Genomic DNA, 57,671 nt, shown 5'->3' with positions numbered 1-57,671 from the left:
CCCACGTATTCCGGTAACGCGTCTCGCCCATACCCCGTGATTTCGAATGCATTAGCATTTTTCGCTATGAATCCATCTTCACCTTCATCCATCAGGATGGGCAACACAACCTCTTCATGCTGCGCTTTCGTGAGATTTAGAAGCGCAGCTGCTTCCTTGTAGAGCTAGTTCAGGTCGGGAGTCGCCTCATGGTCGCTTGTCCCAGCTTCGTCAAGTATGTGTTTACATACTGACTCCAGGGGGGTTCGAGCCATTGTGATGGCGCAATGCTTTGCAAGCGGAGTACTGAGCCAGCAGGGGCATGTGTTAGCTCATCAAAAGTCCGGTGTTTGGAGATCGCTTGGCCTGCTGGTGTTTTTAGCTGGGATGCAATCTGTGAAATGTCATTCTGCGTGAGATTTCCATGCTTCAGTAGCCTGTCAGCAGCCTCCTGAAGCCAGTCCGATTGCTCTAGCAGCCACGTACGAACCTGTCCCTGCGCGTCCATAAGATACTCCCTGCCGACGATGAGTCATTTGACGCTAGCAGATCCCTTCATATGCTCAATTTCGTAGCCTGTCTTTGAATTCTCAGGGTCCAACGGCTCGTGCTTCCATACCCTCGGCAGGGTTTTGGTCTGAAAGTGGGTACTTCCCATCCAGAATTTGAGCGTGCCAAAGGGATGCTCCACCGTCTGCCGGCGCCCCTTCATCTTCCCCGGAACATCCTCAAGTCGGATCTGCACTCCTTCGACTACTGTCCCATGCTCTGAACGCTTCCTATCGCCGAGCCAAGCGGAGCTATAGGGCATCGGCGGTATGTCATCATTCGAACCCGCGTTTCTGGCTTGTATTGAAAATTTCTTAAAATTTCATGCTCGAAAATGAATCATGCAAGACCTCGTAACTACTTGATTATACGAAAATTGAATCACAAGCCCCAGTTTGGTGCTATGTAATAAACAGTTTTAAGCACCACATGAGAGCGCAACTGACAAAAAACGGTATTGACCTGTTACAAAAAAAATTAAACATTATCTTCGAAGTCAGCAGGCTTCGAATTAATCACGCTAAGAGGGACGATTTTATGCGTAAAGCAAATCTGCAAACTCGGCTAACTGCGCTTTCCAACGATGCATACCAACATCTCCTTGCTCCAAAAAAACAGTTGACCCAACTCCTGGATTAACCCTGAAATATTGATAGATTTGTCACCTAAAGTTGGCAGGCGGGATCTTTCCCGCCTGCTATTTAATTACACTTATTACCAATACTTAAATTATTTCTGAAGGGAATCGAAATGATAGAAGCAGTCGTCAATCAAGATATTATTATCACGGTTTCATCAGAAAAAATTGGACTTTGGAATTTAATCTCTGGAGAACAATACGAAATTTATGAGAGATCTTACTGGGCAAGGATTTTCGAACTGGTGAGTAGGCCGGACTTGTTGGATTTTTCAAAAAGTGAGGACGTTGGATTATACGAAGCTGGATTAATTCTAATTAATGAAGATGCCCGCAACTACGAGCGCAATTTACAAAGCAATGGAAATTGGGGGTGGGATCAGATCTCAAGGATTTTTCATTTGGGCAGTAAACATATAACGATGGATGACGGTGTAATAAATGATACGACCAAGCGGGAAATAGGGTATTTGGATTATTGCGAAAGCATATTTCCAAATATTCCTGAAATCGAGATTGAGCGAGAAGGTGAACTAATAGAGTTGCCGCCCTACGATGGTCAGGCATTTCGCTCAGAAACCCTAGAGAAAACGTTGCGGGCTCGTTCTACGAGTCGAAAGTTCGTCAAAGATCCAATCTCCCTACAAGCCGTCGCAAATATTTTGTATATGACGTTTGGAAAGATACATGGAGACTTAAGGAAAGACGAAATGGAGCAAAGGGGATTAGTTACAGTTGGCTACCGGAGGTCTTCGCCAAGCGCCGGTAGCCTTCAGGCCACAGAGGCTTATATCATTGTGCAAAACGTCGAGGGGTTGGCAGCCGGAGTTTACCACTATAGATCGCACCAGCATAAGCTTACTTTACTCAGTACCGACCTGACGATACCACTCGACAAAGCGCTGTGCTACCAAGACTTCGCTCTAGATGCTGGTTTACTTGTAATTTTGACATCTCGCTTCGACAAGCTGTGGTGGAAATACCCACATTCGAGAGCTTATCGTTCAGCACTTATGGATGTAGGGCATCTATCCCAGACTTTTAATCTCGTTACGACAGCGCATGGTTTAAACACTTGGCTCACAGGTTTTTTTATTGATGATCTTTTGAACCAGCAACTGAGAATAGATTCTCATAAGGAACATACCATTTTCGTCCTGGCTGCTGGGCATGGAGCACCAGATCCGGTTAATCCGGGAATCGAACTAGCACTTGCAAGTTTGCGTGCCTGATGGGGGCATAGATGGGTATGGCATATTCTTCTAGTGAAAGCTCTGAGGCATTAAGAAAAAAAGCAGATACATTTTTGCAGGATGCAAACTTCGATGAGGCGCTCTCATGTTACAAAGCTTCCTTAGCCCATGACCCACAAAATATAAAAGCCCTACATAATTTTGCGAAGCTGCATGAAAAAAATGGGAGTATAACAAAGGCAATCTCATTATACCGCGCAGCAATTGACGAGCACTGTTTCGACGATGAAACGGCAATGTTTCTTTACAAGAGTCTTGCAGATTGTGCAGAAGCCTCAGGAAAATCCAACCTGGCGATCTGGGCCTATAGTAAAGCGTCTAAATCAGAAAAATTTCCATTCCACGAAATTGCTTTCGCCTGTTTAGAAAGCTTAAGAAAGGTCAAACTAAATGATTACGACGAAGAAATTACTGACCTTTTAGGTCCCCTTTTGTTGGTAGATAATCTGGACAGGCAAATTATTGCCGACATTTATTTTGATAACCTAGGCCGAAAAATAAAAAAAATTTTCAATATTGCAAACCCATTTAAAACTTCAAACATATCAAACCAATTGGTAGAGGAGAAAAGTATAGATTTTTTCCTTTCTGGGTTTGCTGTAAGAAATATCCAGGTAGAGATGGCTCTGCGGAAAATGCGCAAAGCGTATCTAACAGCTTTTTCGGAACAAATACTTTCGGCTGCCGATAACCGACTGATCAACTTAATAGCCCAGCAACAAAGTCGTAGTGGTGCAATATGGGGGGTCGAAGAGATAGAGGAAAGTTTATTGAGCGAATTGAGAAGCGCTCTAGAAACAAAAGTAATCGACGACAGCTTTGTGAAAATAACTTGTTCGATACTTGCAATGTATGAAGCGCCTATATCTAAAATCCAAAATCGCAAATGGGGCAAGACATGTCCCTGGCCGAGCTATTGGGATAACTCTGGTATTATTTTTAAATTGGAATCAGCAAACCCTGATCATGTGTGTGCAAGCTTTTATACCGAAAATCCATATCCCCAGTGGTCTGAAAAGCCAACATACTCTGTCGCCGATCTCGATGAGGACCTTAAATCACTTGTGATCAATAATCAGGGGGGAATAGCAGGAGAAACCACTGATTATATATTGATCGCTGGGTGTGGTACAGGTCAGCAGGCAATTAGAGCTGCGCTAACATATCCCAAATGTAGGGTTGTTGGGTTAGACATAAGCCTTGCAAGTATCGAATTTGCAAATATCAAGAAAGTGGAGTTTCGGATCACAAATCTTAGCTTTATTTTGGGTGATCTTTCAAAAATTCAAAACATAGGCTTGAATTTTCGACTAATTGAGTGTGTCGGTGTTCTCCATCATATGAAAGATGAGTTTTTAGCATTACGCTCGCTCCTAAGTCATCTCACCCCCCAAGGGGTCCTTAAGGTCGGCCTTTATAGCTCGCTCGCCAGAAGACCAATTCGACGACTAGCCCAGATATGCATGGAGAAACAGATAAAATTTAATAGCGAAAGCATTGAGTCTGTTCGTACTGTAGCCATCGACAACTCCGAAATTTTTGGCTTGGAAAGTATTACGAGTTCACATGATTTTTTTGACAGGTACTCATGTAACGACCTGTTATTTCACCCCAGAGAGCGCGGATACTGCATATCTGAAATTAAAGAGATTTGTGCAGAACTTGATTGCGAATTTGCCGGTTTTCAAACCAGCACATTCGCGGGGGATGAGCACTTTATAAAGTTTGATTCCACGGCCGAGAATCTAGAAATAAATTTTGATTGGTGGTCCAAAACAGAAGAGGAAATCCCTTCAATGTTTGGGAATATGTATATATTTTGGCTGAGACCAAAGAGGAGTAGTTAGTGGAAATATTAGGATTCAATATTGGTCATGATGGGCATATATGCTCAATAAAAGATGGCAAGCTCATTTATAGTTATGAGAACGAAAAAGATAATGGCGCCAGATATTCTTCGACTTCACTAACTGCCGCTGTGACACATTCACTGCAAGGATTTATGAATTCGGACTGCATTGCAGTCAGCGGCTGGGCAGAAGGCCTACATCCAACAGGCTATCCAATAGATGGTGGCTATCTAGGGTTAAATGTAGCAGAGAAAACACTCAGCACTCCAGGAAAAAACTTTACATGGGTAGAGTGCTCTCATGAGGTGTCACACATTGTGTCCTCATACGCAATGTCAAAGTGGGCAGATACGGATAGTTGTTACGTGTTGCTGTGGGAAGGGTACATAGGGAATTTTTATTTCATCGATTCTAATCTAAACATAACATTGCTGGAAAAAATACTAGAAAGCCCGGGGTTGAGATATGCTTTTGCATACGGGCTTGCCGATCCGTCTTTCAATTTACGACCGGGGTATGCGCGCCTAGGTGACGCCGGGAAAATGATGGCGCTCACTGGCTATGGGCGCAAAAAAAAACCTACAACTGCACAACAGTACGCTCTAGATTATATTCTAAGTTGTGAGTCTGCTATCACGACACTTGATAAAAAAGATCTATTGTCCAGCCCTTTGTACAATATAGGCGTAGAGTCTACAGAGTTTTGTGACTTTGCGAAAATGCTCAGCGACCGCTTATTTGAAATTTTCTTGGATAAAGTTACGCATCATGTAACAACGATGCACCCTTTGGTTATATCCGGCGGATGTGGGTTGAATTGCGAGTGGAACACTAATTGGCGAAACTCTGGATTGTTTAGTGATGTCTTTATACCACCGTGCACTAATGATACAGGTGTCGGTATAGGTGCCAGCGCGATAGCCCAAAAAAAAATTACAGGAAAGGTAGCAGTTGATTGGTCAGTTTATTCAGGGCAGAACTTTGTCTTTGACACTGAAATCACAAAATTCAGCATGTCAAAGTTAGACTTTAGAGAAATATGTCGTCTGCTTTTAAACGGTGAGGTTATTTGCTGGGTGCAAGGACGATGTGAGATAGGCCCTCGTGCTTTGGGAAATCGCTCAATGCTCGCTGCACCTTTCGATAAGGAAACAGCAGAAAAAATCAATAGAATTAAACAGCGGGAAAAATTTCGTCCAGTTGCACCGGTTTGCCTCCAAGAAGATGCCTCTCTGCACTTTGAAGGATGTATTGAAAGTAAATTCATGCTGGAGTTTTTTCGCGTAATCAATCCCGACCTGCAAGCGGTGACTCACATTGATGGCACCGCGCGGGTTCAAACTGTATCACATCAGGATAATGTAACTCTCTATCAACTATTGTGCGAGTTCAAAAAGCAAACGGGGATTGGGGTGCTCTGCAACACATCCCTTAATGAGAAGGGTAAAGGTTTTATCAACAGACTCTCTGATCTTGAAGAGTTCTGCGCGAATAAATCAATCAACCGCTTTGTCGTAAACGATGTAATGTATACAGCGAGATCTGAGGAGTTCCAAGACTGTGAATCTACCTAAAGTCAAAGGCTACTGGTGCCTATGCGGCGTGCGGTTTAGCACTTCAATCGCGCTATGGATCGATTTCATTCTTATTTTTTCAGTGCTTACCTTTGGTTTTCACTCTAGCACCGAGAAAATTGGGTTAGCAGCCGCCATGTACGGAATACCACCTTTAATATTGGGGCCAGTATTCGGCAGAATGATAGATAAGGTAAATTTGTTTCAATTTATACCTATAAGCTTTACATTAAGGTGTGCAGCGTCCTGCCTGTTATTTGTAGCCTCAACAGAAGATATTTTTCTGTTGTTAGTGTTCTTTAAAGGGTTGTCTAATTTAGGATCCGCAGCTTCAGAAATTGTTCTCACTCGTAAATTACTTGACGATAGCGACATTCCAAAAAACACTGCATTCATTACTGTGGTTGATCAATTTATTAAAGTTTGCTCTCCCTTGGTGGCGGGCGTCGTCGCATCGCTATCGGACAAGTCTAGTGGTTTCTTATTTTCTGCTTTATTTTCGCTGGCAGGACTAATCTTCAGCATTGCTCTCTGGCGCCTACATGGTAAAACGCTTAAAACTCATACAGCCACAGAAAGAACTCTTGGCAGTCTAGCTGCTATACGGAAGCTTTATGCATCGGGGCCTTCGACCCAACTTTTTTTATTGTGCTCACTAGCCCAGTCTGGGGTGCTTGGTTTTTACGACTCAATGTTAGGAACACTGCTTAAGACATTATCGCTAGGTCCATCTGCATTTGGTATAGTGGTTAGTGCCACTGCACTTGGCGGGGTCAGTGCCGGCTTCGCTTTCAAATATCTTTACCCTTCAAAGGCTTTACTATGTTCTACTATTTCATTGATGATTTATGGCGTTTGCATCATGTTTTCAGGTGTGGTCGCGATCTTGCAGTTACCTTTCGCACTTGTATTATTTATAGCGGTATTCTTTTTGTCAGGCATCGCCTACAGCCTCACATCCATGGCGTTCGCGGTTACCTTGCAAAAAAGTTGCTCCCCGTCTCATCTCGGGTTTATCTCATCTAGCGCACGGAGCCTGACGCTGACTCTGTTAATTGGTGGGCCTGTCATCGGAGGTTTTGTTGGACGTATAACTTCGATTGAAACGGTTTTTATGATCGCGGGTTTATCTGCAATTGTAATTGGGCTTGCTCTCCATCTCAAGTATGCACAGGCTGTAATCGATAGGACCTTAGAGGCTTGATGTTTATATTTTAAAAATTTGAGGTGTCAGAGGAACAGGTATTAGGTCTAGCGGCAAATTGACAACCGCAAAGTTCAGATTAGCGTGTTCAATGACAAGGCCTCAACCGGCTACCGCTAAGGACACGATTCAGAGCGATGTAGTTGCGCCGCAGCTCCCGTGAGAAAATGACTCGGCCATGACAACTCCCCCCGCTTTCAAAAGCGCAACATATGCTGCTGTGCCGCCGCGTCTGCAAGCTCGGCGTCGGCAACCCAAGATTGGGCAATACGCTGAAGCATTGCGCTGGTGCGTACAAACTCCGAGGACGCATCTGCCCACTCACGAGGTTGACGGGCCAGGGCACGCTCTTTGTTCACCGCCCTCCCCGATCTGCTTACTGAATACACCCCGCATATTATCCTTTCGATGCTGACGCCACGCTCAATCTTCGCGGATGCCAATGACTCAATGACACTACGCACGACCTCATCAGGTCATGCCTCTTCTTTTGAGCTCAACGGAGCATGGACCAATACCTGGCCGATCAGTTGATCAGCAATGGCCTGACGATTTTGCTTTTCTAGCCAATCTTCGAACGCCTAAGCACCATTCCAGCAGCGTAGGCTCGTCTAGGCTTTATACCCAACGGGCCGAAGGCCGTTACACCAATTGCAGCAAGCGCATCCTAAATTGGAAGGGCTTGCTATACATAGGCTTCCCAATAAGCCTGCTTACGTAGTGGTTGCATAGAAGAATGAGTAATGTTGTAGAAGGCCTGAGATAGTGGAGTGCCATTCACAAGCTGTGTTTTGGATTTACGTTCTGCCTCCACGACAAGGGCTTCGTAAATCCGTATAAATTTGTAAGCAAGTGGCTGCCCCGTTGAGTCTCCAAGCAAAGTGAAGAAATCCAGCTTGACTTGATGAGGAAGTGGCCCGACCACAATCGTATCCACGTACTGAAAGACCGCTTGTTCGTCACCGTATCTAACCTGAGTGCCTATAGGCGCCAGTACCGGATCGGCCACGTGAATGCCGAAATGTTTGTCTATCAGTCGACGAAGAATACTTAAAGCACTTTTTTCAGCCTCAGCCCGGAAGCGAAAGAATGCGTCGTCGCTATGATTTCTCTGAACCTCTTCGCTTAGCGGATTGCTGCTGACCTTAAGCGTCTCAAGATTGTGGATATGCCGCATATTGATCAGCGTCAGGATCACAGCCAAGGCAATTAATCCCAAACCTATCGACGTAGATGGATCGGAGATTTTGACATTGAAGTACTTGGCAACAACAGGGGTGAGCAGGTTATTCCACCAGGGGGCCGCGCCGATCACTGCAGCGCCCGAGGCCAATAGCGCCATGGCTATTTTATACACGGGATTACCCCGAATAATGCGAATCACCTCCAGCACAAACTCTTTGTTTGTCATTTACAACGACTCCATTCCAATACTAAGTAGGCCATCACTCTATGCTGGCAAACGCTGACTCTATAGAAAACAAGCCCCCAATGCGCCGGCCCTCCACCTTCAATCGAGATACCAAATGCTGCATGTCGGCTGTCCGCCTTTTTTGTACCCAAAGATACCTTCGAAACGCCGCTTCGCCGTGCAATGCTCTTCACCCTCTGGCCATACGGACCTCTCACCGCTGAAAATCCACAGACACTGAAGTTCATTGCGGGCCAGGTACTCCTGGAAAAATGCCTTATCGCACAGTGCGTAATTGTCGCCCCCGTAGCGGTGGCCATTTAAAAACCGCGCTTCGCCCGAAGGATCGACATACCGACGGTGATCATTAAGCAGTGGTACAAGCGCCAGTTCCCGGGTCAGCCACGCCGCGGGCAGCTGTGCATTGACGCCATGTGCAATGGAAAGGTCGAGTTCATATTCCCAATGGAAGCCGTAGGTTGGCAATGCGTACTCAACCGGTTTGCCGGTAGGAAACTTGTGAATCAACCAATGCTGTTGAGGACAGGGCGCCTCTCGAAAATACGTCGTGCTGGTATAGGTGGGCGCCCGCCAGTTTGAGATATTCAATGCACCTTGAAGGCACAAAAGCTTGATGAAGCGAGCACTGTCTTTCTGTTTAACAATAACCGGCAAAATTCGACGAAACTCCTGCTGGCGCAAACCCTGTTGGAACACATCGTAGTTGTTGTCAAGGTTGGAGAGTGCTCGCCACTCATGCATTACCCACCACTCCTTGCCATCCGGATCGGTGCGGCTCACCAGTTGCGGGAGCAGGTCGGCAGGATTGTCCCGCACAGGCCACTCCATCAGGTCCTGTTCTTCGTCGTGTTCAAAGACCAGGGGGGGGAATGAACACCCAGTCATCATTATGGCTGTCGTCAGCATCGGTACTGAGCAAAGTCGGATCGATATCGCGCTGGAAGCCAATGTCCGATGGTGTGAAGTACGCCCTAGGCTTCGGATAGACATTCAGCTCATGGTTATCCGCCAACCGGCAAAGTAACTCGTTTAGGGCCATCCATTGATATTTTTCTGCGATCCGCTCAACAACAGGCCTGCCCCCTGGATAATCCAAATCCTGGGATTCCTCCGGCGGGAATTTCTCTACGGACCAACCCAGGTCGTACGCCCGCTTTGCAATCCAGCGCTGTGCCTCCTCATGGTTTATCACAGACGATAGAGAATGATCCGTAGCCGAACAGCCTGATTTAATGCGTGTATTCAAGAAATTCTCGACCGTGGGCTTTATTTCGTGGCTGGCGAAAGTGCCCATGCAAGCAGCCTCTATTTCATTGTGACCTGCATGTGCGACGGATTGGTCAAGCATCGCCTGCGTCACGTTCAGCTGTGGTGGTGCAGATTGATAAGGGGGTTGGCATTTTCCTGGATCGACGGCCGTGTCCAAGCAGGAAGCCGTCACTGCCAATTCAACCATTCGCCGTGCGTAATCGCGCAGAAGCAGGGACAAGGGAACGTCGTCTGTATCGAATACATGTAGGTAGGCGGTGGTGGCAAAGCCTCGCAAGCGGGCAGGATTCGGATCATTGCAGCAGGCGCCATAGGCCGCTGCATGCAGGCGTTCCCACACATACATATCGTCTAACCCCGAAAAAGCCTCGCACAAGGTTTTGTACAAATCCTGCCGGGCAATCAGCAGTGAAACCAAGGCCTTGGTGGCAAAATCCCGGACCAGGCGGTTGCTAGAGGTAAACATCCAGGTCAACACGATACTGCACAGGTACTGGACTTCACGGTCGGTATGGTCGCCTTGTTCCAGAAGACACCACTTGTAGAGTTTGTCCAGTGCACTCCCCGCCTGAGTGGAGCACCTGTTGATGTGAACCGACCAACTCGTATCCCTATCGACAAGGCTTTGGCACATCAGCATCGTGTGCAGTGCTCGCGCATTCCATGGGTGATCAGAAACCACGGCCAGCTCGATCACGACATCGAAGGCCTCTTCATCACGTAACAGCACGCTGTCGAACAACGCATGCGTGCGCTCGCTGAAAGCCTCACTGCTGCGCCACCTCAAGCTCTCCACAAACAAGCGCTCAAGTTCCCCGATGGGCCGCCACTTTTTCGGCTGGGCGGGCAAGGCGTCCAGAAACTCCCTATTGAAACGCTCTGGAACCTGGATGCAAAGTGCTTCAACCAGTCCCATCCACATCGAGTCCACTTTGCCACTCTGGTGTATAAATGCCAGCACACCGGTTGCCAACGCATCGCGAATGTCATCGACCTCTTTCAGCAAGACTTCTGCCATAAGATGGTCTTGGAAACGCTGAAAACTGAACCTGACAATTTCGGTCACAGGCGCATCAGTATCGCCATCCTCGGTATGAGGCAGAGGATCGACGCGCAACAACCCGTTGCGGCGTAACAACTCAAACCAAGTCGCGTCCTCAGGCGGCGAAAAATCCATAAATGCTTCTTTTGCGATTTGGAAAGCTCGCACTCGTGGGAGATGATCACGCCGCTCAACCACCATATGATGAGCAATCAACTGCAGTGTGCGCCGTGTCGGTAATCAGGCCCTGGGCCTAGCTTCTACTCGGGGCCGCGCAAGCCTTCAATTTCATTGGGGGCAAAAATGGGGACATCACCAGTTTTTTTTCAGCCTGAAACCACCGCCCGAGAACCCAGTCAGAATGTTTTTTGGGGACCCTGAGAGTCTTTAGGCGTTGTCGGGCAGGCTGTTCATCTGATCATTTCTGCCTTTTCATAGACTTTGGAGATCCATTCCCTTCCAGTGGATTGCTACATTGGGGGCACACATGAGAATCGCCCACTCCTTCCCATCTTCAACGGCGACCGCTGCTCGCGTGACCGTGGTGTAACCGAGCTACGTTCTGATCGATGCGGCCCTGGATCGTGCGCAAGGTGTCTCGAGTAATAACCTGTGGGTATAGGCTCTCGGCGATGGTTGCAAACCGGCCCGCCACATCACAAATGCCGTCAATCATTCTGCCTGCAACGTCCGGGGGCACCTCGGCTTCGTCGGCAAGCCGAAGCATTTGCGAGCGGGAAATCGCCAGGGCTTCCCCCATCACATCCAACTGGTGATATCCACCTGGCCCCTCGCAGAAGGTCACGTCGTAAGCCGGCGACAGTCTCCACTGACCGTCTTGCGACATGATGTAGGCAAAGTTTTTGGGATGATCGTCTCTGTTGTTGAACGCAACATTGAAGACAGCACGTTCGAAGGCCACCGCCATCTCTCGCACGTCGTTGGTACACATCTGTGTTGCCCGCAAGAAGTTGACGTAGTCCAACACCCCCGGAGACCGGTAATTTGCCCCCGTAAAGGCAGCGAGGCTTTGCATGGGTACGCGCAGACCATCCCGGCGGTCAAATCGCTTACTGGCAAACGCTGCCAACCCATCAGGCAGACTGAAGTACTGCGTGTCAGGGGTCTCGATACCGCACATGCGCAGGCACTCGGCGTAGACCATTTCGATAGCGCACACCTCGGCATGTTCTTCTTTGGCCGGGAATTTAATCAACCATGCTTCAAAGCCCGGTGTGACGGCCGTGGTAAATCCGCCAGTTTCGGGATCGCGATAGACGAGGGCCTTAGGCCTCGCACCTTGAGGCGAGCCGCCCACCAGCAGCAACGCCTGCAAGAACTCGCCACCGTCTCCACGTAGTACTTCCTGCACTTCGGCGGCAAGCTGTTCCAGCGGGATGTGGACTTCAGACTCCTGCCCTTCGGGTGCCACGGGCTCAAACGTCATGGCCCCCATCGCATTGCTACCGACGTAGGCCAGCCGTTCCAGTGAACCGATGCGCGCCGTGGTGAGCCCGCGGCGCCTGAACATACGGTCCATCAGCAACATCCCCCACCCATCCGGCAGCGAGTCGTAAACAGGCCCTGGCAAGTGCAGTTGGTGGTCTGGAAAATCTCGGCGCAACTGAGCCCCCTCCAGCGGCAGCGTGTAGGAGGACAGTTCCAAGCCCCTTTGCCTGGCTTCATTGCTGTACTCGAACACGATCAGTGGGCGACCGGTCAGGGCGGTCGTGGAGACTAGCGTGCCCCATTGCCATCGCTCACCCCAGCCCTCGTAGAAGACGTTCACCTGCTCAAGCATTGCCGGACTTCCTCTTTGTACGGAGACGATTGGCGCTGTTTTCGTAGCGCCGAATATCCTCGATGCTTTCCAGCTTTGGCAGGAACAGGCCTTCGAGTTCCTTGGTTCGGCCAAGGGCCATCGCCACCCGGACCACGTTCTCGAACCCGACATTGCGCCCGGCTTCAAGGTTGGACACGGTGTTGGTGCCGATGCCGGCACGTCCGGCCAAGTCGGCTTGTGTCATGTCCAGCGCCAAGCGCTCTGTGCGCAAACGATCGCAGAGGCGCTTGACGACCTCGCTCGGCTTGCTGAAGCTTAAATCCAACATAGTGTGTATCAAGCCCATTCTGCGCCAGTTAGTTCCCAAAATTATAGAATTAACGCCCAGCCCTATCAAGCTGCTTAATTCCCTAATCCTGCGTCTTATCGCTTAGTTTCTAGCCTTAGCCACAATTTACTGGATTTATCTAACATAACGCCAAAGGACAGGGAGAACTATTAGGGGCCATTCAGAACCGTATTCTGGGTGAAGGCTTGCCTTCCGCCCAAGCCCAGTGAGCGTTGGGGGACAAAACTGGGGGCAAGCTAAAAATTTCTCGACCTGAAACCACCGCCAGAGCCTAGTCAAGATGTTCTTCGGCGACCCCGATAGCCTTTAATGCGAGATCGGGCACTTCGAAAAAACTCGCAGCAGGTTCCTGAAGTGCCCCCGAGTCCATGTCGGATACAACCTCCTCGCCTGCAATGGATGCCAGAGAGCTTCATTTCCCAAATAGCTGTTCTTCTCTAATTTGACATTTATCAACCACAGACACGCCCTTCTCACCGAGATTGTTCCTTGACGTCTGCAAGAACCGCGTCCGCGGCCGATGCAGACGACCCAGTCTTCGTGGAGGCCTGTCATGACTACTCAACTGCAAGACATTCAACCCAGCATTCCCCCCGCCAGGCCGCAACCTCTGACTGTCAGTCTGCGCAAGGCTGAACCCAAACGCTTGTCACTGAGCCTGCTGATCGCGCTGGTGGTTGGGTCGATGATCGGCAGCGGTATTTTCAGCCTGCCGCAGAACATGGCGGCCAGCGCGGGCGCAGGAGCGATTCTGATTGGTTGGGTGATCACCGGCGTCGGCATGCTGTCGCTGGCGTTGGTCTATCAGACCCTGTCCAATCGCCAGCCCGCACTGGACAACGGTGTGTTCGCCTATGCCCGGACACTGGGCGGTGAGTTTCTCGGTTTCAACTCCGCCTGGGGTTACTGGATCAGTGCCTGGATCGGCAACGTCAGCTATCTGGTGATTTTGTTCGCCGCGCTGAGTTACTTTTTCCCGCTGTTTGGCGAAGGCAACAACAAAGCGGCGATCGCCGGAGCATCCGTAGTGTTGTGGTCGTTGCACTGGATGATCCTGCGAGGCATGCGCACGGCGGCGCGGGCCAATGCCCTGACAACCGTGGCCAAGGTGGTGCCGTTGCTGCTATTCATCGGCTTGGTGATTGCCGCCTTCCAGCGTGAAACCTTCATGGTGGATTTCTGGGGGACACCCGCGTTGGGCAGCACGTTTGATCAAGTCAAAAGCACAATGCTGGTGACTGTCTGGGTGTTCATCGGCATCGAGGGCGCCAACGTGTTCTCTGCCCGCGCTGCCGAACGCGCCAACGTCGGTAGAGCCACGGTCATCGGTTTCGTCATCACACTGTTGCTGCTGATTGCCGTGTCCTTGCTGTCGCTGGGCATTCTCAGACAACCGGAGCTGGCGGCCCTGAAAAACCCTTCGATGGCCGGTGTTCTGCAAGCCGCCGCCGGGCCGTGGGGCGCGGTATTGATCAGTATTGGCTTGATCATTTCAGTCGGCGGTGCCCTGCTCGCCTGGACGCTGCTGGCAGCCGAATCGGTGTTTACCCCGGCCAGAGAAAAGGTCATGCCGGTGTCGCTTGGAGAGGAAAACACCCGTGGCGCGCCCGCTAATGCACTGTGGCTCACGAACGGATGCATTCAGTTGTTTCTGCTGCTGACGCTGTACTCAAGTGCCAGTTACCTGGCCCTGATTTCCCTCGCCACCTCGATGATTCTGCTGCCGTATCTGTTCAGCGGCCTCTATGCACTGAAAATGACGTGGCAGGGCGAAACCTACGCCGGCCATCGCGCAATGCAAATACGCGACATGGCAATCGCCTTGGTCGCCACGCTGTATTGCGTCTGGCTGCTGTATGCCGCCGGGCCTAAATACCTCTTGCTCAGTGCTTTGCTCTACGCCCCCGGCTCATTGATTTATCTGGGCACGCTGAGAGCCCGTCAGGGCCAGCCGCTCAGCGGTCCCGAGACGGGCCTGCTGATCATTATCTGGGCAGCAGCGGCTTACGCCGGCTGGATGCTGTGGTCCGGGACGCTAACGCTTTAAGGAAGCTTGTTCTGTCCTGGCGGTTTGCAGACAGGATGATTGTCGGCCGCCTTCCATTCGCAATGGAGTACCGAAAATGAGCAATTCCGTGAAGAAGATGCCAGTCACTACCGAAGTAAAAAACAAATCCGGCCAGCAGCCGATGACAACGGACCTATGGCGACCTCTGGAAAAGCTCCGCCAGCAAGTCGATCACCTGTTCGAAGACTTCAACCGTGGCTCAGGACTTTCACCCTTTGGTCGCGGGCTGTTCGATACCGAACCGCTCTGGCGTCGCGAACTGCACGGTTTCAACATGCCGGCGGTCGACATCAGCGAGAAGGATAAAAGCTACGAAATTACGGCTGAGCTACCCGGCATGGATCAGAAGAACATCGAGATCAAACTGTCGAACGGCAGCCTGATCATCAAAGGTGAAAAGAAAGAGGACAAGGAAGAAAAAAGGAAAGGCTATCACCTCAGCGAGCGTCACTACGGCTCCTTTGAACGAGTATTTACGCTGCCCAAAGGCGTCGACGCTGAAAAAATCGACGCGAGTTTCTCCAAAGGCGTGTTGAGTATCTCGTTGCCGAAAAAGCCTGAAGCGCTAAAAGCGGACAAAGTCGTGCCCATCAAAGGCGCGTAAGTCCCAGGCTACTCTGCCCCTTATCGGTGAATCGGCAAGGGGCTTTTTGCGCCTCTCATCGTTGCGGGGCTACCTGCATGAACAGAACGCCCGAGACAGGCTGCCCGGCTCTACCATTCAGCGGGCCGGCGTGATCGATCACGCTAGACCGCCAGTACGCTACAGGGCACCTGATACAGAATGTGTTCGGTGGTACTGCTCAGCAGTTTGTCCACCCCGTGATTTTGCACTCTGCCCATGACGATCACGTCCACCTGTTGCTCGTCGGCGAATTCGCTGAGCGCCGCAACTGGATGCCCCACTACGAAATGCCGGCGCTCGGCAGGCACACCATACCGATTGGCCCATGTGATGTAAGACGCTTCCAGTTCCTTGCGCAGGGCTTTGCTCAGCTCCGAGCCCCTCAAGCCATCACCCAGCCCCTCCAGAAATTCCTGGGAAACGTCATAGGCGTACACCAGGTGCAACTCGGCATCGCACTGGATGGCGAAGGCCGTGGCCTGCTGAATGATGCGGTCATTTAGCGCATCACCGCCTTCGTCGCTCATTGCGACATCTACTGCCGCTACAACCTTGCGCGGCAAGGCATGTCCAGTGCCGCTCAACATATAAACCGGTACCGGACAATGGCGCAGCAACTGCCAGTCCAGCGGCGTGAAGAACGCCCGCTTGAGTGTCGACTCGTGTTGCACTTCCTTGATCAACAGGTCGGGCTTCATTTCATTTACGTAATCGAGGATCTCTTGCTTCATGTCATCGGACCAGCCGACCTCGGCTGTCACTTCAAGGCCTATGCCCCGCAGATTGATCGCTTGATACTTGAGCCAGTCACGATGATCCTGCAAATAGTTCGCGCGGGCCTCCTCACGATCGCCCTCTTCCAGCATCGAGAGGATATCCAGCGACTTTACGAACGCCCTGATATGGAGCGTCGCACCACTTGCCTTTGCCAGTGCGGCAGCATGGTTGATCGCCGGCGAGCGGCGCAGAGACGGGTTGATGACCAGCAACAAATGTTGATATTGGCTCATGATTGTCTCCACAGAAAACAGGTTCGCCGAAGCCAGGAACCGCGCCGACAAGAAGCACCGTCAAGCCTGGCAGGAACAGCCGTACTCACACGGCGAGCTCAGTCACTGAGCCGTTTCGCCGCCAAGTTCGACTTGATCGCGATATTCCGGCACCGACACCGACCATCCCAGTTCCAGACTGATGCGCCGGCGCAGGACGTCCGAGGCATTGGGCTCGCCGTGCACCACGTAGGTGTGTTTCGGGGCGCGCTTGAAGCCACGCAGCCACTGGATGATTTCATCGGCATCGGCGTGTGCGGACAGGGTCTGCATCGGCACCACTTCGGCGCGAATCGGTACGTCTTGCCCGTGAATCCGCACCGACGGGACACCCGCGACAATTTGTGCCCCGCGCGTGCCGCCGGCCTGAAAGCCCGGCATCAGAAGTGCATTCAGCGGGTTGGGCGCCAGTGCCTTGAGGTGATGCAGCACTCGTCCACCGGTGGCCATGCCGCTGGCAGCGATGATCACTGCGGGGGTGCGTTGCTGGTCCAGATCAATGGATTCCTGAGTCGAGCGCACAAATTGCGTGCCCCGGCACATCCCCTCGCAATCTTCCAATGACAAGCGGTGTTCACTGCGAAAACGTTGATACAGGCGTGTGACGTCGGTGGCCATGGGGCTATTGAGGTACACCGGCAGGTCAGGGATCGCGTGTCGCTGTTTGAGTTGGTAGAGGTAATACATCAGCAGTTGCGCGCGTCCGACCGCGAACGAAGGCACCAGAATGATGCCATGGCGCAGTGCCGTGCGATTGATCACCTCAGCCATTTGCTTCTCTGGCGCGTCATCTGGGTGCCGACGATCACCGTAGGTCGATTCCACCAGCAAATAGTCGGCCTGCTCGATGATTTCCGGGGCGTACATCAATGGATCGTTTGGCCGCCCAAGGTCACCCGAGCACACCAGCGTGGTGCCATCGGCGACGACCTCGACGGTGGCAGCGCCCAGAATGTGGCCCGCGCCGCGCAGCAGAATGCTCAGCCCCGGAATAACCTCGATCCGGTGATGCAATTCGATCGGCTGCAGCAGTTTCAATGCCTGCTCGGCATCCTGCTCGGTGTACAAGGGCAACGCCGGCGAATGCTTGGAGAAACCATGTTTATTGGCAAAACTCGCCTCCTCTTCCTGCAGACGACCACTGTCGAGCAGCAGGATTTTCACCAGCTCGCAGGTCGCCGCCGTGGCATACACCGGGCCGCGATACCCATTGCGTACCAGCACCGGCAGATAGCCGCTGTGATCCAGGTGGGCATGGGTCAGCACGATGGCATCCAGGTCGCGTACGGGAATCTGGAACGGATCCCGGTTATGCAAGCGCAGTTGCTTGTAGCCCTGGAACAAACCGCAGTCGATCAGGACATGCCTACCGTGATGTTCCAGCAGGTACTTGCTGCCGGTGACCGTGCCGGCAGCACCGAGAAATGTCATTTGCATGGTCGTTTCCTTGAACCGTCATGGGAGCGCTATCGATCGCTCTTTTGGGTTACGGATGTCGATGTAAACGCCCACTACTTGTGTGTCGCTTTTTCAGCCATCCGTCTGGCGCGCTCATTGGCCTCATCAGCCGCACGCTGTGCCTGTTCCGCTTTCAATATCGCTTCGTCGGCGCGCAAGCGTGCCGTCGCCGCATTGTCTTCGGCGGATTCCAGTCGAGCATCGATTTCCTGGGCATGACGGTGGCTGCACCCGGTGGTCGTGGCCAACACAATACTCAGCACAACGATGGACCAGCGCGTGTTCATGGCTTTCCCCTTGATTGATCGCGACTCTGCTGAATCGATAGTTCGAGTATCTGTCGTCACTTGCTGCCGGCTCTGATTTTTGTCAACTAATGGCCGCATCGTTCAATCGCCAGGCAAAGGGGCATTGTTGATATAGCTCAATGATTTTCCGGTGTTCAGGCGTAGAAAAGAACTGACCGGGTGCTCACCGTTCGTGAGCCTCACGCCGAAGAGAGAACGCCGCCATGAGCGATTTGAATCTGCGCAAAACCATTCTGGAAGAACTCGAATTCCAGCCTGAAATCAATGCCGCCAACATCGGGGTCAGCGTAGATAACGGTGTTGTCACGCTCTGCGGGCACGTCAACAGCTACGCTCAGAAAGTCACTGCAGAACGTGTGGTGAAAAGCATCAAAGGTGTGCGTGCACTGGCCGAAGAAATCGAGGTAAAGCTGAACGCCAATTCGGGAACGGAGGACGACACCATCGCCAGGCGCGCGTTGAAAATCATTCACTGGAGTTCCGACGTTCCCGAAGGCGACGTCAAAGTCATCGTGCAACACGGCCGGGTCACGCTTGAAGGTGAAGTGGACTGGCAATACCAGAAGGAAACCGTAGAGCGTTGTGTCCGCAAGTTGTCCGGTGTAATCGGCGTGGACAATCGTCTGATCCTGCGCCCACGGCTGGACGTTTTTGATATCCAGCAGCGCATTGAAGCCGCACTCAAGCGCAACGCCGAAGTGGAGGCTCAGGATATTCGCGTCAACGTCGAAGGCGACGTTGTGAAGCTCGAAGGCCGCGTCCATTTGTGGCGCGAGCGCCAGATCGCAGAACGAGCCGCCTGGTCGGTGCCCGGCGTTAGCAGAGTCGAAGATCATCTGCTGCTGGCATAAGCTCACGGTGCCGATCACCCTGGCTGCGGGCGCCATCTGATGCCGGAGAGTCGCCATGCTGGTCGTCACCCTGATCAACACCCTGGTGGTGATCGCCGCCGTGTTGATTCACTACGAATGCCTTTCACGCCTGAACGACTGGCTGCCTAAACTGAAAAACTGGAGTCGGTTCCGCATCGTCGTCGGGGTGTTCGGCGGGCTGCTGGCTCATGCCATAGAGGTCTGGTGTTTCGCCCTGGTCTACTTCCTGATGTCGCGGTCCGGCGATTGGGGGCGGCTCACGGGCAGCTTTGACGGCTCGTATATGGACTGCGTGTACTTCTCCTTCACGACCTACACGACCATCGGTTTTGGTGACATTGCCCCGGTCGGCAATCTCAAGTACCTCACCGGTCTGGAGGCTTTGACGGGCCTGGTGCTGATCACCTGGACCGCCTCCTTCCTGTTCCTCGAAATGCAGAAATACTGGAAGAGCAAATAGCCGCTCAGTCGACAACCGGCGGCGTCCACTGCCAGTTCAGTACCTCGGGCAGGTCCTCGCCATGTTCGATGAGGTAGAGCTTGTGTTTCTCCATCATCGACCAGTAGCGGGCTCTGGCGGTCGGCACCTGCGCGTGCAGCCGGGGAACACGCTCGATCACATCCAGCGCCAGTTGATAACGGTCCAGGTTGTTGATGACCGCCATGTCGAACGGAGTGGTGGTGGCGCCCTCCTCCTTGAAGCCACGCACGTGGAAATTATCGTGACTGGCGCGCTTGTACAGCAGGCGATGGATCAACGCCGGGTAGCCGTGGAAAGCGAAAATCACCGGTTTATCGAGGGTAAACAGGTCATCGAAGTGACTGTCCGGCAAACCATGGGGGTGTTGCCACCCTGGCTGCAGCACCATCAAATCCACGACGTTGATCACCCTCACGCGCAAGTCCGGGACGTAGCCACGCAAGAGGGTCACGGCAGCGAGGGTTTCCAGGGTCGGTACATCGCCAGCGCAAGCCATGACCACGTCAGGTTGTTCGTCGTTGTGACAGGCCCATTCCCAGCGGCCGATGCCTGTCTGGCAATGACGCAACGCTGCATTGATGTCCAGCCACTGCCATTCCGGCTGTTTGCCGGCGACGATGACATTGATGTAGTCACGGCTTTTGAGGCAATGATTGACCACTGACAACAGGCAATTGGCATCGGGTGGAAGGTAGATGCGTGCGATGTCCGACTTTTTGTTCGCCACCAAATCGATGAACCCCGGATCCTGGTGAGAAAATCCGTTGTGGTCCTGACGCCAGACGTGTGACGTGAGCAGGAAATTCAACGACGCAACGGGTTTTCGCCAAGGCACTTCGGCGGCGGTTTTCAGCCATTTGGCATGCTGATTGACCATCGAGTCGACGATATGGATAAAGGCCTCGTAACACGACAGCAAACCGTGGCGACCGGTCAGCAGATAGCCTTCAAGCCACCCCTCGCACACTTGCTCGCTGAGGATTTCCATCACGCGACCGTCAGGGGCCAGGTTGATGTCCTCGGTGTGCAAAGGCTCCATCCATGCCTTGGCGGTCACCTCGTAGACCGCGTCCAGTCGATTTGAGGCGGTTTCGTCCGGGCCAAACAACCGAAAGTTGTTCGATTGCCGGTTGTCTTTCATCACGTCACGCAAAAACGTCCCGAGTATTCGGGTCGCTTCCGCGCGCATGGCGCCCGGCGCCGACAGCGCCACGGCATAATCGGTAAAGCGTGGCAGGTTCAGCGGCTGCACCAGGCCACCGTTAGCGTGCGGGTTGGCGCTCATGCGTCGATGACCGGTGGGTGCCAGCGCCGCTATTTCGGGGATCAAGGCGCCGTTGTCGTCAAACAGTTCGTCAGGACGGTAGCTGCTCAACCAGTCTTCCAACTGACGCACATGCAGCGGTTGCTGGAAATCCGCCAATGGCACTTGATGCGCGCGCCAGGTCCCTTCCACACGATGGCCGTCGACGAATTTCGGGCCGGTCCAGCCTTTGGGCGTGCGCAGCACCAACATTGGCCAAAGGGGCCGCTGCGCAGTGGCGGCGGGCTGACGCGACAGGCGCTGGATGTCGCGGATTTTAACAATGATGGTGTCCAGCGTTCTGGCGAGATCCTGATGTACCTGTGCCGGGTCATCACCTTCGACAAAGTACGGATCGTATCCATAGCCATACATCAGGGCCGACAGCTCTTCCTCGCTGATGCAGGACAGAATCGTCGGGTTGGCGATCTTGTAGCCGTTGAGGTGCAGGATCGGCAGCACCGCGCCATCACGCGCCGGGTCGAGGAACTTGTTGGAATGCCAACTGGCCGCCAGCGTACCGGTTTCGGCCTCGCCATCACCAATCACGCACGCCACGATCAGGTCCGGATTATCGAACGCCGCCCCATAGGCATGGGCCAGGCTGTAACCCAGCTCGCCGCCCTCGTGGATCGACCCCGGCACCTGCGCCGATACATGGCTGGAAATCCCGTAGGGCCATGAGAACTGCCGAAACAAGCGTTGCAGGCCGTTGGCATTGCGCTCCACCGAGGGATAGCACTCGGTGTAAGTCCCTTCCAGGTAGGTCTGCGCCACCAGTGCAGGCCCGCCATGCCCGGGCCCTGCGACGAATAACGCGTTGAGGTCATATTGAATGATCAGGCGATTGAGGTGGGCATAGATCAGGTTCAGCCCCGGCGTAGTCCCCCAATGCCCCAGCAATCGCGGTTTTATATGGGCCAGCGTCAATGGCTCGCGCAACAGCGGATTGTCCTTCAGATAAATCTGCCCCACGGCCAGGTAGTTGGAGGCACGCCAATAGGCGTCCACCCCTTCCAATTGCTCGGCATTTAAAAAATCACTCATGAAGTCCTCCGCGAAAGGCCGATGACCCATTGTCATCGTTCGATTCTGGAAGCCTGCTACGCGCAAGACTTGATCTACATCAAGTCTTGCGGCCACCCCTGAAGCTCAATAGAGGCGACGCTACCCGCGCCTCCGAAAACCGGGCACCCCGTCTGTCCGTAATCCCGCTCAAAGGCCGAATGAAAAGCACGTGCGAAGCCAAGACACCTATGCTTGTCGCACATTCAGGAGTTTGCTCATGCGCGCCATGGTTCTGCACGCCCCCGGCCAATCGCTGAGACTCGAAGAACGCCCAGTCCCGTCCCCCGCCGCCGATCAGGTTTTGCTTAAAGTGCTGGCCTGCGGCGTGTGTCGCACCGACCTGCATTTGCTCGACGGTGAATTGCCGCAAGCCGTGTTCCCCAGGGTGCCGGGCCACGAAATCGTCGGTCTGGTCACGGCGGTGGGCCGAGAGGTCACGCCCGACTGGATCGGTCGGCGGGTGGGTGTGCCATGGCTGGGCTGGACATGCGGTGAGTGTGCGTTCTGTCGCTCGGGCCAGGAGAACCTGTGCGATCAGGCACGCTTTACCGGATGTCACCTGGACGGTGGCTATGCTGAATACACCGTTGCCGATCCGCGTTTCTGCTTTGCTCTCCCTCAGACGCTTTCAGACCTGCAGGCGGCGCCCATGCTGTGTGCCGGACTGATCGGCTTTCGAGCGCTGCAAATGACCCGGGGGGCTCAGCATCTTGGGCTTTATGGGTTCGGTGCTGCTGCGCATCTGGCGATACAAGTGGCGCTCGGGCGTGGCCAGCAGGTGTACGCCTTCACCCGTCCCGATGACGACGAAGGTCAAGCCTACGCCCGCTCTCTGGGCGCGGAATGGGCCGGACCGTCCGACCGGGCACCGCCACACCTGCTTGACGCCAGCCTGATCTTTGCCCCGGTGGGCGCACTGGTGCCGGCAGCGCTGGCGGTGACCGTCAAGGGGGGATGCGTCATTTGCGCCGGGATCCACATGAGCGACATTCCGGCGTTCCCCTATCGACTGTTGTGGGGTGAACGCAGTGTCCGCTCGGTGGCCAACCTGACACGCGAAGACGGCAGCGCGTTTTTCCAGGAGTTGCAACACACCCCGGTGCACTGCGATGTCACCCGGTTTGCCCTGGAGGACGCCAACCAGGCCCTGGCGATTTTACGCGCAGGGCAATTCAACGGTGCGATTGTGCTCACGCCGTGACCGCGTTTGACGATAGGTATACAAGCGCAAAGGTTGATTTTGATCAATAAATCCGCGGTGCACTGACCTAGCCTGAAGTCAGGGATTGCGCGTCAACTGCAATCGGAGGGGTGCAATGATCGAAAATGACCAGCAAGTACTGGTGAGGGCATTGGACGCCGCGACAAATCCGGTTTTGATAACAGAGCGCACGGGATGCATTGTCTGGATCAACAAAGCATTCTGCTTGCTGAGCGGCTACTCCAAGCCGGAGCTGGTGGGTAAAACGCCACATTTGCTGTCATCGGGACGCCAAGACACCACGTTCTATCGCCATCTATGGATGACAATCCTGGCCGGAGTGACCTGGCAGGGGGAAATGGTCGAACGTCGCAAGGATGGCGGCACTTGCATCGTCAACCAGGTCATCACTCCTGTGCTCGACCCTCACGGCGCCGTGACCCATTTCATCTCCATCCTGCACAACTTCAAGGTCATGGATGAAGAACGCGCCGCGATGCAGAAGCTGGCGTTCCATGACGCCTTGACCGGATTGCCCAACCGGGTGTTGTTTCTGAACCTGCTCAATCAGGCGATCATTTCCGCCGCCCGTCATCATCAGTCCCTGGCGTTGATGTTCATCGATCTGGACCGTTTCAAATGCGTCAACGACACGCTGGGCCACGCCTGCGGCGACCGGCTGCTGGTGGCCGTGGCCGAGCGCCTGGGCCAGTCGGTGCGCAGGTCAGATGTGGTCTCGCGCCTGAGCGGCGACGAGTTCGCGATCCTGGTTTGCGGCATGGACCGGATCGAATTGATCCAGGCGTTGGCGAACAAACTGATCGCCGCCATCGCGCAACCCTTCATGAACGACAATCAACGGATCGAGACGCATATCAGCGTCGGTATCAGTCTGTACCCGGCGGATGGCGCGAGCGTTGAGCAGTTGCTCGAACGCGCAGACAGTGCGATGTACGAGGCCAAACGCAGCGGTGGCAACGCCTGTCGTTTGAGCCTGTTGGAACAGGCTTGCGAACCGGCCTGCGACTATCCATCGATGTGATGCCGGTCGGCAGCACGGTGGGTCAGCGCTCGAAATGAAAAGGCGCCTGTCGGCGAACGCAAGGCTTCGAACTCATGCCTCGGCCCGGGCGATGCGATAAGCCGACAGGCAGTAAAACGACAGCGCCAAAGCCGCCAGCACGCCACCCACGACCCCGATGTAAGCGAAGCCCAACTGACTGCCGACCCAGCTTCCTACCAGTGCCCCGCCGCCGATACCGATGTTGTAGATCCCTGAAAACAGCGCCATCGCCACATCGGTGGCATCCGGCGCCAGCGTCAGGACTTTCGACTGCAACGCCAGCCCGAAGCCCATGATCGCCATGCCCCAGAACAGGCTCAGCGTGCCGAGGTACGAGACCTTGCCGCTCAAAGGCAACAGCAATGCCAGGCACAAAATGAGCAACGACACGCACACGATCAAAAAGCGCTGAGGGTTATAGCTGTGCACGGAGCTGAACAGCAGCGAGCCGAAAATACCGGCGCCACCGAATAACAACAGGATGAACGTCACCACATCGCCGCTCATGCCCGCCACGGTCAGAATAAAAGGCTCGATGTAGCTGTAAGCGGTGAACTGTGCCGTCACGACCAAGGCGGTCAGGATATAGATCGCCACCAGCGCAGGCCGCTTCAACAATATCGGCAGACTTTTCAGCGAGCCCGAATTCTGACTGGGCAACAACGGCAGAACCCTCGTCAGGCAAAGCATCAGCGTGGCCGCGAACGCCGCGATCACGATGAATGTGGTGCGCCAGCCCATGGCTTCGCCCAACAACCGACCCAGGGGAATCCCCAATACCATCGCCAGCGAAGTACCGGTTGCCAGCAAGCCCAGGGCCTGAACCTGTTTGCCCGGTGGTGCCAGACGCACGGCCAGAGACGCGGTGATCGACCAGAACAGCGCGTGCGATAACGCCACGCCGATCCGGCTCACCAGCAGCAGACCGAAGCTGGTCGCCAGACTCGACAGGATATGACTGGCGATAAACATCCCGAACAGCACGATCAATAGCTTTCGTCGTTCGACGTTGCGCGTCAGCAACATGATCGGCAACGACGTCAGAGACACCACCCACGCGTAAATGGTCAACATCAGGCCGACCTGCGCGGTCGACATGTCGAAGCTGTTGCCGATCGAACTCAACAGACCGACAGGCACAAACTCGGTGGTGTTGAACACAAACGCAGCCAGTGCCAAGGCAATCACCGCGTACCAATTGCCGCTGGCTGTAGTCGTAGAATTGTTCATTTAAACGTCGTTTACTCTTCGGTGATCGCGCACGCACGATCCGTTTCCGTCTGTGGGTGTCTATGGGTGTCTTGCGAGTCTCTGCCAGTCCGGCAGCCATGATGGCAAAGTGATAATGACAAATCCGGTAATAAAGTATAACTTACCGCCGCCCCGACCGATGGAGGGTCGGGCATTCGCACTCAGTTAAGGAAAACGATGGCAATGGTCTATTGTCGTGCTTGCGCCAAGGAGCTACACGAAACGGCGCTCACCTGCCCCCAATGCGGGGCTGCCCAACAGGCCTCTGTGCCGCAAACGCAAGCCGAAATACCCTGGCTGGCCATCGTTTCATTGATCCTCGGGATCATCAGCGCACTGACCCTGTTTGATGACTCCGAATGGGACCGGGATGCGATTGTCGGTGTGGGCATCTTCAGCCTTGCGGGCCTCACCTGCGGCATCGTCTGTATCAACCAAAAACACCCAGGAAGAAACCTCGCGATCGCCGGCATCATTTTGTCAGGCCTTGCCGCGTTCGTTTTGTCCTGTCTATCGATTGAATAATTTTAGGGAAAAAATATGAGCATGGTTTTCTGCCGCGGTTGCGCCAAGGAAATTAGTAGCCTGGCCGTGGCATGCCCACAGTGCGGTGCGCCTCAGGCCACTCAACAGTCCTTTGCAAGCGGCCCCGCCATCACGACGGGCAACCCTTACATGGAAGCACTGAAGAATTACGCCGTATTCCAAGGGCGTGCCACTCGCCGCGAATACTGGATGTTCGCGCTGATCAACCTGGGTATCTGCATTGTCATGGGTGTCCTCGACGCCATGCTCAATACCAAGGGCATCCTTGCCAACCTCTACAACCTGGCGATGTTCCTGCCGAGCATTGCCGTCGGTGCGCGCCGCATGCACGACACCGACCGCAGCGGTTGGTGGTTGCTGCTGCCAATCGTCAACCTGGTGTTCCTGGTGCAAGACAGCCAGCCAGGTCCAAACCGTTTCGGGCCGAACCGCAAAGGTAACAACTGAGTCAGCCTGCAACTGTTGATCGAGACGGCCTTCATGGCCGTCTCTTTGTTTGTGCAACCTGCTTCTGATAAACCCTTGGTACTTTTACTCGCCACGCAACACACATTTGTCATCAAACCGATTGATAGCACCCTAACGAAAGGTGCATGCTAGAGGGCTCGAATCGGTCTTATATCATTCCGAATGATAGTTACCTTTGCTTCATTCGATTCGTGCCATCACACCCCGCCGAGCATCATCCGCCCATCTTCAATACTTTGGCGGATGATTCCATGGAACAGTCACTCAAACATTTGCGCTTCCCGTTGGCCCTGTTGGCCGTACTGGTGATGAGCGCCTGCGGCAAGACTCCGGAGACTGCCGCCACTATGCCTGCTGCCAAAGTCAGCGTGGCCAAGGTGCTGGAACAACCGGTCAACGAGTGGGACGAATTCACCGGGCGCCTTGAGGCGCCGGAAACCGTTGAAATCCGTCCTCGGGTCTCCGGCCAGATCGACGAGGTCGCTTTCACCGAAGGCGCGCTGGTCAAGAAAGGCGACCTGCTGTTCCAGATCGACCCGCGCCCGTTCCAGGCAGAGGTTCGCCGCCTCGAAGCCCTGGTCGCCCAGGCCCGCGCCAACGCCACTCGCAGTGAAAACGAAGCCGGACGTGGTGAACGCCTGCGTGCCAGCAACGCCATCTCTGCTGAACTGGCCGACTCGCGCACCAGCGCTGCACAAGAGGCCCGCGCCGCTGTCGGTGCCCTGCAAGCGCAGCTGGACCTGGCCAAACTGAACCTGAGCTTCACCCGCGTGACCGCGCCGATCAGCGGCCGCGTCAGCCGTGCCGAGATCACCGCCGGCAACCTGGTCACCGCCGATACCACCCCGCTGACCAGCGTAGTGTCCACCGACAAGGTCTACGCCTACTTCGATGCTGACGAGCGTGTGTTCCTCAAATACACCCAACTCGCCCGTAACGGTCAGCGCGGCGCCACCACTCCGGTGTACATGGGCCTGTCCAACGAAGACGGCAATCCGCACCTGGGCCAGATGAACTTCGTCGATAACCAGGTCAACCCGAAAACCGGCACCATCCGTGGTCGCGCCGTGTTCGACAACAGCGACGGCACCTACACCCCGGGCCTGTACGCACGACTGAAACTGGTCGGCAGCGGCACCTACAACGCCATGCTGATCAATGACGAAGCGGTCGGCACCGACCTGGGCAAGAAGTTCGTGCTGGTGATGGATGCGGACAACAAAACCGTCTACCGCGCCGTCGAACTCGGTCCGAAGATCGAGGGCCTGCGCATCGTGCGCACCGGCCTGAACAAGGACGACACGATCATCGTCAAGGGCCTGCAGCGGGTACGTCCTGGTTCGCCGGTGACCCCTGAAGTGATCCCGATGGCCAGCGAGCAGACCATTGCCGCCCTGGCTCAACAACGTCAAGCGCTGGAAGCCAGCAACCTGCCCAAAGTCGCACCTGCCAAAGGCGCGCCGGGATCGGTTGTGAAGCTGGCGGCTACGACCCCACGCGGTTAAGGGACGACAACTCCGATGAATTTTTCCCAATTCTTCATTTCACGGCCGATCTTCGCAGCGGTGCTCTCGCTGTTGATCCTGATCGCCGGTGCGATCTCGCTGTTCCAGCTACCGATCAGCGAATACCCGGAAGTCGTGCCGCCAACCGTGGTGGTACGTGCCAACTTCCCGGGCGCCAACCCTAAAGTCATCGGTGAAACCGTGGCCGCTCCACTGGAGCAAGCCATCACCGGCGTCGAGAACATGCTGTACATGTCCTCGCAGTCCACTGCTGACGGCAAGATCACCCTGACCATCACCTTCGCCCTGGGCACCGACCTGGACAACGCGCAGGTACAGGTGCAAAACCGGGTGACCCGTACCGAACCGAAACTTCCAGAAGAAGTGACGCGCATCGGTATCACCGTCGACAAGGCGTCGCCCGACCTGACCATGGTTGTGCACTTGACCTCGCCGGACAAACGCTACGACATGCTCTACCTCTCCAACTACGCGATCCTCAACATCAAGGATGAGCTCGCGCGGTTGGGCGGTGTCGGTGACGTGCAGCTGTTCGGTATGGGCGACTACTCGCTGCGGGTCTGGCTCGATCCGAACAAGACCGCTTCACGCAACCTGACCGCCACCGATGTGGTGACGGCGATTCGTGAACAGAACCGTCAGGTGGCGGCCGGTCAACTCGGTGCACCCCCTGCCCCGAATGCGCAGAGCTTCCAGCTGTCGGTCAACACGCAGGGCCGTCTGGTCTCCGAGGAAGAGTTCGAGAACATCATCATTCGCTCCGGCGACAATGGCGAGATCACCCGCCTCAAAGACATCGCTCGCGTCGAGCTGGGGTCCAGCCAGTACGCCCTGCGCTCGTTGCTGAACAATCAGCCGGCGGTGGCGATCCCGATCTTCCAGCGTCCAGGCTCCAACGCCATCCAGATCTCGAACGAAGTTCGCGACAAGATGGAAGAGCTGAAGAAAGGCTTCCCGCAAGGCATGGACTACAGCATCGTCTATGACCCGACGATCTTCGTGCGCGGCTCGATCGAGGCGGTGGTCCACACCCTCTTCGAAGCGCTGATCCTCGTGGTACTGGTGGTGATTCTGTTCCTGCAGACCTGGCGCGCCTCGATCATTCCGTTGGTGGCGGTGCCGGTATCGTTGATCGGTACGTTTGCGGTGATGCACCTGTTCGGCTTCTCGCTCAACGCCCTGTCGCTGTTCGGCCTGGTACTGGCGATCGGGATCGTGGTGGACGACGCCATCGTGGTCGTGGAGAACGTCGAGCGCAACATTGAACTGGGGCTCAACCCCTTCGATGCGACCAAAAAGGCCATGGGCGAAGTGACCGGCCCGATCATCGCGACGGCGCTGGTGTTGTGTGCGGTGTTTGTTCCGGCGGCGTTCATCTCCGGCCTCACCGGGCAGTTCTACAAGCAGTTCGCGCTGACCATTGCGATCTCGACGGTGATCTCGGCGTTCAACTCGCTGACCCTGTCGCCAGCACTGGCGGCGGTGTTGCTGAAAAGTCATGACGCACCGAAAGACCGCTTCTCCAAAGTGCTGGACAAGATCTTCGGTGGCTGGCTGTTCCGTCCGTTCAACCGCTTCTTTGACAAGGCCAGCCATGGCTACGTCGGTACTGTACGCCGGGTCATCCGTGGCAGCGGTATCGCCCTGTTCCTGTATGCAGGCCTGATGGTGCTGACGTTCTTCGGTTTCTCCAGCACCCCGACCGGTTTCGTACCGGGCCAGGACAAGCAATACCTGGTGGCCTTCGCACAACTGCCGGACGCCGCGAGCCTGGATCGTACCGAAGACGTGATCAAGCGCATGTCCGACCTGGCCCTGAAACAGCCGGGCGTGGAAAGCGCCGTAGCGTTCCCCGGTCTGTCGATCAACGGCTTCACCAACAGCCCGAACGCCGGCATCGTGTTCGTGACCCTGAAACCGTTCGACGAGCGTAAAGACCCGAGCATGTCCGCCGGTGCCATCGCCGGGGCCCTGAACGGCCAGTACGCGAACATTCAGGAAGCGTACATGGCGATCTTCCCGCCACCGCCAGTACAAGGCCTGGGCACCATTGGTGGTTTCCGCCTGCAAATCGAAGACCGGGGCAACCTGGGCTACGACGAGCTTTACAAGGAAACCATGAACATCATCGCCAAGAGCCATAACGTGCCTGAACTGGCCGGGCTGTTCACCAGTTACACGGTGAACGTGCCACAGGTCGATGCCGCCATCGACCGCGAAAAAGCCAAGACCCACGGCGTGGCTGTCAGCGACATCTTCGACACCCTGCAGATCTACCTGGGTTCGCTGTATGCCAACGACTTCAACCGCTTCGGGCGCACCTATCAGGTCAACGTTCAGGCTGAACAGCAGTTCCGTCTCGAATCCGACCAGATCGGCCAGCTGAAAGTGCGCAACAACAAGGGCGAAATGATCCCGCTGGCGACCTTCATCAAGGTCAGCGACACCTCGGGCCCGGATCGCGTAATGCACTACAACGGCTTCATTACCGCTGAAATCAACGGTGCGGCAGCTCCCGGCTACAGCTCCGGCCAGGCCGAAAAAGCCATCGAGAAACTGCTCAAGGATGAACTGCCGAACGGCATGACCTACGAGTGGACCGACCTGACCTACCAGCAGATCCTGTCCGGCAACACCGCGCTGTTCGTGTTCCCGCTCTGCGTACTGCTGGCGTTCCTGGTGCTCGCCGCTCAATACGAAAGCTGGAGCCTGCCACTGGCGGTGATCCTGATCGTACCGATGACCCTGCTGTCGGCCATCACCGGGGTGATCGTCTCCGGCGGCGACAACAACATCTTCACCCAGATCGGCTTGATCGTACTGGTGGGACTTGCCTGTAAGAACGCGATTCTGATCGTCGAATTCGCCAAGGATAAACAGCTGGAAGGTCTCGACCCGCTGGCCGCGGTACTGGAAGCCTGCCGTCTGCGTCTGCGGCCGATCCTGATGACCTCCTTCGCGTTCATCATGGGTGTGGTGCCATTGGTGTTCTCCAGCGGTGCCGGTGCCGAGATGCGTCACGCCATGGGTGTGGCGGTGTTCTCCGGGATGCTCGGGGTGACCTTCTTCGGTCTGTTGCTGACGCCAGTGTTCTACGTGCTGATTCGTAATTTCGTCGAGCGTGGCGAAGCCCGCAAAGCGGCCAAGGCGAACAATCTTCAACAGCCACTGGAGGCGCAACAATGAGTCTGAAAGTCTTCCTGCCGAGTCTGCTGGTGCTGGCGTTGAGCGCCTGCGCCGTCGGCCCCGACTACAAGACCCCTGCCACGGAGGCGGCCAACATCACGACCGCCACCGACGGCGCCGCCGGGCAAAAGAACTTCGACCGTGCGAAATTCGAAGGCATCTGGTGGCAGCAATTCGACGATCCGACCCTCAACCAGTTGGTGACCCAATCGCTGCAAGGCAACCGCGAATTGCGTGTGGCGTTCGCTCGCTGGAAAGCCGCCCGGGCGATCCGCGACGACGTCAGCAACGATGCAATGCCGACCATCACCAGCCGCGCCAGCAGTGATCTCGCCAAGGGACAAATCCCCGGCCAGACCACCCGCCGGGTCAACAGCGAACGCTATGACCTGGGGCTGGACATGGCCTGGGAGCTGGACTTGTTCGGACGCATCCAGCGCAATCTGGAAGCCAGCGACGCCGACCAGCAAGCGGCCGAAGCCGACCTGTACCAACTGCAAGTCACCATGATTGCCGAACTGGTCGACGCCTACGGTCAATTGCGTGGTGCGCAGCTGCGCGAGAAGATTGCGGTGGCCAACCTGGAAAACCAGCAGGAGTCGCGCAAGATCACCATCAGCCTGCGTGACGCCGGCGTGGGCGATCAGCTCGACGTCGAACGTGCCGATGCGCGTCTGGCCTCGGTTGAAGCCAGCGTGCCGCAACTGCAGGCCGAACAGGTTCGGCAGAAGAACCGCATCGCCACCCTGCTGGGTGAGCGTCCGGACAAACTGACCGTCGACCTGAGTCCGAAAGACTTGCCGGCCATTGCCAAGGCCTTGCCGATCGGTGACCCGGGCGAGCTGCTGCAACGGCGTCCGGACATCCTCAGTGCCGAACGCAAACTGGCTTCGGCCACCGCGCGAATCGGCGTGGCCAAGGCCGATCTGTTCCCTCGGGTCAGCCTCAGCGGCTTCCTCGGCTGGACGGCCGGGCGTGGCTCGCAGATCGGTTCCTCGGCGGCCAATGCCTGGGCGCTCGGCCCGAGCATCACCTGGGCGGCGTTCGACCTCGGCAGCGTGCGTGCGCGTTTGCGCGGCGCCGATGCCGATGCCGAAGGCGCACTGGCGACCTACGAGCAACAAGTGCTGCTGGCCCTGGAAGAATCGGAAAACGCCTTCAGCGATTACGGCAAGCGTCAGCAACGGCTAATCTCGCTGATCCGCCAGAGTGAATCGAGCCGCAAGGCTGCCGATCTGGCAGAAATCCGCTACCGCGAAGGCACCACCGACTTCCTGGTGCTGCTCGACGCCCAGCGCGAACGCCTGAACGCCGAAGACAGCCAGGCCCAGGCCGAAGTCGATCTGTATCGCGGCATCGTCGCAATCTACAAGGCCTTGGGTGGTGGCTGGCAGCCGGAAACCGTCGCCAGCAAGTAACGTTTTCCAACGAGCTCCTTTGGTTGGCCGCAACCAACCAATTTTTTGCCCCGCGTATCATTCGGTCGCGGGGCTTTTTTGTGCCCCCCCCTGTAGGAGCTGCCGCAGGCTGCGATCTTTTGATCTTGTTTTTAGAAGCAACATCAAAAGATCGCAGCCTGCTGCAGCTCCTGTAGATCAATTCGCAAGCCCGGGTTTGACTGATGGCCTTGTCTGACCGAAGCTTGCCCCTCTGCTAAAGAACACCCGTTCACGGAAATCGCATGCCTCAGTCCCGCCGCTACCTGCTCATCAGCCTTGGCCTCGTGCTGCTCATCGTCGTTGCCTGGCTATCCCTGCGCACCACCGCGCCGGTCGTACCCGAAGCGATCAAGCGCGGCTACAGCGAAGCCCTCACCGCGGCCCGCTCCGGTCAGCCGGGGGCGGCGCGGCAGTTGTATCAACAACTGGGCCGTCCGGACCTGTCGGTCAAGCGCAGTGTCTGGCTGCTGGCCGAGTTGCCTAATTACCCAAGCCCACAAGCCCTGAAACTGGCCGATGCCCATCTGCAGAACGAAGCCCCCGAGGTGCGGCTGGCGGCGATTCAAAGCATCGTGGGCCTGGTGCCCGGCGGCCAGCGCAGCCTGTTGCTCGGGCCGATGCTCGACGATGAAGACCAAAGCGTGCGCTTCGCCGCGATCAACGCCCTGCTGGGCCTGACACCGGATGAACTCGGTCTGTATTTCGCCCCGCTGCAGCAAGCGATCGATGGCTGGGAACAGGTGCTCAAAGGCCAACCGGAAAGCGCCGCGACCTACGCCCAGCTCGCCCGCCTGTATCTGCACAACGCCGAACTGCAACAGGCCCAGCAAGCGCTCGACAACACCCTGCGTCTGGAACCGGGAAACCTGCCGGCGCTGGTGATGCAGATCGATGTCCTCGACCGTCAGGGCCAGAGCGACGCCGCCCGCCAATTGCTCGCCAGACAATTGCAAAGCCAGCCCAATTCCGCCTATCTGCAGCACGCGCTGGGCCTGTGGCTGCTGCACCACGGCCAGCGTGAGTTCGCCCTGCTCGGCTTGTCCAAAGCCGTCGAACTGGAGCCTGACAACAAGGACTACCGTTACGACCTGGCGACCACTCTGCACGCCGCTGAAGAACTGGATGCCGCGCAAAAGCAATTGCAGGAAGTGGTGCAACGCCATCCCGCCGACCGCAAGGCCCGGGTGCTGCTGATCAATTACTGGAAGGAAAGCGGCCAGTTGCAGAACGTGCAGATCCTGCTGGCGCAACTGGAACAGATGAACCCTGACGACCCGGCCTTGCAGCAAGGGCTTTGAGCCGCTGCCAGTGTGATCAATGACACGTTGATATCGAAACCTCGGAACCGTCATGACCCGCAGCGGTCAAGTAATCAGGTAGTGCACAACGGCTTGTACAGCCTGCTGCCTCGATTCCCCTAGTCATGAGAGGGCATTCTTTGTCTACGTCCAACGAGTTGATCAGTGCAAAAGCCGCCACCGGCATCGCCGGCCTGGATGACATCCTGGCCGGCGGTCTGTCCCGAGGTCATGTGTTTTTGCTCGAGGGTGAACCCGGCACAGGCAAAACCACCGTCGCGTTGCATTTTTTGTTGGCTGGCGCCCGCGCCGGCGAACGCTGTCTGTACATCACGCTGTCGGAAACCGAGCGTGAACTGCGTCAGGGCGCGGCCTCCCACGGCTGGGAACTGAACGAAAACATCGAAACCTTCGAGCTGACACCGCCGGAAAGTCTGCTCAACGCCGAGCATCAACAAAGCCTGCTGTACTCCTCCGACCTTGAGCTGGGCGAAGCCACCAAGCAGATTTTCGAAGTGGTCGAACGCTTCAAGCCGACCCGCGTGGTGCTCGACAGCCTGTCGGAGATTCGCCTGCTGGCGCAAAGCTCTCTGCGTTACCGTCGACAGATTCTGGCCATCAAACACTATTTCGTACGTTACGACGCCACGGTCCTGCTGCTCGACGACCTGACCACCGAGTCCCTCGACAAGACCGTGCACAGCGTCGCCCACGGGGTAATCCGCCTCGAAGAGCTGACGCCCAACTATGGCGCCGAGCGCCGACGCATCCGGGTGATCAAGTACCGCGGCCAGAAATACCGTGGTGGCTTCCATGACTTCACCATCATGGGCGACGGTGTGCATGTGTTCCCGCGTCTGGTGGCCGCCGAACATCGCAGTGACTACCCGCGCCTGCAACTGAGCAGCGGCATCCCGGAAATGGATGCACTGCTGGGCGGCGGTGTCGAAACCGGCTCCAGCACGCTGATACTCGGCCCGGCGGGGACCGGCAAATCGCTGATCTCGATGATCTTCGCCGCCGCTGCCGTGGCACGCGGCGAAAAAGCCGCCCTGTTTATCTTCGATGAAGAATTGGGCCTGCTGTTCGAACGCATGAAAAACATCGGCATCGACCTCAAGGCCCTGCAAGCCACCGGCAACCTGCTGATCGAGCAAGTGGACGCCGCCGAACTGTCCCCGGGCGAGTTCTCTCACCGGGTGCGTCGCTGCGTCGACGAAGGCAGCATCAAGACCGTGGTGATCGACAGCATCAACGGTTATCAGGCGGCGATGCCTGAAGAGAATGCGCTGGTGCTGCACATGCACGAGTTGCTGCTGTATCTGAACCGCAAAGGCGCGGCAACTTTCATGACCGTCGCCCAGCACGGTCTGGTGGGCGACATGCAGGCGCCGGTCGACATCACTTACCTGGCCGACACGGTGATTCTGTTGCGTTACTTCGAAGCTCTGGGCAAGGTTCGCCGGGCGATCTCGATCATCAAGAAGCGCACCGGCAGCCACGAATCGACGATCCGCGAATACCGCATTTCGACTCAGGGCATGACCATCGGTGAACCGCTGGAAGCCTTCCAGGGTGTGCTGCGTGGCGTACCGACCTACCTCGGCGCGAGCAACCCTCTGCTGCGGGAAGAAGGCTTGTGACGGTCGCCGTACCGCTGTCGGAACGGGCGCTGATCCTGGCGCCCATGGGTCGTGACAGCCAGGTTGCACTGATGATCCTCAATGAGGCGGGTTTTGGTGGCGTGATCGCCACTGATCTGGGGGCGTTGTGCGCCGAACTGGAGCCCGGCGCCGGCCTGCTGCTGATTGCCACCGAAGCCCTGCGCGGCCCGGAGCTGGAAACGCTGTTGCTGTACCTGGAACAACAGCCGACCTGGTCGGATCTGCCGATCGTCCTGCTGACCCACCACGGTGGCCCGGAACAAGGCCCCTCCTCGCGCCTGAGCAAATTGCTGGGCAATGTCACCTTTCTTGAGCGACCGTTTCATCCGGCGACCCTGGTCAGCCTGGTCTCCACGGCCCTGCGCGGGCGCCGACGACAGTACGACGCTCGCGACCGCCTGATCGATCTGAGTGAAAGCGAGCAGCGCCTGCAATCGACTCTGGAAACCCTTGAGCAACAGGTCGAGGAGCGTACTGCGCAACTTCGGCACAACGAAGAAGCGCTGCGCCAGTCGCAGAAAATGGAAGCGGTCGGCCAGCTCACCGGCGGCATCGCCCACGACTTCAACAACATGCTGACCGGCATTATCGGCAGTCTGGAATTGCTGCGCCGCCGGCTGGCTCGCGGCCGCACCGATGACCTCGACAGTCTGATCGATCTGGGCGTGACCTCGGCCAACCGCGCTGCCGGCCTGACCCACCGTTTGCTGGCCTTCTCGCGGCGGCAGTCACTGGACTCCAAAGCGGTGCAGATGAACACCCTGGTGCTGTCGATGGGCGAGTTGCTGCAACGCAGCCTCAACGAAAGCATCCAGCTGGACATGCGCCTTGACGACAAATTGTGGGTGGCCGAAGCCGACCCCAATCAACTGGAAAGCGCCCTGCTCAACCTGGCGCTCAACGCGCGCGATGCCATGCCCGATGGCGGCAAATTGGTGGTCGCGACCAGCAATCAGGTGCTTGCCCGCGAATTCACCGAGTCCTACACCAATCTCGAACCCGGCGATTACGTGATGCTCAGCGTCATCGATAACGGCAGCGGCATGCCGCAGAGCGTGATCAACCGCGCGTTCGATCCGTTTTTCACCACCAAACCGATCGGCCAGGGCACCGGGCTCGGTTTGTCGATGATTTATGGCTTCAGCAAACAGTCCCGTGGTCACGTCTCGATCGACAGCGAAATCGATCAGGGCACCACGGTCAAACTGTACCTGCCGCGTTTTCGTGGCGAGGAACTCGACCATCCGGTTTCCAGTATCGAGCAAGCCCCGGATGCGCTGGATGGCGAAACGGTGCTGATCGTCGAAGACGACCCCGCCGTGCGCGTGTTGGTCAGCGCTGTGCTCAGTGAATTGGGCTATGCGTTCGTCGAGGCCAGCGATGCCGACGGCGCGGTACCGATCCTCAACTCGGCGCAGCGCATCGACCTGCTGATCAGTGACGTCGGCCTGCCGGGCATGAACGGTCGGCAACTGGCGGAAATCGGTCGGCAGTACCGCCCGGGGTTGAAGGTGTTGTTCATCACCGGATATGCCGAGCACGCCGCCGTGCGCGGCGGCTTCCTCGACTCCGGCATGCAGATGATCACCAAGCCGTTCACCTTTGATCTGCTGACCGCCAAGGTGCGGGAAATGATCAAAAACTGACCCCCCAAAACACCTGTAGGAGCTGCCGCAAGCTGCGATCTTTTGATCTTGTTTTGAAGATCAAAAGATCGCAGCTTGCGGCAGCTCCTACAGGGGCATTTCAGTGTTTTTAGATCAGGCCAGCAATTCCTGAATCTTTTCCTGCAACACATCCAGATCGAACGGTTTTTCCAGGATCGGCGCCTTGCGCGTGATCGGGCTGCCGGTCTCGCGGATTTCCTGCGGATAGCCGCTGATGAAAATCACCTTAAGGTCCGGGCGCAGCTTGACTGCCGGCTCAGCAATCTGCACGCCGGAGATGCCGCCCGGCAGACGAAAATCAGTGATCAACATGTCCAGATGCGGCTTGCTCGCGAGAATCTCGAACGCCTGCTCGCCGTTTTCGGCCTGCAACACACGGTACCCCTGCCCCGACAGGTAATCTGTCAGCACCATCAAGATAACCGGTTCGTCCTCGACGACGAGTACTACATCTTGTGCATCTACGCTCATGGGAAGCCTTTGTTCGGTCAATAGCTGCTGATACGACCGTGCGGTCAATCAGAGGTTGCGTCGGATATGCCGTTTTCCTGGATTGGCAGACAAACGCGAAACAGGGCGCCTTCGTTGATTTGACTCTCGACGACGATGGAGCCGCCATGGGCGGCGACGATCTGCTCGGAAATGAACAGACCCAGTCCGAGACCAGCCACTACCGTCTTGGCGGAGACCCGTTCGAACTGCTGAAAAATACGTTTCTGGTTCTCTTCACTGATACCGATGCCGCGATCCTGAACCTCGACCCGCGCCTCGTCGCCCTCACGGTAAACACGCACTTGAATCGGGCTGCGCCCCCCATAACGCAAGGCGTTGGTCAGCAGATTGGACACCACCTGCTCGATACGGAACTCGTCCCAATGACCTTCCACCGGCTCTGGCGCGCTGAAGGTGACTTCGGTCTCGGCCGCTTCCATTTGCGGCGCAAAACTCTGCAGCAGGTTGCCCACCAGTTGCGTCAGGTCGAAGCGATTCGGCCGGATCGACAGCTTGCCGGTGCGAATCCGCGAAACGTCGAGCATGTCTTCGATCAGGCGGATCAGACTTTTGATCTGGCGCTCGTCGCGATCGACCATCGCGTGCATCTTGTCGAGGGTAAACGCGGCGGCGTTGTCCCGCGCCAGGTGCATCTTGCGCAACTGGGTTTCGAGTATCAGGCCATTGAGCGGTGTGCGCACTTCGTGGGCGACGATTGACATGAAGTCATCGCGCATGCGCACCGCCTGCTCCAGTTCCAGCTGCGTGCTCTGCAGTTGTTGCAGCAACGCCTCCTGTTCGCGGCGGGCCTGCTCCAGGGCTTCGACCTGTTGCTTCATGGCCTTGCTCTGGCGGTACAGGTCGACGAACACGTTGACCTTGCTCTTCACCGCGTGGATGTCCAGCGGCTTGTGCAGGAAGTCCACCGCCCCGCTCTCGTAACCCTTGAACGCGTAGTTCAGTTCACGGCCGGCGGCGCTGACGAAAATGATCGGGATGTTCTTGGTTTTCTCGGTGCCGCGCATCAGCTCGGCGAGTTCGAAGCCGTTCATGCCCGGCATCTGCACGTCGAGGATGGCCATGGCGAACTCGTGTTGCAGCAGCAGCGACAGGGCTTCGTCCGCCGACAGCGCCTTATAGACCGTGCGGTCCTCGCGCTTGATCAGCGCTTCGAGGGCCAGCAGGTTCTCCGGCAGATCGTCGACGATCAGCAATTTGGCCTGGATATTACTCAGCATGCGATTCGTTCCAGCTCGACAAGCAGACGGCCGATGCCGTGAATGGGTAGGACATGGTCGGGCTGCTGAATCTTCAACGCAGCCTGAGGCATGGTGGCGACCTGTGCATCTTGTGGGTCCTGAACGATGGTCAGCCCGCCGCGCTGCTTGACTTGCGCCAGGCCGCGAGCGCCATCGTGGTTGGCGCCGGTCAGCAGCACAGCGGCCAGCGACTCGCCATAGACGTCGGCGGCCGATTCGAACAGGTAATCGATGGCCGGTCGGGAGTGGTGTACGCGGTCTTCAAGACTCAGCGACAGACTGCGATCCTGCTCCACCGACAAGTGATATCCGGGGGTCGCGAAATAAACCGTGCCGGGCACGATGTCCTGCTTGTCCGTCGCCTCTTCCACCGGCAGCATCAGGCGCCGGGAGAACACCTCGGCCAACTGACTGCGGCGCTCCTCCGGCAGGTGCAACACGACGATGATCGGCAGCACGTAACCCGGGCGCAGCGGCGCCAGCAATGTCAGCAGAGCCTCGACCCCGCCGGCCGAAGCACCGACCACGATGGCCTCGACACGAGGCAAATCCACAGCATCGTTCATAATTTGCGGTAGATCCGTTCTTGTTTGACCAACGGTTCGAACTGGTTCGCGTAGCCGGAAAAATCCAGCGTCTCTTTGCTGCCCAGCACCAGAAAGCCACGATGACACAACGATTCGTGAAACAGGCCGAACGCGCGGTCCTGAAGTTTCTTGTTGAAGTAAATCAGCACGTTGCGGCAGGAAATCAACTGGGTTTCGGAGAACACGCTGTCCGTCGCCAGACTGTGGTCGGCAAAGGTCACGTTCTCACACAGGCTCTTGTCGAAAATCGCGTAGCCGTAGGCGGCCGTGTAGTAATCGGCGAACGAGCGCTGGCCACCGGCCTGCTGATAATTGGCGGTGTAGGCCCGCACGTTTTCCATCGAGAAAATCCCCTGCTTGGCCTTGTCCAGCGAGCGCGGGTTGATGTCGGTGGCGTAGATGATCGTGCGGTCGAGCAGGCCTTCTTCGCGCAGCAGGATCGCCATCGAATAAACCTCCTCACCCGTGCTGCACCCGGCGATCCAGATCTTCAACGACGGATAGGTGCGCAGCAGCGGCACCACTTCCTTGCGGATCGCCAGAAAGTGCGACGGATCGCGAAACATCTCGCTGACCGGGATCGTCAGCAACTGCAGCAACTGCATGAACGCGGTCGGATCGTGCAGCACTTTCTCCTGCAACGCTGAAATGGTCGCGCATTCGAACTGGCTCAAGGCGTGTTGCACCCGGCGCTTGATCGATGCGCCCGAGTAATCCCGAAAATCGTAGCTGTACTTGAGGTAGATAGCCTCGATCAGCAACCGCAATTCGATTTCGCTGTTGCGCTCGGCAGAGTGACGGCTTTCCACTAAATGCGTTCCATCTTCGGTAACCACACGCGAATCAACGAGAACAGGCGATCCAGATCAATGGGCTTGGCCAGGTAATCGTTGGCGCCCGCCTGCAGGCAGCGCTCCTGATCGTCCTTCATGGCCTTGGCCGTCACCGCAATGATCGGCAGCTTGCGCCAGCGCGGATCCTTGCGGATTTCAATGGTGGCTTCAAAGCCATCCATCTCCGGCATCATTACGTCCATCAGCACCAGATCGATGTCCTCGACTTCATTCAACCTATCAATCGCCTCACGACCATTGCGACCGATCACCACCACGGCGCCCTTGTGCTCCAGCGCGCTGGTCAGGGCGAAGATGTTGCGCACATCGTCGTCCACCAGCAGCACCTTGCGGCCTTCAAAGACCTTGTCGCGGCTGCGAGCGGTCTTGAGCATCTTCTGCCGTTCATGGGACAACTGCGATTCGACTTTGTGCAGAAAGAGTGTCACCTCGTCCAGCAGCCGCTCCGGCGAGCGCGCGCCCTTGATGATGATCGAGCGCGAATACTTGCGCAGCTCGGCTTCTTCATCGCGGGTCAGGTTGCGCCCGGTGTAGACGATGACCGGCGGGAACGAGCAGATATCCTCGGTAGACATGCGCTTGAGCAGATCGTTGCCCAGCATGTCCGGCAACTTCAGGTCGATCACCATGCAGTCGTAAATCGTCGTGCGCAGCTTCTCCAGCGCTTCCTGCGCGAGGCCGACGGCGGTGATTTCGATGTCCTCGTCACCGATCAGGCGGGCAATGCTTTCACGTTGCAGATCGTCATCTTCGACTAGCAGCACGCGCTTGACCTTCTGGGTCAGCTTGGCTTCCAGACGGGCGAATACATCCTTCAGTTCTTCGCGAGTGGTCGGTTTGACCGCATAGCCGATGGCGCCCATGTGCATGGCCGCTTCGACACGATCCTCGACGGAAATCACGTGGACCGGAATGTGCCGGGTTTCGGCGTGTTCTTTCAGGCGCTGCAGCACGGTCAGCCCGGAATGATCCGGCAGGCGCATGTCGAGCAGAATCGCGTCCGGGACGAACTCGCGGGCCAGGTCGTAACCTTCGTCCGCGCCGTGGGCGACCAGGCACTGATAGCCCAACTCATGGGCCAGGTCATAGAGGATGTGGGCGAAATTCGGTTCGTCTTCCACCACCAGAATGCAGCGGGTGGCGAACGGCGCCTTGCCACGGTCGTCGGCGAAACGCGGGATGTGCACCGGGGCCATTGGCGACACGGCGATCGAGGGCGGCGCAACCGGTGCCGGGGCGCTGACCGGCGGCGGAGTAAAGGTCAACGGTACAGACGGCGCCTCACCCGAATCATGGTATTGCTGCGGCAACACCAGAGTGAAGACGCTACCCTGCCCCGGCGTGCTGCTGACGCTGATCGAGCCACCGAGCAAGGCGGCCAGATCGCGGGAAATCGACAAGCCCAGGCCGGTGCCGCCGTATTTGCGGTTGGTGGTGCCGTCGGCCTGGCGGAACGCTTCGAAGATGCTTTCCAGTTGATCGGCCGCGATACCGATGCCGGAGTCACGCACGTCAAAGGCAATGCGCTCGTCCGGCTGCCCACTGATGGTCAGGCTGACAGCGCCGTGTTCGGTGAACTTGATGGCGTTGGACAGCAGGTTCTTGATCACCTGCTCCAGACGCTGGCGGTCGGTGAACAGCATGGCCGGGGCGCCCGGTTGCAAGTCGACGCTGAACGTCAGTCGCTTGTCCGCCGCCAGTGGCTCGAACACGCTGCGCAGGCCGTCCGCCAGGCGCGCGACGCTGGTGTTTTCCGGAATCACTTCCAGCTTGCCGGCCTCGACTTTGGAAATGTCGAGAATGTCATTGATCAGGTTCAGCAAGTCATTGCCGGCGGAATAGATCGACTCGGCAAATTTTACCTGTTCGGCCGTCAGGTTGTCCTGAGGATTTTCCGCCAGCAACTTGGCGAGGATCAGCGAACTGTTCAACGGCGTGCGCAGTTCATGGGACATGTTGGCGAGGAATTCGGACTTGTACTTGCTCGAACGCTGCAGCTCTTCGGCGCGTTCTTCGAGTTGTATCTGGGCCTGATTGAGTTCGGTGTTCTTCAGGTCCATGGCGTCGCGCTGCTCGGCCAGTTGCTCGTTGGTCTGTTCCAGTTCGACCTGCTGGGTTTCCAGGTGCGCCTGGGATTCCTTGAGAATGCGCGACTGTTCTTCCAGCTCTTCGTTGGCGGTCTTGAGTTCTTCCTGCTGCACCTGCAACTCTTCGTTGAGCTGCTGGGTTTCGGCCAGCACTTCCTGCAGGCGCTGGCGATAGCGCGCCGCTTCGATCGAGGTGCCGATATTGCCGGCAATCAGTTCGAGCAACTCGACATCGCGCCGGGTCAGCGGGCGCAGGAAGCCCAGCTCGATCACACCGTTGACCCGGTCGTCATCACTGGTCGGGACCACCAGCACGCTGTGTGGCAGGCCTTCGCCCAGGCCGGAACTGACCTTGAAATAGTCCGACGGCACCGAATCCAGACGAATCAGGCGCCCTTCCTGAGCCACTTGGCCGACAATGCCTTCACCGCTGTAGATCGACTGCCCCTGCTCTTCCTGTTCGCGGGAGAACCCGTAGGACGCCACCCGTTTCAGGCCACCGTGCTCTTCGCGCACATACAGCGCCGCTACCGCCGAGCCCAGATACTGCGCACAGAACTGCAGGATGTTGCGCCCCAGCAGATTGAGCGTCAGTTGCCCCAGCACCTGCTCCGCCAGCTCGGTCTGACCGCTGCGCATCCACGCCTGACGCTCCAGGCGTTCGGCACTGGCTTGTTGCGCAGCGAGGGTTGCGCTGTAGCTATCCGACAGGCTGACCAGATCACGCCGACCGACATACGCCAGCAAACCGCTGATGCCGGCAATAAACAGCAAATACAGGGAAATGCTCCAGATCGTGGTGCGGCGCACGTCTTCGTTGCGTGATGCACGCAACTGCTGCTCCATGTCGATCACGTCTTCGAATTGCTTGCGAATCTCATCGGTCAGGCGCTTGCCGCGCCCGGCCTTGACGGCGGCCTTGTAGTCACCACTGGAGCGCTGCAGATCGATCATCGATTGCGCATAGTTGCTCCACTCGGTCTGCAACGCCTGCAAACGCCGCAGACGGTCGGTCTGCACCGGGTTGTCAGCGGTCAGCTCAAGCAAGGTGGTGAGCGCGACGTTGATCCGCGGCTTGGCGGTCTCGTACGGGTCAAGGAAATGCTCGTCGCCGCTGAGCAGGAAACCGCGCATGCCGGTTTCCAGGTCCACGGTGAGTTTCACCGCTTCGTTGGCGTTGTTGATCACGCGGTCAGTGTGCTCCACCCACTGGATCACCGACAGCAAATAGCTGATCAGCGAGACAAAGAACACCGCGCTGATCGCACCGACGCCCAACGGCAAGCCGATGTTGCGGGTCAGGAGCTTGCGGAAGCGGCGTTCATCAACCGAGGACGGAGAGGACATGGGGCAGCCTTGTCGAACTGTTGAAACCCGGGAGTTTGCCCCAAAACCGCGACATGGATCCATTTTTCTCACAGTCTTGGCGGCAATTTCTTACATTTGCTGCGCTTGTCGATCGACCAACAGTTATCCTTGCGGCCCCGATTGCAGCTAATCTTTTTGCAGCGATCGGGGAACTTGTGGCCATGCGCCACTTACTCATGCAAGAGCCCGGCACTTTCGACCGGCCGAGACCCCGCATTCCTTTCTTGAGAGCCTTCAATATGTCCACCCTAGCGCCCATCATCCTGGTAGTTGAAGACGACGACATCGTGCGCACGCTCATCGTCGATGTGCTGGAGGAGCTGGAGTTCACTGTGCGGGAGGCTGACGGCAGCGAGCAGGCGCTAGACTTTCTCGCAGACTCGAACCAGTCGATCAATTTGATGATGACTGATGTCGGCCTGCCAGGCATGGACGGCCGTGAGCTGGCCGAGAAAGCACGTAAACTGCGCCCGGCACTGCCCATCCTGTTTGCCAGCGGTTATGCCGAAAGCATCGTCGTGCCGGCTGACATGCACGTGATCGGCAAGCCGTTTTCGATTGATCAGTTGCGCGACAAGGTCAAGGCCATACTCGGCCAGTAACACGCCTTGATCCGGCAGCGCCTGCAGATGTGGTCTAATTGCGCCCCATTTTCAGCCGCCTGTCTTCAAGGAATACCCGTCAATGACTGCACCCCTGGCAACCAAAGTTCTGGTCATCGGCTACGTCTGGCCCGAACCCCGTTCTTCGGCGGCCAGCGGGCACGTCATGCAAATCCTCGAGACCTTTCTCGAACAAGGCTGGGACATTACCTTCAGCAGCCCGGCCGGCCCGGGCGAGCACAAGGCTGACCTGGGCGCGCTGGGCATTCGCGAAGTAGCGATCGAACTGAACAACAGCAGCTTCGATGATTTCGTCAGCGAACTGGCCCCGGATATTGTCTTGTTCGACCAGTTCATGATGGAAGAACAGTTCGGCTGGCGCGTCGAGAAACAGTGCCCGAACGCCCTGCGGGTCCTGGAAACCTCCGATCTGCAAAGCCTGCGACATGCCCGGCACCTGCGGCTCAAGGAACGTCTGAAGGACGCCCCGGACGACCAGGATTTCACGCCGCTGTTTGCGCCGGCGTTGCACGAAGAATTCGAATTGATGGCTGACAGTGACATGGCCAAACGGGAAATCGCCGCGCTGTATCGTTGCGATCTGAACCTGATAATTTCCGAAGTCGAAATCCAATTACTGGTGGAGCAGTTCGGCCTGCCGCGCAACCTGTTGCATGAATGCCCGCTGATGATCGACCTGCCGCAAGGCGAGCATCGGACCTTCGAAGAACGCGCGCACTTCCTGAGCATCGGCAATTTCCGTCACGCGCCCAACTGGGACGCCGTGCTCTGGATGAAAACCACGATCTGGCCATTGATCCGCGCACGCCTGCCCCACGCGCAGCTGCACATTTATGGCGCCTACACGCCGCCCAAGGCCACCGCCCTGCACAATCCGGCGCAGGGGTTTCATGTGATGAACTGGGCCGAAGACGCCCTGCAAGTCATGTCGGACGCGCGCGTGTGTCTGGCACCGTTGCGTTTCGGCGCCGGCATCAAAGGCAAAATCGTCGATGCGATGCTGTGCGGTACGCCGTCGGTCACCACGCCGATCGGCGCCGAAGCGATGCACGGTGACCTGCCCTGGCCCGGCGCCGTGGCCTGCAGCGCGCAGGCACTGGCTGATCAGGCGGTGCAGTTGTATCAGGACGAAACGCTGTGGAATCAGGCTCGATTGGCCGGTCAGACATTATTGGCCGAGCGTTACCGCAAGTCCGTTCATGGACCGGCATTGATTGACAGGTTGCAACAGTGCATGAAGAACTTGAAGCCACTCAGAAAAGCCAACTTCACTGGCAGCATGTTGCGCCACCATCACCATAAGAGCACGCAATACATGTCGCAATGGATCGAGGCAAAGAACCGCAATAACACAGATACTCAAGCGTCATAAAAACCAACATATATCCGGCATCAATCCGCGCCTTGCCTATTCAACTTCCCATCCATTAAAAATAAATAACTTACCGCCCTATCAGCGGCGAGTTATTTATTATTCAATCAAGGAAGGCGGATATGCAAAATTCGACACTGGACAGCAACTTACTCAACAACTCGCTAAATAACTGGATGAGCACTACACCCGGGATTGATAATCTCTCACTGCACAGGCTGACATTGCCCGGCACTCATAATGCCGGCTGCGACTGGAACGCCTCTTACGCGCTGATACCCGGTGCGCACTGGGTGGCCTGTCAGCACACGTCATTTTATGAGCAACTGAATAACGGTGCGCGGGCGCTGGATATCAGACTGGTGTTCAACAGCGACGGCGAAGGCCTTGGCAAGCTGCAAATTCAGCACAATGGTTTTCTGTCGTCGCGCACCTTGGGCAACCTGGTAACCGATGTAGAACGCTTTCTTAATGACAACCCCGATGAGTTCATTGTGCTGGACTTTCATGAGTTGAAAGGTGGGGATCAACCTTTTGACTTCGCCTGGTTCAACAAGATGATCTTACATTTCCTGCGCGACAGACTCATTCCGGCAAGAAACCGTTATTCAAGCCTCGGACAATTAAAGGAAATCAGCCCTTCGCAGCGCGTAGTGGTTCATGCCGACTGGCATCACGACCTGGACTTTGAATGGTTCAACGACCAGATCGAGCATGCCTGGATCGGTACACAAACGCCCAGCGCCAGTGACCTGCAAAAGTACATCGCAGAAGTGATGGCGTCCCCACCTTCGCCCTATCGTCCCTGGTCGCTGTCGGCCACCAGTTTCGCGCTGCTGGGCGGTCCGGTGGACATTCATTTCGCTTTGGATAACTGGTTCGATCCGGCTAAAAGCGACTGGCTGCTCAAGTGCAATATCGTCAATGTCGACTTCATTGAGGAATCGCGCCTTGTCTCGTTTTGCCGCATCGCAAACATGATCAAGTCCGGCCACCTCTGACTTGCGCTACCGGGTGCCATACATTGGCTATTCTTTAGCAGATGTTGCCACCGCTGGACAGACTTCCCGCTATTCGTATGCTGTGATTCATGTTCACCCACAATTGGCGAACAATCGGATGCCGCCGCAAACGGCATCTGTCACATCAACAGCCTCGCCCCCAAGGATGGGGGGAGCATGGACAGGAAGTCGCGATGAGCAGCACAGCAGTATTCGACACGCACAAATGGATGAGCCATGTACTGGATATCGAACAGCTCAAGTTGACCGATATCGTCTGGCCCGGCAGCCATAACAGCGGCATGGACAAGAAGGCGCCCAACCACAAACTGGTGCCGGGCAACTGGACCACCTGCCAGAACGGTTCATTTGCCTGGCAACTGGAAAAGGGTGCCCGGGCATTCGATTTGCGCCTGGGGTATACCGACAGCCCGGGGCGACCGAATTTTTATTTTCATCACAACGGTTACCAGTCCCATCGATTTCTCGACGAACTGGTCGAGGCACTGACGGCATTCCTTGATCAAAACCCCGACGAATTCGTTCTACTGGATTTCCACCAATTGGGCGACGGCGACAAACCGTTTGCTCACCAGCGACTGAACGACTTCATGCTGCGACGTCTCGGGTCGCAACTGATTCCGTTCTCCGACGCGATGTGCACGGTGGGTGAGCTCAAGCGTGCCAGCGCCAGGCGCCGGATCGTGCTGGCCGCGCCTCACTCGCCGGGTCTGGATGACCAGTATTTCTGGCCGCAGATCCCGCACAAATGGACCCGCCAGGTGTTCACCGACACGGCTATGCTGGAACGGCACATCGAAACCACACTGAAAGACGCCCCCTACGAAACCTTCATCTGGTCGCTGCCAGTCACCTGCTATTCGTTGCTGGGTGGCCCGTCGGACATCAAGCACAAGATCAATGACTGGTTCCATACCACCCGGGACTGGGTAACCCGTTGCAGCATCATCAGCACCGACTTCTTCGATGAGTCGGATATCGTTCGTTATTGCTGGGTCGCCAACAGCATGAAGGCCGTCTATGGGCGGGCGCTGCACGAATCCGGCTGAACCGGGGCTGGCACAGCGGGCGCAGAAAGGGGCATGATCGACCGGCGATAACAAGAAAAGTGCCCTGACATGACCCGAACAGCCCGTGTGACCGACCCTTCCTACGAGTTGATGGATGACCATAACGGGTTGTCCATCATCTACCGCCAGCACGGCTTCCCCTGCCCGCTGGTGCGTTGGCATTTTCACAAGGAATACGAACTGCACCTGATCGTCGCCAGCTCCGGCAAGGTGTTCATCGGCGACTACATCGGCAACTTCTATCCGCAAACGCTGTTTCTCACCGGCCCCAATCTGCCGCACAACTGGATCAGCCAGGTGGCCGAAGACGAGGTGGTGGAAAAGCGCGACATGCTGGTGAACTTCACCGACGAGTTGTTCGACAGCGGGCATCAGGTGTTCGCCGAACTCAAGACCCTTGCGCCACTGCTGGAGCGCGCGCAGTACGGCATCGAGTTTCGAGACAAAGACATGATCCGTCAGGCCATGACGCTGATGCAGCGCATTGCCGACACGCGCGGCATCACCCGTCTCGGGCACTTTTTCATCCTGATGGAACTGCTGGCGGCGACTGACGATTATCAATTGCTGTCCGGCGCCACCAACACGCAACTGGCCGACGAGCACAACATCGACCGCACCAACCGCGCCGTCGACTTCATCTTCACCCACTACGCCCGGGAACTGACGCTGGAAGAAGTCGCCGAGCATCTGGGGATGAAGCCGACCTATTTCAGCCGCGTGTTCAAACAGGCCACCGGGCGCAACTTCATCGAGTTCGTCAATCGCCTGCGCATCAGCAAATCCTGCGAACTGCTGGCCGATGGCGACAAACCGGTAACCGAAGTGTGTTTCGAGTCGGGGTTCAACAACATCTCCAATTTCAATCGGCGCTTCCAGCAGCTCAAGGGCATGACGCCGTCGCACTATCGACGCCTCGCCGTACAACGCCTGACCGAACAAAACCTGGGCTGACACCAGCCCCCTGTAGGAGTGAGCCTGCTCGCGAAAGCGGTGTATCAGTCAACTAATCTGCAAACTGACACACCGCTTTCGCGAGCAGGCTCACTCCTACAGTCTTGTATGAAACCTGTACTGATTCGATATCCCCTCCCCGCTGAAAAGCCCTTCCCTGCGTTGGCCCCTACAATCCCCAGTGCAAAAAAGTATTGATTTGAGTGCGACGGATGATTTGTCAGGCTGGCAATTGAGGGCTGTAATCAGCGCACATTCTTCCTGCATTCGGAAGACACAAAAACAATAACTGTCCTTCTGCTTCCCAACAGATGCAGAAAAGGAGTGCACGATGCAACCCACTGCAAAAGCTCTGCTTGCCCTCACCTGCATGACCCTCAGCAGCGTCAGCCTTGGCGCCCAGACCCTGACCATCGCCACCGTCAACAACAGCGACATGATTCGCATGCAAAAGCTCTCGAAAACTTTCGAGACCGAGCATCCGGACATCAAGCTCAATTGGGTGGTGCTGGAAGAAAACGTCCTGCGCCAGCGCCTGACCACCGACATCGCCACCCAGGGTGGCCAGTTCGACGTGTTGACCATCGGCATGTACGAAGCGGCACTCTGGGGTGCCAAGGGCTGGCTGGAGCCGATGAAGGATCTGCCGGCCAATTACGCCCTCGACGATGTATTCCCGTCGGTGCGCGAAGGCCTCTCGGTCAAGGGCTCGCTGTACGCCCTGCCGTTCTACGCCGAAAGCTCGATCACCTACTACCGCACCGACCTGTTCAAGGACGCCGGGCTGACCATGCCTGAGCGCCCGACCTGGGAACAGATCGCCGGGTTCGCCGAGAAACTCACCAACAAGGACAAAGAGCAGTACGGCATCTGCCTGCGTGGCAAGGCCGGTTGGGGCGAGAACATGGCGCTGATCACCACCGTCGCCAACGCCTATGGCGCGCGCTGGTTCGATGAGAAATGGCAGCCGCAATTCAACGGCCCCGAGTGGAAGAACGCACTGAATTTCTACGTCGACACCATGAAGAAATCCGGCCCGCCGGGCGCCTCCAGCAACGGTTTCAACGAGAACCTGGCGCTGTTCAACAGCGGCAAGTGCGCGATCTGGGTCGACGCCAGCGTCGCCGGCTCGTTCGTCACCGACAAGTCCCAGAGCAAGGTCGCCGATCACGTCGGTTTCACCTACGCGCCACATCAGGTCACCGATAAAGGTTCGGCGTGGCTGTACTCGTGGGCCTTGGCGATTCCGACCAGCTCCAAGGCCAAGGACGCGGCAAAAGCCTTCAGCGCCTGGGCCACGTCCAAGGAATACGGGGAGCTGGTGGCCAAAACCGATGGCATCGCCAACGTGCCCCCAGGCACTCGCGCCTCGACCTACAGCGACGCCTACATGGCGGCCGCGCCGTTCGCCAAGGTCACGCTGGAATCGCTCAAGGCAGCTGACCCGAGCAAACCGACGCTGAAACCGGTGCCCTACATCGGCATTCAGTTGGTGACCATTCCTGAGTTCCAGGGCGTGGGCACCCAGGTCGGCAAACTGTTCTCGGCGGCACTGATCGGCCAGACCACGGTGGACCAAGCCCTGGCCGCCGCGCAACAAACCACCGAACGCGAGATGAAGCGCGCCGGTTATCCCAAGTAACCGCCACAGCTCGCTCCTGCCTTTTGTAGGAGTGAGCCTGCTCGCGATGGCAGCTTCCCATTCAACACAATGGGTGACTGAAACACCGCTATCGCGAGCAGGCTCACTCCTACATTAGATCTCCATAGGTCTGTATGACTCGGTTGTGATCACCATGAATACTTCAACTGCCAAAGCCCACATCGACCTGACCCAGCCCCAGCGCAAAAGCCGTGTGGCCAATCCCGGCTGGTTTCTGGTCAGCCCTTCGGTAGCCCTGTTGCTGCTGTGGATGATCGTGCCGTTGGGCATGACCATTTACTTCTCGATGATTCGCTACAACCTGCTCGATCCGGGTGTGAACGAATTCGTCGGGCTGGAGAACTTCACCTACTTCCTCACCGACTCAGGCTTCCTGCCCGGCGCCACCAACACCCTGTTGCTGGTCGGCAGCGTACTGCTGATCAGCGTGGTGTTCGGCGTGCTGATCAGTGCGTTGCTCGAGGCCAGCGAGTTTCTTGGCCGCGGCATCGTGCGGGTGATGCTGATCTCGCCGTTCTTCATCATGCCCACGGTGGGGGCGCTGATCTGGAAGAACCTGATTTTCCACCCGGTCTCGGGAATCCTCGCCTATGTCTGGCGGCTGTTCGGCGCCGAACCGGTGGACTGGCTGGCGCACTACCCGCTGCTGTCGATCATCATCATTGTCTCGTGGCAATGGCTGCCCTTCGCGATCCTGATCCTGATGACCGCCATGCAGTCCCTCGATCAGGAGCAAAAGGAAGCGGCGCGCCTGGATGGCGCCGGCCCCGTCGCGATTTTCTGGCACCTGACCCTGCCGCACCTGGCGCGACCGATTGCCGTGGTGGTGATGATCGAAACGATCTTCCTGCTGTCGGTGTTCGCCGAGATTTTCACCACCACCAACGGCGGCCCCGGCTACGCCTCGACCAACCTCGCCTACCTGATCTACAACCAGGCGCTGGTGCAGTTCGACGTCGGCATGGCGTCGGCGGGCGGCTTGATTGCCGTGGTCATTGCCAACATCGCCGCGATCATTCTGGTGCGGATGATCGGCAAAAACCTGACTGACAAAGCCTGAGGCCTGCCATGACTCTTCAACAATCCCGCCGGCTGCAAAGCCTGCTGCTCGGCACCCTGGCCTGGGCCATCGCGATCGTGATTTTCTTCCCGATCTTCTGGATGGTGATGACCAGCTTCAAGACCGAAATCGACGCGTTCGCCACGCCGCCGCAGTTCATCTTCACGCCGACGCTGGAAAACTATCTGCACATCAACGAGCGCAGCGATTACTTCAGCTTCGCCTGGAACTCGGTAGTGATCTCATTCAGCGCTACGGCCCTGTGCCTGCTGATCGCGGTGCCGGCGGCGTACTCGATGGCGTTCTACGAAACCCAGCGCACCAAGGGTACGCTGCTGTGGATGCTCTCGACCAAGATGCTGCCGCCGGTGGGCGTGCTGATGCCGATCTACCTGCTGGCCAAGAGTTTCGGCCTGCTCGACACGCGCATCGCGCTGATCGTGATCTACACCCTGATCAACCTGCCGATCGTGGTCTGGATGATTTACACCTACTTCAAGGACATTCCCAAAGACATCCTCGAAGCCGCCCGCCTCGACGGCGCCACCCTGTGGCAGGAAATGGTCCGCGTACTGCTGCCGATCGCCAAGGGCGGCCTCGCCTCGACCGTGCTGCTGTCGTTGATTCTGTGCTGGAACGAGGCCTTCTGGTCGCTGAACCTGACTTCGTCGAAAGCCGCGCCACTGACGGCGTTGATCGCCTCGTACTCAAGCCCCGAAGGTTTGTTCTGGGCCAAGTTGTCGGCGGTCTCGACCCTGGCCTGTGCGCCGATTCTGATTTTCGGCTGGATCAGCCAGAAACAACTGGTGCGCGGCCTGTCGTTCGGCGCCGTGAAATGAACATCCCGAACCCAACCCCGTCCCCTGTAGGAGTGAGCCTGCTCGCGATAGCGGAATGTCTTTCAACAATGATGTCGACTGACACGGCCCCATCGCGAGCAGGCTCACTCCTACAGAAAAGCCGATCCGGTTCAACTGAATAATAAATTGCGGAGGCCCATCATCATGGCCAACCTGAAAATCAAGAATCTGCAAAAAGGCTTCGAAGGTTTTTCCATCATCAAGGGCATCGACCTTGAGGTGAACGACAAGGAGTTCGTGGTCTTCGTCGGCCCGTCCGGCTGCGGCAAATCCACCCTGCTGCGGCTGATTGCCGGGCTGGAAGAAGTCAGCGGCGGCACCATCGAACTCGATGGCCGCGACATCACCGAAGTCAGCCCGGCCAAGCGCGATCTGGCGATGGTGTTCCAGACCTACGCGCTGTACCCGCACATGACCGTGAAGAAAAACATGTCGTTCGCCCTCGATCTGGCGGGCGTACCGAAAACCGAAGTCGAGAAGAAAGTCGGCGAAGCGGCACGGATTCTCGAACTCGGGCCGATGCTGGAGCGCAAGCCAAAACAACTGTCCGGCGGGCAGCGCCAACGTGTCGCCATCGGCCGCGCGATTGTGCGCAATCCGAAAATTTTCCTGTTCGACGAACCGCTGTCCAACCTCGACGCTGCCCTGCGGGTGCAGATGCGTCTGGAACTGCTGCGTCTGCACAAGGACCTGCAGGCAACCATGATCTACGTGACCCACGACCAGGTCGAAGCGATGACCATGGCCGACAAGGTTGTGGTGCTCAATGGCGGCAAGATCGAGCAGGTCGGCTCGCCGCTGGACCTCTATCACAACCCGGCCAATCTGTTCGTCGCCGGCTTCCTCGGCACGCCGAAAATGGGTTTCCTCAAGGGCAAGATCGCCCGGGTCGACGGCCAGAGTTGCGAAGTATCGCTGGACACCGGCACCCGCATCACCCTGCCGTTCAACGCCGCCAACCTGAGCGTCGGCAGCGTAGTGACCCTGGGCATTCGCCCGGAGCATCTGGAACTGGCGCAACCGGGCGACTGCGCCCTGCAGGTCACCGCCGACGTCAGCGAACGCCTGGGCAGCGACACCTTCTGCCACGTCACCACCAACGCTGGCGAAGCCCTGACCATGCGCGTGCGCGGTGACCTCGCGAGCCGCTACGGCGAACAGCTTAACCTGCACCTGAATGCCAGCCATTGCCACCTGTTCGACGCCGACGGCGTGGCGCTGACCCGCCCGCTGCGCGCGGCGGCCTGAATTTCGAGACTTGCCCGATGAAACTGAACAAACACAACCTGCACCGCCTCGCCCCCGAAGTGCAACTGCCGGCTTATAGCCTCGGCGATACCCGCCAGGGCATCGCGCACATCGGCGTCGGTGGCTTCCACCGCGCGCATCAGGCGTATTACACCGATGCGCTGATGAACACCGGCCAGGCGCTGGACTGGGCGATTTGCGGAGTTGGCCTGCGCGCGGAAGACCGCCGCGCCCGCGACGATCTCAAGGAGCAGGATTACCTGTTCACCCTGTTCGAACTCGGCGACAGCGACGACACCGAAGTCCGCGTGATCGGCGCCATCCGCGACATGCTCCTGGCCGAAGACGGCGCGCAGGCATTGATCGACAAACTCGCCGATCCGCAGATCCGCATCGTCTCACTGACCATCACCGAGGGCGGTTACTGCATCGACGACAGCAACGGCGAATTCATGGCGCACCTGCCGCAGATCCAGCACGATCTGGAGCACCCCGGCGCACCGACAACCGTGTTCGGTTTCCTCTGCGCCGCATTGGAGAAACGCCGTGGCGCAGGCACGCCGGCGTTCACCATCATGTCCTGCGATAACCTGCCGCACAACGGCGCGGTAACCCGCAAGGCGCTGCTCGCCTTCGCCACCCTGCGCAACGCGGGGCTGCGCGACTGGATCGAACGGAACGTCAGTTTCCCCAACGCCATGGTCGACCGCATCACGCCGATGACCAGCACCGCCCACCGCCTGCAACTGGCCGACAAACACGCAGTGGACGACGCCTGGCCGGTGGTCTGCGAGCCCTTCGTGCAGTGGGTGCTGGAAGATAAATTCGTCAACGGTCGTCCGGCCTGGGAACAGGTCGGCGTGCAGTTCACCGACGACGTTTCGCCGTACGAGGAAATGAAGATCAAGCTACTCAACGGCAGTCATCTGGCGCTGACCTACCTGGGCTTTCTGAAGGGCTATCGTTTCGTCCACGAGACCATGAACGACCCGCTGTTCGTGCGTTACATGCGCGCCTACATGGACCTCGACGTCACCCCGCAACTTTCGCCAGTGCCGGGCATCGATCTGACCGACTACAAAGACACGCTGGTGGCACGATTCTCCAACCAGGCGATTGCCGATCAACTGGAACGGGTGTGTTCGGACGGCTCGTCGAAGTTTCCCAAGTTCACCATTTCGACGATCAATCGCTTGATTGCCGACGGGCGTGAAACCAAACGCGCGGCGCTGGTGGTGGCGGCCTGGGCGCTGTACTTGAAGGGTGTGGACGAGAATGGCGATACCTATTCGATTCCCGATCCACGCGCGGCGTTCTGTCAGGGACTGGTGGCCGATGATGCGTTGATCACCCAGCGGTTGCTGGCGGTGGAAGAGATCTTCGGCACGGCGATTCCGCGTTCAGCGGCGTTTGTTGCGGCGTTCGAATGGTGCTGCAACAGCTTGCGGGAGGTGGGTGTAACACGCACTTTGGAGCGGATTTTGGCTTGAGTAATACGGTGATTTTACTGACGCCTTCGCGAGCGGGCTCGCTCCCACAGGGGAACGCATTTCAAAATGTGGGAGCGAGCCTGCTCGCGAATGGCGGCCTCATCTTGGCAAACCTGACACCCTGAGGACATTCCTGTGACAACCCGACAACTCTTCCTCGGCATCGACTGCGGCACCCAAGGCACCAAGGCGATCATCCTCGATGCCGCCAGCGGTCAGGTGCTCGGCCAGGGGGCCGCCCCGCACACGATGATCAGCGGCGCCAACGGCCGGCGCGAGCAGGACACCCGACAGTGGCTGGACGCCTTCGCCCTCGCCACTCGGCGTGCCTTGCTCGACGCCCATGTCGACGGTCAGGCGATCCTCGGCATCGGCGTCTCCGGCCAGCAACACGGTCTGGTTTTGCTCGACGAGCAGGGTCAGGTGCTGCGCCCGGCCAAGCTGTGGTGCGACACCGAGACCGCTGACGAAAACGACCGTTTGCTCAAACACCTGGGCGGCGAAAAAGGTTCGCTGGAGCGCCTCGGGGTGGTCATCGCGCCGGGCTACACCGTGTCGAAACTGCTGTGGACCAAAGAACAGCATCCGGCGTTGTTCTCGCGCATCGCGCGCATCCTGCTGCCCCACGACTACCTGAACTTCTGGCTCACTGGCCGTGCCTGCAGCGAGTATGGCGACGCCTCCGGCACCGGCTATTTTAACGTGCGCAGCCGTCAGTGGGATTTGCAGCTGCTGCGCGACATCGACACCACGGGTCGACTGCAAGCGGCGTTGCCCGAGCTGATCGACGCACATCAGGCGGTCGGCACGCTCCTGCCGGCGATCGCCGAACAGTTGGGCCTCAACCCGGCTGCGCGGGTCTCCAGCGGCGGTGGCGACAACATGATGGGCGCCATCGGCACTGGCAATATTCAGCCTGGCGCGATCACCATGAGCCTCGGCTCCTCCGGCACGGTGTACGCCTACGCCGACGCGCCGAAGGTCAGTCCGGATGCCTCGGTCGCGACGTTCTGTTCGTCCAGCGGTGGCTGGCTGCCGCTGATCTGCACCATGAACTTGACCAACGCCACTGGCGCGATCCGCGAACTGTTCGACCTCGACCTCGAACAGTTCAACGCCCTCGTCGCCCAGTCGCCCATCGGCGCCGAGGGTGTGAGCATGCTGCCGTTTCTCAATGGCGAGCGCGTCCCCGCCCTGCCCCATGCCACCGGCAGCCTGCACGGCCTGACCCTGAGCAACCTGACCCAGGCCAATCTGTGTCGCGCCGTGGTCGAAGGCACCACGTTCGGTTTGCGTTATGGACTGGATCTGTTGCGCCACAATGGTTTACAAAGCCGCAGCATTTGCCTGATCGGCGGCGGCTCGAAAAGTGCGGTATGGCGGCAGATCGTCGCCGACATCATGAACACCCCGGTGATCTGCACCGAGCAAAGCGAAGCCGCAGCCCTTGGCGCAGCGATTCAGGCAGCGTGGTGCACGTCATGGTCGAACGGCCACGAAAACACCCTGGCCGACCTCTGTCAGCGCTGCGTGAAGCTCGACCTGAGCAGTGAAACCCTGCCGGTGGCCGCCAATGTCGCGGCGTTCGAGCAGGTCTATGAACGCTATCAACAGCATGTCGCAACCCTATAAAGAGCAAACAATTATGTATTTGGTGTGTGGCGAAGCCCTGTTCGATTTCTTCAGCGAAGACGATGCCAGCGGTCTGGCCTCGAAAGTGAATTTCAAAGCGATTGCCGGCGGTTCGCCGTTCAACGTCGCGGTCGGCTTGCGCCGTTTGGGTGTGGAATCGGCGCTGTTTGCCGGGCTGTCCACGGACTACCTGGGCCGGCGTTTGCAGCAAGTGCTGCACGAAGAAGGCGTACGCCCGGACTATCTGGTGGACTTCGCCGCGCCGACCACCCTGGCGATGGTCGCGGTCGGCGCCAATGGCTCGCCGCATTACAGTTTTCGCGGTGAAGGCTGCGCCGATCGCCAGTTGAGCGTTGCGCATCTGCCGGCGCTGGGTGCGCAAGTCCGTGGCCTGCACATCGGCTCGTTCTCGCTGGTGGTGCAGCCGATTGCCGACACCCTGCTGACGCTGGTGCAGCGCGAAAGCGGCAAACGCCTGATCACCCTCGACCCCAACGTGCGCCTCAACCCCGAGCCGAACATCGACCTGTGGCGCGAACGCGTGGCGACCCTGGTGCAACTGGCCGAC

Annotated in this window: 45 protein-coding genes and 1 pseudogene (1 of these 46 only partly in view); 30 read left to right on the top strand and 16 right to left on the bottom strand. The window is 57.2% G+C overall.

Going from position 1 to position 57,671, the window contains the following annotated elements; genetic code table 11:
* Positions 1-595: 595 nt before the first annotated feature.
* Positions 596-757 (bottom strand): annotated as a pseudogene (locus KKQ10_RS02400) (IS5/IS1182 family transposase); the annotation flags it as partial.
* Between the two features lie 521 nt (positions 758-1,278).
* Here KKQ10_RS02400 and KKQ10_RS02395 point away from each other — a divergent pair.
* The 4 genes from KKQ10_RS02395 to KKQ10_RS02380 are packed head-to-tail and all read left to right on the top strand — an operon-like array spanning position 1,279 to position 7,046.
* The gene (locus KKQ10_RS02395; protein ID WP_215500055.1) at positions 1,279-2,397 is read left to right on the top strand and encodes a SagB family peptide dehydrogenase; all 1,119 of its coding nucleotides are present in this window, start codon (positions 1,279-1,281) and stop codon (positions 2,395-2,397) included.
* 11 nt (positions 2,398-2,408) lie between these two features.
* Positions 2,409-4,265 carry a class I SAM-dependent methyltransferase gene (locus KKQ10_RS02390; protein ID WP_215500054.1) on the top strand — a complete coding sequence of 619 codons (1,857 nt, stop codon included), beginning with the start codon at positions 2,409-2,411 and terminating at the stop codon, positions 4,263-4,265.
* On the top strand, positions 4,265-5,842 hold the full coding sequence (locus KKQ10_RS02385; protein ID WP_215500053.1) for a carbamoyltransferase C-terminal domain-containing protein: 1,578 nt from the start codon (positions 4,265-4,267) through the stop codon (positions 5,840-5,842). Before KKQ10_RS02390 ends, KKQ10_RS02385 begins: the two co-directional genes overlap by 1 nt.
* Positions 5,829-7,046 (top strand): MFS transporter, encoded by a 1,218-nt coding sequence (locus tag KKQ10_RS02380; RefSeq protein ID WP_166674989.1) that lies wholly within the window; start codon positions 5,829-5,831, stop codon positions 7,044-7,046. Before KKQ10_RS02385 ends, KKQ10_RS02380 begins: the two co-directional genes overlap by 14 nt.
* A 685-nt stretch (positions 7,047-7,731) precedes the next feature.
* On the opposite strand, the gene KKQ10_RS02375 is transcribed toward KKQ10_RS02380, so the two are convergent.
* From KKQ10_RS02375 to KKQ10_RS02355, 5 genes are all read right to left on the bottom strand, one after another.
* Positions 7,732-8,457 (bottom strand): hypothetical protein, encoded by a 726-nt coding sequence (locus tag KKQ10_RS02375; RefSeq protein WP_215500052.1) that lies wholly within the window; start codon positions 8,455-8,457, stop codon positions 7,732-7,734.
* Between the two features lie 99 nt (positions 8,458-8,556).
* A complete protein-coding gene (locus KKQ10_RS02370; protein WP_215500051.1) occupies positions 8,557-9,294 on the bottom strand; it encodes a hypothetical protein in 738 nt (245 codons plus the stop codon).
* A 34-nt stretch (positions 9,295-9,328) separates the two neighbouring features.
* Positions 9,329-10,924: a hypothetical protein gene (locus KKQ10_RS02365; protein WP_215500050.1), complete on the bottom strand. Its 1,596-nt coding sequence runs from the start codon at positions 10,922-10,924 to the stop codon at positions 9,329-9,331.
* Positions 10,925-11,303: 379 nt separating this feature from the next.
* Positions 11,304-12,590 (bottom strand): type II toxin-antitoxin system HipA family toxin, encoded by a 1,287-nt coding sequence (locus tag KKQ10_RS02360; protein WP_215500049.1) that lies wholly within the window; start codon positions 12,588-12,590, stop codon positions 11,304-11,306.
* On the bottom strand, positions 12,583-12,900 hold the full coding sequence (locus KKQ10_RS02355) for a helix-turn-helix domain-containing protein (protein ID WP_046043284.1): 318 nt from the start codon (positions 12,898-12,900) through the stop codon (positions 12,583-12,585). The genes KKQ10_RS02360 and KKQ10_RS02355 overlap by 8 nt, the downstream gene beginning before the upstream one ends.
* Positions 12,901-13,474: 574 nt before the next feature.
* Between KKQ10_RS02355 and arcD the strand changes: the two genes are divergently transcribed.
* Together arcD and KKQ10_RS02345 are read left to right on the top strand one after the other, a co-directional pair.
* The gene (arcD, locus tag KKQ10_RS02350; RefSeq protein ID WP_215500048.1) at positions 13,475-14,968 is read left to right on the top strand and encodes an arginine-ornithine antiporter; all 1,494 of its coding nucleotides are present in this window, start codon (positions 13,475-13,477) and stop codon (positions 14,966-14,968) included.
* Between the two features lie 76 nt (positions 14,969-15,044).
* On the top strand, positions 15,045-15,593 hold the full coding sequence (locus KKQ10_RS02345) for an Hsp20/alpha crystallin family protein (RefSeq protein WP_127647551.1): 549 nt from the start codon (positions 15,045-15,047) through the stop codon (positions 15,591-15,593).
* Positions 15,594-15,736: 143 nt separating this feature from the next.
* Here the strand turns inward: KKQ10_RS02345 and KKQ10_RS02340 are convergent, their stop codons facing one another.
* From KKQ10_RS02340 to KKQ10_RS02330, 3 genes are all read right to left on the bottom strand, one after another.
* Positions 15,737-16,624, bottom strand: coding sequence for a universal stress protein (locus tag KKQ10_RS02340; RefSeq protein ID WP_215500047.1), 888 nt, complete (start codon positions 16,622-16,624; stop codon positions 15,737-15,739).
* 102 nt (positions 16,625-16,726) lie between these two features.
* Entirely contained in the window at positions 16,727-18,100 is a 1,374-nt protein-coding gene (locus KKQ10_RS02335; RefSeq protein ID WP_127647554.1) for an MBL fold metallo-hydrolase RNA specificity domain-containing protein, read from the bottom strand.
* A 74-nt stretch (positions 18,101-18,174) separates the two neighbouring features.
* Entirely contained in the window at positions 18,175-18,408 is a 234-nt protein-coding gene (locus KKQ10_RS02330; protein WP_127647556.1) for an Lpp/OprI family alanine-zipper lipoprotein, read from the bottom strand.
* A gap of 224 nt (positions 18,409-18,632) precedes the next feature.
* On the opposite strand from KKQ10_RS02330, the gene KKQ10_RS02325 reads away from it, so the two are divergent.
* Entirely contained in the window at positions 18,633-19,280 is a 648-nt protein-coding gene (locus KKQ10_RS02325) for a BON domain-containing protein (RefSeq protein ID WP_127647558.1), read from the top strand.
* Positions 19,281-19,335: 55 nt separating this feature from the next.
* A complete protein-coding gene (locus KKQ10_RS02320) occupies positions 19,336-19,761 on the top strand; it encodes a potassium channel family protein (RefSeq protein WP_127647560.1) in 426 nt (141 codons plus the stop codon).
* Positions 19,762-19,765: 4 nt separating this feature from the next.
* Here the strand turns inward: KKQ10_RS02320 and KKQ10_RS02315 are convergent, their stop codons facing one another.
* Positions 19,766-22,132 (bottom strand): phosphoketolase family protein, encoded by a 2,367-nt coding sequence (locus tag KKQ10_RS02315; RefSeq protein WP_215500046.1) that lies wholly within the window; start codon positions 22,130-22,132, stop codon positions 19,766-19,768.
* Positions 22,133-22,370: 238 nt separating this feature from the next.
* On the opposite strand from KKQ10_RS02315, the gene KKQ10_RS02310 reads away from it, so the two are divergent.
* The gene (locus KKQ10_RS02310) at positions 22,371-23,354 is read left to right on the top strand and encodes a zinc-dependent alcohol dehydrogenase family protein (protein WP_215500045.1); all 984 of its coding nucleotides are present in this window, start codon (positions 22,371-22,373) and stop codon (positions 23,352-23,354) included.
* 115 nt (positions 23,355-23,469) lie between these two features.
* Complete coding sequence (locus KKQ10_RS02305) at positions 23,470-24,396, top strand: diguanylate cyclase domain-containing protein (RefSeq protein WP_215500044.1); 927 nt, start codon at positions 23,470-23,472, stop codon at positions 24,394-24,396.
* 72 nt (positions 24,397-24,468) lie between these two features.
* Here the strand turns inward: KKQ10_RS02305 and KKQ10_RS02300 are convergent, their stop codons facing one another.
* Entirely contained in the window at positions 24,469-25,647 is a 1,179-nt protein-coding gene (locus KKQ10_RS02300; RefSeq protein WP_215500043.1) for a sugar transporter, read from the bottom strand.
* Positions 25,648-25,845: 198 nt separating this feature from the next.
* On the opposite strand from KKQ10_RS02300, the gene KKQ10_RS02295 reads away from it, so the two are divergent.
* The 8 genes from KKQ10_RS02295 to KKQ10_RS02260 all read left to right on the top strand — a co-directional run bounded on the left by KKQ10_RS02295 (position 25,846) and on the right by KKQ10_RS02260 (position 37,441).
* Positions 25,846-26,193, top strand: a complete 348-nt coding sequence (locus KKQ10_RS02295) for a DUF4190 domain-containing protein (protein ID WP_127647570.1) — start codon at positions 25,846-25,848, stop codon at positions 26,191-26,193.
* A 15-nt stretch (positions 26,194-26,208) separates the two neighbouring features.
* Entirely contained in the window at positions 26,209-26,661 is a 453-nt protein-coding gene (locus KKQ10_RS02290) for a DUF805 domain-containing protein (protein ID WP_215500042.1), read from the top strand.
* 272 nt (positions 26,662-26,933) lie between these two features.
* On the top strand, positions 26,934-28,187 hold the full coding sequence (gene mexE / locus KKQ10_RS02285) for a multidrug efflux RND transporter periplasmic adaptor subunit MexE (RefSeq protein ID WP_127647574.1): 1,254 nt from the start codon (positions 26,934-26,936) through the stop codon (positions 28,185-28,187).
* Positions 28,188-28,202: 15 nt separating this feature from the next.
* Positions 28,203-31,394 (top strand): efflux RND transporter permease subunit, encoded by a 3,192-nt coding sequence (locus KKQ10_RS02280; RefSeq protein WP_215500041.1) that lies wholly within the window; start codon positions 28,203-28,205, stop codon positions 31,392-31,394.
* Positions 31,391-32,812, top strand: coding sequence for an efflux transporter outer membrane subunit (locus KKQ10_RS02275; RefSeq protein WP_127647578.1), 1,422 nt, complete (start codon positions 31,391-31,393; stop codon positions 32,810-32,812). Before KKQ10_RS02280 ends, KKQ10_RS02275 begins: the two co-directional genes overlap by 4 nt.
* A gap of 263 nt (positions 32,813-33,075) precedes the next feature.
* Positions 33,076-34,131, top strand: a complete 1,056-nt coding sequence (locus KKQ10_RS02270) for a tetratricopeptide repeat protein (protein ID WP_215500040.1) — start codon at positions 33,076-33,078, stop codon at positions 34,129-34,131.
* 140 nt (positions 34,132-34,271) lie between these two features.
* Entirely contained in the window at positions 34,272-35,774 is a 1,503-nt protein-coding gene (locus tag KKQ10_RS02265; protein ID WP_215500039.1) for an ATPase domain-containing protein, read from the top strand.
* The gene (locus KKQ10_RS02260; RefSeq protein WP_215500038.1) at positions 35,771-37,441 is read left to right on the top strand and encodes a response regulator; all 1,671 of its coding nucleotides are present in this window, start codon (positions 35,771-35,773) and stop codon (positions 37,439-37,441) included. The genes KKQ10_RS02265 and KKQ10_RS02260 overlap by 4 nt, the downstream gene beginning before the upstream one ends.
* Before the next feature lie 114 nt (positions 37,442-37,555).
* On the opposite strand, the gene KKQ10_RS02255 is transcribed toward KKQ10_RS02260, so the two are convergent.
* The 5 genes from KKQ10_RS02255 to KKQ10_RS02235 are packed head-to-tail and all read right to left on the bottom strand — an operon-like array spanning position 37,556 to position 44,088.
* Complete coding sequence (locus KKQ10_RS02255; protein ID WP_003225116.1) at positions 37,556-37,933, bottom strand: response regulator; 378 nt, start codon at positions 37,931-37,933, stop codon at positions 37,556-37,558.
* 44 nt (positions 37,934-37,977) lie between these two features.
* Positions 37,978-39,192 carry a hybrid sensor histidine kinase/response regulator gene (locus KKQ10_RS02250; RefSeq protein WP_215500037.1) on the bottom strand — a complete coding sequence of 405 codons (1,215 nt, stop codon included), beginning with the start codon at positions 39,190-39,192 and terminating at the stop codon, positions 37,978-37,980.
* Positions 39,186-39,779, bottom strand: a complete 594-nt coding sequence (locus KKQ10_RS02245; RefSeq protein WP_127647594.1) for a chemotaxis protein CheB — start codon at positions 39,777-39,779, stop codon at positions 39,186-39,188. The genes KKQ10_RS02250 and KKQ10_RS02245 overlap by 7 nt, the downstream gene beginning before the upstream one ends.
* Positions 39,776-40,609 carry a CheR family methyltransferase gene (locus KKQ10_RS02240; RefSeq protein ID WP_127647596.1) on the bottom strand — a complete coding sequence of 278 codons (834 nt, stop codon included), beginning with the start codon at positions 40,607-40,609 and terminating at the stop codon, positions 39,776-39,778. The genes KKQ10_RS02245 and KKQ10_RS02240 overlap by 4 nt, the downstream gene beginning before the upstream one ends.
* On the bottom strand, positions 40,609-44,088 hold the full coding sequence (locus tag KKQ10_RS02235; RefSeq protein ID WP_215500036.1) for a response regulator: 3,480 nt from the start codon (positions 44,086-44,088) through the stop codon (positions 40,609-40,611). The genes KKQ10_RS02240 and KKQ10_RS02235 overlap by 1 nt, the downstream gene beginning before the upstream one ends.
* 260 nt (positions 44,089-44,348) lie before the next feature.
* On the opposite strand from KKQ10_RS02235, the gene KKQ10_RS02230 reads away from it, so the two are divergent.
* The 12 genes from KKQ10_RS02230 to KKQ10_RS02175 form a co-directional block, all read left to right on the top strand.
* A complete protein-coding gene (locus KKQ10_RS02230; RefSeq protein WP_215500035.1) occupies positions 44,349-44,711 on the top strand; it encodes a response regulator in 363 nt (120 codons plus the stop codon).
* 82 nt (positions 44,712-44,793) lie between these two features.
* Complete coding sequence (locus KKQ10_RS02225; RefSeq protein ID WP_215500034.1) at positions 44,794-46,104, top strand: glycosyltransferase; 1,311 nt, start codon at positions 44,794-44,796, stop codon at positions 46,102-46,104.
* Between the two features lie 122 nt (positions 46,105-46,226).
* Positions 46,227-47,105, top strand: a complete 879-nt coding sequence (locus KKQ10_RS02220; protein ID WP_252191444.1) for a phosphatidylinositol-specific phospholipase C domain-containing protein — start codon at positions 46,227-46,229, stop codon at positions 47,103-47,105.
* Positions 47,106-47,299: 194 nt separating this feature from the next.
* Entirely contained in the window at positions 47,300-48,175 is an 876-nt protein-coding gene (locus KKQ10_RS02215) for a phosphatidylinositol-specific phospholipase C domain-containing protein (RefSeq protein ID WP_215500033.1), read from the top strand.
* A gap of 69 nt (positions 48,176-48,244) precedes the next feature.
* The gene (locus tag KKQ10_RS02210) at positions 48,245-49,150 is read left to right on the top strand and encodes an AraC family transcriptional regulator (protein WP_215500032.1); all 906 of its coding nucleotides are present in this window, start codon (positions 48,245-48,247) and stop codon (positions 49,148-49,150) included.
* Between the two features lie 331 nt (positions 49,151-49,481).
* Complete coding sequence (locus tag KKQ10_RS02205; RefSeq protein WP_215500031.1) at positions 49,482-50,792, top strand: ABC transporter substrate-binding protein; 1,311 nt, start codon at positions 49,482-49,484, stop codon at positions 50,790-50,792.
* Between the two features lie 154 nt (positions 50,793-50,946).
* On the top strand, positions 50,947-51,873 hold the full coding sequence (locus KKQ10_RS02200) for a carbohydrate ABC transporter permease (RefSeq protein ID WP_215500030.1): 927 nt from the start codon (positions 50,947-50,949) through the stop codon (positions 51,871-51,873).
* An 8-nt stretch (positions 51,874-51,881) separates the two neighbouring features.
* Complete coding sequence (locus tag KKQ10_RS02195; RefSeq protein WP_003225143.1) at positions 51,882-52,712, top strand: carbohydrate ABC transporter permease; 831 nt, start codon at positions 51,882-51,884, stop codon at positions 52,710-52,712.
* Between the two features lie 165 nt (positions 52,713-52,877).
* A complete protein-coding gene (locus tag KKQ10_RS02190; protein WP_215500029.1) occupies positions 52,878-53,981 on the top strand; it encodes an ABC transporter ATP-binding protein in 1,104 nt (367 codons plus the stop codon).
* A 17-nt stretch (positions 53,982-53,998) separates the two neighbouring features.
* Complete coding sequence (locus KKQ10_RS02185) at positions 53,999-55,471, top strand: mannitol dehydrogenase family protein (protein ID WP_215500028.1); 1,473 nt, start codon at positions 53,999-54,001, stop codon at positions 55,469-55,471.
* A 135-nt stretch (positions 55,472-55,606) separates the two neighbouring features.
* Complete coding sequence (gene xylB, locus KKQ10_RS02180; RefSeq protein WP_127647616.1) at positions 55,607-57,103, top strand: xylulokinase; 1,497 nt, start codon at positions 55,607-55,609, stop codon at positions 57,101-57,103.
* 13 nt (positions 57,104-57,116) lie between these two features.
* Positions 57,117-57,671: the 5' portion of a carbohydrate kinase family protein gene (locus KKQ10_RS02175; protein WP_215500027.1), read on the top strand. The gene runs 384 nt beyond the window's last position; only the first 555 of its 939 coding nucleotides appear in the window; the start codon lies at positions 57,117-57,119; the stop codon falls past the right edge of the window.

Source organism: Pseudomonas sp. MG-9 (genome assembly GCF_018729515.1).
Lineage (GTDB): Bacteria > Pseudomonadota > Gammaproteobacteria > Pseudomonadales > Pseudomonadaceae > Aquipseudomonas > Aquipseudomonas serboccidentalis.
The sequence above is the reverse complement of the archived record's forward strand: the minus strand, read 5'-3'. Positions and strand labels throughout refer to the sequence as shown.

What these genes read in the sequence shown, in the direction of transcription:
- KKQ10_RS02395 (WP_215500055.1), top strand. Translation starts at nt 1,279, where the DNA reads ATGATAGAAGCAGTCGTCAATCAAGATATTATTATCACGGTTTCATCA.
- KKQ10_RS02315 (WP_215500046.1), bottom strand. Translation starts at nt 22,132, where the DNA reads ATGAGTGATTTTTTAAATGCCGAGCAATTGGAAGGGGTGGACGCCTAT.
- KKQ10_RS02230 (WP_215500035.1), top strand. Translation starts at nt 44,349, where the DNA reads ATGTCCACCCTAGCGCCCATCATCCTGGTAGTTGAAGACGACGACATC.
- KKQ10_RS02220 (WP_252191444.1), top strand. Translation starts at nt 46,227, where the DNA reads ATGCAAAATTCGACACTGGACAGCAACTTACTCAACAACTCGCTAAAT.
- KKQ10_RS02280 (WP_215500041.1), top strand. Translation starts at nt 28,203, where the DNA reads ATGAATTTTTCCCAATTCTTCATTTCACGGCCGATCTTCGCAGCGGTG.
- KKQ10_RS02355 (WP_046043284.1), bottom strand. Translation starts at nt 12,900, where the DNA reads ATGTTGGATTTAAGCTTCAGCAAGCCGAGCGAGGTCGTCAAGCGCCTC.
- KKQ10_RS02365 (WP_215500050.1), bottom strand. Translation starts at nt 10,924, where the DNA reads ATGGATTTTTCGCCGCCTGAGGACGCGACTTGGTTTGAGTTGTTACGC.
- KKQ10_RS02300 (WP_215500043.1), bottom strand. Translation starts at nt 25,647, where the DNA reads ATGAACAATTCTACGACTACAGCCAGCGGCAATTGGTACGCGGTGATT.
- KKQ10_RS02290 (WP_215500042.1), top strand. Translation starts at nt 26,209, where the DNA reads ATGAGCATGGTTTTCTGCCGCGGTTGCGCCAAGGAAATTAGTAGCCTG.
- KKQ10_RS02195 (WP_003225143.1), top strand. Translation starts at nt 51,882, where the DNA reads ATGACTCTTCAACAATCCCGCCGGCTGCAAAGCCTGCTGCTCGGCACC.
- KKQ10_RS02305 (WP_215500044.1), top strand. Translation starts at nt 23,470, where the DNA reads ATGATCGAAAATGACCAGCAAGTACTGGTGAGGGCATTGGACGCCGCG.
- mexE (WP_127647574.1), top strand. Translation starts at nt 26,934, where the DNA reads ATGGAACAGTCACTCAAACATTTGCGCTTCCCGTTGGCCCTGTTGGCC.
- KKQ10_RS02325 (WP_127647558.1), top strand. Translation starts at nt 18,633, where the DNA reads ATGAGCGATTTGAATCTGCGCAAAACCATTCTGGAAGAACTCGAATTC.
- KKQ10_RS02190 (WP_215500029.1), top strand. Translation starts at nt 52,878, where the DNA reads ATGGCCAACCTGAAAATCAAGAATCTGCAAAAAGGCTTCGAAGGTTTT.
- KKQ10_RS02200 (WP_215500030.1), top strand. Translation starts at nt 50,947, where the DNA reads ATGAATACTTCAACTGCCAAAGCCCACATCGACCTGACCCAGCCCCAG.
- KKQ10_RS02375 (WP_215500052.1), bottom strand. Translation starts at nt 8,457, where the DNA reads ATGACAAACAAAGAGTTTGTGCTGGAGGTGATTCGCATTATTCGGGGT.
- KKQ10_RS02225 (WP_215500034.1), top strand. Translation starts at nt 44,794, where the DNA reads ATGACTGCACCCCTGGCAACCAAAGTTCTGGTCATCGGCTACGTCTGG.
- KKQ10_RS02390 (WP_215500054.1), top strand. Translation starts at nt 2,409, where the DNA reads ATGGGTATGGCATATTCTTCTAGTGAAAGCTCTGAGGCATTAAGAAAA.
- KKQ10_RS02310 (WP_215500045.1), top strand. Translation starts at nt 22,371, where the DNA reads ATGCGCGCCATGGTTCTGCACGCCCCCGGCCAATCGCTGAGACTCGAA.
- KKQ10_RS02210 (WP_215500032.1), top strand. Translation starts at nt 48,245, where the DNA reads ATGACCCGAACAGCCCGTGTGACCGACCCTTCCTACGAGTTGATGGAT.
- KKQ10_RS02255 (WP_003225116.1), bottom strand. Translation starts at nt 37,933, where the DNA reads ATGAGCGTAGATGCACAAGATGTAGTACTCGTCGTCGAGGACGAACCG.
- KKQ10_RS02360 (WP_215500049.1), bottom strand. Translation starts at nt 12,590, where the DNA reads ATGCTTGAGCAGGTGAACGTCTTCTACGAGGGCTGGGGTGAGCGATGG.
- KKQ10_RS02330 (WP_127647556.1), bottom strand. Translation starts at nt 18,408, where the DNA reads ATGAACACGCGCTGGTCCATCGTTGTGCTGAGTATTGTGTTGGCCACG.
- KKQ10_RS02270 (WP_215500040.1), top strand. Translation starts at nt 33,076, where the DNA reads ATGCCTCAGTCCCGCCGCTACCTGCTCATCAGCCTTGGCCTCGTGCTG.
- arcD (WP_215500048.1), top strand. Translation starts at nt 13,475, where the DNA reads ATGACTACTCAACTGCAAGACATTCAACCCAGCATTCCCCCCGCCAGG.
- KKQ10_RS02340 (WP_215500047.1), bottom strand. Translation starts at nt 16,624, where the DNA reads ATGAGCCAATATCAACATTTGTTGCTGGTCATCAACCCGTCTCTGCGC.
- KKQ10_RS02295 (WP_127647570.1), top strand. Translation starts at nt 25,846, where the DNA reads ATGGCAATGGTCTATTGTCGTGCTTGCGCCAAGGAGCTACACGAAACG.
- KKQ10_RS02185 (WP_215500028.1), top strand. Translation starts at nt 53,999, where the DNA reads ATGAAACTGAACAAACACAACCTGCACCGCCTCGCCCCCGAAGTGCAA.
- KKQ10_RS02215 (WP_215500033.1), top strand. Translation starts at nt 47,300, where the DNA reads ATGAGCAGCACAGCAGTATTCGACACGCACAAATGGATGAGCCATGTA.
- KKQ10_RS02205 (WP_215500031.1), top strand. Translation starts at nt 49,482, where the DNA reads ATGCAACCCACTGCAAAAGCTCTGCTTGCCCTCACCTGCATGACCCTC.
- KKQ10_RS02245 (WP_127647594.1), bottom strand. Translation starts at nt 39,779, where the DNA reads ATGAACGATGCTGTGGATTTGCCTCGTGTCGAGGCCATCGTGGTCGGT.
- KKQ10_RS02335 (WP_127647554.1), bottom strand. Translation starts at nt 18,100, where the DNA reads ATGCAAATGACATTTCTCGGTGCTGCCGGCACGGTCACCGGCAGCAAG.
- KKQ10_RS02275 (WP_127647578.1), top strand. Translation starts at nt 31,391, where the DNA reads ATGAGTCTGAAAGTCTTCCTGCCGAGTCTGCTGGTGCTGGCGTTGAGC.
- KKQ10_RS02345 (WP_127647551.1), top strand. Translation starts at nt 15,045, where the DNA reads ATGAGCAATTCCGTGAAGAAGATGCCAGTCACTACCGAAGTAAAAAAC.
- KKQ10_RS02235 (WP_215500036.1), bottom strand. Translation starts at nt 44,088, where the DNA reads ATGTCCTCTCCGTCCTCGGTTGATGAACGCCGCTTCCGCAAGCTCCTG.
- KKQ10_RS02320 (WP_127647560.1), top strand. Translation starts at nt 19,336, where the DNA reads ATGCTGGTCGTCACCCTGATCAACACCCTGGTGGTGATCGCCGCCGTG.
- KKQ10_RS02250 (WP_215500037.1), bottom strand. Translation starts at nt 39,192, where the DNA reads ATGCTGAGTAATATCCAGGCCAAATTGCTGATCGTCGACGATCTGCCG.